Annotated in this window: 59 protein-coding genes (1 of these 59 cut by a window edge); 26 read left to right on the forward strand and 33 right to left on the reverse strand. The window is 71.2% G+C overall.

Annotated features, from left to right (window positions below):
- Positions 1–363: 363 nt before the first annotated feature.
- A complete protein-coding gene (locus ACZ5VD_RS22840) occupies positions 364–1,005 on the reverse strand; it encodes a DNA-3-methyladenine glycosylase (protein WP_468553938.1) in 642 nt (213 codons plus the stop codon).
- A gap of 211 nt (positions 1,006–1,216) precedes the next feature.
- Between ACZ5VD_RS22840 and ACZ5VD_RS22845 the strand changes: the two genes are divergently transcribed.
- The 3 genes from ACZ5VD_RS22845 to ACZ5VD_RS22855 all read left to right on the forward strand — a co-directional run bounded on the left by ACZ5VD_RS22845 (position 1,217) and on the right by ACZ5VD_RS22855 (position 3,234).
- Complete coding sequence (locus tag ACZ5VD_RS22845) at positions 1,217–1,999, forward strand: sporulation protein (protein WP_468553939.1); 783 nt, start codon at positions 1,217–1,219, stop codon at positions 1,997–1,999.
- 42 nt (positions 2,000–2,041) lie between these two features.
- Entirely contained in the window at positions 2,042–2,581 is a 540-nt protein-coding gene (locus ACZ5VD_RS22850) for a YbhB/YbcL family Raf kinase inhibitor-like protein (RefSeq protein WP_468553940.1), read from the forward strand.
- A gap of 146 nt (positions 2,582–2,727) precedes the next feature.
- The gene (locus ACZ5VD_RS22855) at positions 2,728–3,234 is read left to right on the forward strand and encodes an HNH endonuclease (protein ID WP_468553941.1); all 507 of its coding nucleotides are present in this window, start codon (positions 2,728–2,730) and stop codon (positions 3,232–3,234) included.
- 66 nt (positions 3,235–3,300) lie between these two features.
- Here ACZ5VD_RS22855 and ACZ5VD_RS22860 read toward each other — a convergent pair whose 3' ends face one another.
- From ACZ5VD_RS22860 to ACZ5VD_RS22870, 3 genes are all read right to left on the reverse strand, one after another.
- Positions 3,301–4,248: an SPFH domain-containing protein gene (locus tag ACZ5VD_RS22860; protein WP_468553942.1), complete on the reverse strand. Its 948-nt coding sequence runs from the start codon at positions 4,246–4,248 to the stop codon at positions 3,301–3,303.
- 141 nt (positions 4,249–4,389) lie between these two features.
- Positions 4,390–4,821, reverse strand: a complete 432-nt coding sequence (locus ACZ5VD_RS22865; RefSeq protein ID WP_468553943.1) for an NfeD family protein — start codon at positions 4,819–4,821, stop codon at positions 4,390–4,392.
- Between the two features lie 85 nt (positions 4,822–4,906).
- Entirely contained in the window at positions 4,907–5,704 is a 798-nt protein-coding gene (locus ACZ5VD_RS22870; RefSeq protein ID WP_468553944.1) for an ABC transporter ATP-binding protein, read from the reverse strand.
- Positions 5,705–5,855: 151 nt separating this feature from the next.
- Between ACZ5VD_RS22870 and ACZ5VD_RS22875 the strand changes: the two genes are divergently transcribed.
- The gene (locus ACZ5VD_RS22875; protein ID WP_468683098.1) at positions 5,856–6,644 is read left to right on the forward strand and encodes a hypothetical protein; all 789 of its coding nucleotides are present in this window, start codon (positions 5,856–5,858) and stop codon (positions 6,642–6,644) included.
- A gap of 105 nt (positions 6,645–6,749) precedes the next feature.
- On the opposite strand, the gene ACZ5VD_RS22880 is transcribed toward ACZ5VD_RS22875, so the two are convergent.
- The 4 genes from ACZ5VD_RS22880 to ACZ5VD_RS22895 form a co-directional block, all read right to left on the reverse strand.
- Positions 6,750–6,989, reverse strand: coding sequence for a chaplin (locus tag ACZ5VD_RS22880; RefSeq protein WP_468553946.1), 240 nt, complete (start codon positions 6,987–6,989; stop codon positions 6,750–6,752).
- Positions 6,990–7,180: 191 nt separating this feature from the next.
- Positions 7,181–7,426 (reverse strand): chaplin ChpE, encoded by a 246-nt coding sequence (gene chpE, locus ACZ5VD_RS22885; protein WP_468553947.1) that lies wholly within the window; start codon positions 7,424–7,426, stop codon positions 7,181–7,183.
- Between the two features lie 193 nt (positions 7,427–7,619).
- A complete protein-coding gene (locus tag ACZ5VD_RS22890) occupies positions 7,620–8,261 on the reverse strand; it encodes a response regulator (RefSeq protein ID WP_468553948.1) in 642 nt (213 codons plus the stop codon).
- The gene (locus ACZ5VD_RS22895) at positions 8,254–9,432 is read right to left on the reverse strand and encodes a GAF domain-containing sensor histidine kinase (RefSeq protein ID WP_468553949.1); all 1,179 of its coding nucleotides are present in this window, start codon (positions 9,430–9,432) and stop codon (positions 8,254–8,256) included. Before ACZ5VD_RS22895 ends, ACZ5VD_RS22890 begins: the two co-directional genes overlap by 8 nt.
- A gap of 185 nt (positions 9,433–9,617) precedes the next feature.
- Between ACZ5VD_RS22895 and ACZ5VD_RS22900 the strand changes: the two genes are divergently transcribed.
- From ACZ5VD_RS22900 to ACZ5VD_RS22910, 3 genes are all read left to right on the forward strand, one after another.
- The gene (locus tag ACZ5VD_RS22900) at positions 9,618–10,313 is read left to right on the forward strand and encodes an SDR family NAD(P)-dependent oxidoreductase (RefSeq protein WP_468553950.1); all 696 of its coding nucleotides are present in this window, start codon (positions 9,618–9,620) and stop codon (positions 10,311–10,313) included.
- Positions 10,310–11,398 (forward strand): S-adenosylmethionine:tRNA ribosyltransferase-isomerase, encoded by a 1,089-nt coding sequence (locus ACZ5VD_RS22905; protein ID WP_468683099.1) that lies wholly within the window; start codon positions 10,310–10,312, stop codon positions 11,396–11,398. The genes ACZ5VD_RS22900 and ACZ5VD_RS22905 overlap by 4 nt, the downstream gene beginning before the upstream one ends.
- Before the next feature lie 297 nt (positions 11,399–11,695).
- On the forward strand, positions 11,696–12,427 hold the full coding sequence (locus ACZ5VD_RS22910; RefSeq protein WP_468553952.1) for a transglycosylase SLT domain-containing protein: 732 nt from the start codon (positions 11,696–11,698) through the stop codon (positions 12,425–12,427).
- An 89-nt stretch (positions 12,428–12,516) separates the two neighbouring features.
- On the opposite strand, the gene ACZ5VD_RS22915 is transcribed toward ACZ5VD_RS22910, so the two are convergent.
- Positions 12,517–15,033 carry an ABC transporter ATP-binding protein/permease gene (locus ACZ5VD_RS22915; RefSeq protein WP_468553953.1) on the reverse strand — a complete coding sequence of 839 codons (2,517 nt, stop codon included), beginning with the start codon at positions 15,031–15,033 and terminating at the stop codon, positions 12,517–12,519.
- 252 nt (positions 15,034–15,285) lie between these two features.
- Between ACZ5VD_RS22915 and ACZ5VD_RS22920 the strand changes: the two genes are divergently transcribed.
- Both ACZ5VD_RS22920 and serB read left to right on the forward strand, forming a co-directional pair.
- Entirely contained in the window at positions 15,286–17,307 is a 2,022-nt protein-coding gene (locus ACZ5VD_RS22920; RefSeq protein WP_468683100.1) for a streptophobe family protein, read from the forward strand.
- A 155-nt stretch (positions 17,308–17,462) separates the two neighbouring features.
- The gene (serB, locus tag ACZ5VD_RS22925; protein ID WP_468553955.1) at positions 17,463–18,680 is read left to right on the forward strand and encodes a phosphoserine phosphatase SerB; all 1,218 of its coding nucleotides are present in this window, start codon (positions 17,463–17,465) and stop codon (positions 18,678–18,680) included.
- A gap of 114 nt (positions 18,681–18,794) precedes the next feature.
- On the opposite strand, the gene ACZ5VD_RS22930 is transcribed toward serB, so the two are convergent.
- The 4 genes from ACZ5VD_RS22930 to ACZ5VD_RS22945 all read right to left on the reverse strand — a co-directional run bounded on the left by ACZ5VD_RS22930 (position 18,795) and on the right by ACZ5VD_RS22945 (position 21,307).
- Positions 18,795–19,313: a SixA phosphatase family protein gene (locus ACZ5VD_RS22930; RefSeq protein WP_468553956.1), complete on the reverse strand. Its 519-nt coding sequence runs from the start codon at positions 19,311–19,313 to the stop codon at positions 18,795–18,797.
- 65 nt (positions 19,314–19,378) lie between these two features.
- Complete coding sequence (locus ACZ5VD_RS22935; protein ID WP_468553957.1) at positions 19,379–19,585, reverse strand: hypothetical protein; 207 nt, start codon at positions 19,583–19,585, stop codon at positions 19,379–19,381.
- Between the two features lie 208 nt (positions 19,586–19,793).
- Positions 19,794–19,910 carry an SGM_5486 family transporter-associated protein gene (locus ACZ5VD_RS22940; RefSeq protein WP_086724758.1) on the reverse strand — a complete coding sequence of 39 codons (117 nt, stop codon included), beginning with the start codon at positions 19,908–19,910 and terminating at the stop codon, positions 19,794–19,796.
- Between the two features lie 62 nt (positions 19,911–19,972).
- The gene (locus tag ACZ5VD_RS22945) at positions 19,973–21,307 is read right to left on the reverse strand and encodes a CynX/NimT family MFS transporter (protein WP_468683101.1); all 1,335 of its coding nucleotides are present in this window, start codon (positions 21,305–21,307) and stop codon (positions 19,973–19,975) included.
- A 70-nt stretch (positions 21,308–21,377) separates the two neighbouring features.
- On the opposite strand from ACZ5VD_RS22945, the gene ACZ5VD_RS22950 reads away from it, so the two are divergent.
- Complete coding sequence (locus tag ACZ5VD_RS22950) at positions 21,378–22,070, forward strand: FadR/GntR family transcriptional regulator (protein ID WP_468683102.1); 693 nt, start codon at positions 21,378–21,380, stop codon at positions 22,068–22,070.
- Here the strand turns inward: ACZ5VD_RS22950 and ACZ5VD_RS22955 are convergent.
- The 3 genes from ACZ5VD_RS22955 to fabG all read right to left on the reverse strand — a co-directional run bounded on the left by ACZ5VD_RS22955 (position 22,019) and on the right by fabG (position 24,073).
- Positions 22,019–22,408 carry a hypothetical protein gene (locus ACZ5VD_RS22955; protein WP_468683103.1) on the reverse strand — a complete coding sequence of 130 codons (390 nt, stop codon included), beginning with the start codon at positions 22,406–22,408 and terminating at the stop codon, positions 22,019–22,021. The two genes, ACZ5VD_RS22950 and ACZ5VD_RS22955, sit on opposite strands and share 52 nt — an antisense overlap.
- Before the next feature lie 172 nt (positions 22,409–22,580).
- A complete protein-coding gene (gene fabI, locus ACZ5VD_RS22960; RefSeq protein ID WP_468553961.1) occupies positions 22,581–23,348 on the reverse strand; it encodes an enoyl-ACP reductase FabI in 768 nt (255 codons plus the stop codon).
- A gap of 5 nt (positions 23,349–23,353) precedes the next feature.
- A complete protein-coding gene (fabG, locus tag ACZ5VD_RS22965; protein ID WP_468683104.1) occupies positions 23,354–24,073 on the reverse strand; it encodes a 3-oxoacyl-[acyl-carrier-protein] reductase in 720 nt (239 codons plus the stop codon).
- Positions 24,074–24,314: 241 nt separating this feature from the next.
- On the opposite strand from fabG, the gene ACZ5VD_RS22970 reads away from it, so the two are divergent.
- From ACZ5VD_RS22970 to tyrS, 3 genes are all read left to right on the forward strand, one after another.
- Positions 24,315–25,838 carry a TldD/PmbA family protein gene (locus ACZ5VD_RS22970; protein WP_468553963.1) on the forward strand — a complete coding sequence of 508 codons (1,524 nt, stop codon included), beginning with the start codon at positions 24,315–24,317 and terminating at the stop codon, positions 25,836–25,838.
- Positions 25,835–27,229: a metallopeptidase TldD-related protein gene (locus tag ACZ5VD_RS22975; protein WP_468683106.1), complete on the forward strand. Its 1,395-nt coding sequence runs from the start codon at positions 25,835–25,837 to the stop codon at positions 27,227–27,229. Before ACZ5VD_RS22970 ends, ACZ5VD_RS22975 begins: the two co-directional genes overlap by 4 nt.
- 68 nt (positions 27,230–27,297) lie before the next feature.
- Entirely contained in the window at positions 27,298–28,566 is a 1,269-nt protein-coding gene (tyrS, locus tag ACZ5VD_RS22980) for a tyrosine--tRNA ligase (protein WP_468553965.1), read from the forward strand.
- A gap of 102 nt (positions 28,567–28,668) precedes the next feature.
- Here the strand turns inward: tyrS and ACZ5VD_RS22985 are convergent, their stop codons facing one another.
- Entirely contained in the window at positions 28,669–28,947 is a 279-nt protein-coding gene (locus ACZ5VD_RS22985) for a GlsB/YeaQ/YmgE family stress response membrane protein (protein WP_468553966.1), read from the reverse strand.
- A gap of 245 nt (positions 28,948–29,192) precedes the next feature.
- Here ACZ5VD_RS22985 and ACZ5VD_RS22990 point away from each other — a divergent pair, with 245 nt between their 5' ends.
- Together ACZ5VD_RS22990 and ACZ5VD_RS22995 are read left to right on the forward strand one after the other, a co-directional pair.
- The gene (locus tag ACZ5VD_RS22990; protein ID WP_468683107.1) at positions 29,193–29,567 is read left to right on the forward strand and encodes a DUF3099 domain-containing protein; all 375 of its coding nucleotides are present in this window, start codon (positions 29,193–29,195) and stop codon (positions 29,565–29,567) included.
- A gap of 218 nt (positions 29,568–29,785) precedes the next feature.
- Positions 29,786–30,007, forward strand: a complete 222-nt coding sequence (locus ACZ5VD_RS22995) for a hypothetical protein (protein ID WP_468553968.1) — start codon at positions 29,786–29,788, stop codon at positions 30,005–30,007.
- On the opposite strand, the gene moaA is transcribed toward ACZ5VD_RS22995, so the two are convergent.
- The 3 genes from moaA to ACZ5VD_RS23010 all read right to left on the reverse strand — a co-directional run bounded on the left by moaA (position 30,004) and on the right by ACZ5VD_RS23010 (position 33,131).
- Positions 30,004–30,993, reverse strand: coding sequence for a GTP 3',8-cyclase MoaA (gene moaA, locus ACZ5VD_RS23000; RefSeq protein WP_468553969.1), 990 nt, complete (start codon positions 30,991–30,993; stop codon positions 30,004–30,006). The genes ACZ5VD_RS22995 and moaA overlap by 4 nt on opposite strands.
- A 165-nt stretch (positions 30,994–31,158) precedes the next feature.
- The gene (locus ACZ5VD_RS23005; RefSeq protein ID WP_468553970.1) at positions 31,159–32,778 is read right to left on the reverse strand and encodes a solute symporter family protein; all 1,620 of its coding nucleotides are present in this window, start codon (positions 32,776–32,778) and stop codon (positions 31,159–31,161) included.
- A complete protein-coding gene (locus ACZ5VD_RS23010; RefSeq protein ID WP_468553971.1) occupies positions 32,775–33,131 on the reverse strand; it encodes a DUF485 domain-containing protein in 357 nt (118 codons plus the stop codon). Before ACZ5VD_RS23010 ends, ACZ5VD_RS23005 begins: the two co-directional genes overlap by 4 nt.
- A gap of 253 nt (positions 33,132–33,384) precedes the next feature.
- On the opposite strand from ACZ5VD_RS23010, the gene ACZ5VD_RS23015 reads away from it, so the two are divergent.
- The 3 genes from ACZ5VD_RS23015 to ACZ5VD_RS23025 all read left to right on the forward strand — a co-directional run bounded on the left by ACZ5VD_RS23015 (position 33,385) and on the right by ACZ5VD_RS23025 (position 37,733).
- Complete coding sequence (locus ACZ5VD_RS23015) at positions 33,385–34,926, forward strand: S8 family peptidase (protein WP_468683109.1); 1,542 nt, start codon at positions 33,385–33,387, stop codon at positions 34,924–34,926.
- An 80-nt stretch (positions 34,927–35,006) separates the two neighbouring features.
- Positions 35,007–36,572, forward strand: coding sequence for a S8 family serine peptidase (locus tag ACZ5VD_RS23020; RefSeq protein WP_468553973.1), 1,566 nt, complete (start codon positions 35,007–35,009; stop codon positions 36,570–36,572).
- A gap of 153 nt (positions 36,573–36,725) precedes the next feature.
- Positions 36,726–37,733, forward strand: a complete 1,008-nt coding sequence (locus ACZ5VD_RS23025) for a CopD family protein (RefSeq protein WP_468683111.1) — start codon at positions 36,726–36,728, stop codon at positions 37,731–37,733.
- A 15-nt stretch (positions 37,734–37,748) separates the two neighbouring features.
- Here ACZ5VD_RS23025 and ACZ5VD_RS23030 read toward each other — a convergent pair whose 3' ends face one another.
- From ACZ5VD_RS23030 to ACZ5VD_RS23045, 4 genes are all read right to left on the reverse strand, one after another.
- The gene (locus ACZ5VD_RS23030) at positions 37,749–38,792 is read right to left on the reverse strand and encodes a zinc-dependent alcohol dehydrogenase family protein (RefSeq protein ID WP_468683113.1); all 1,044 of its coding nucleotides are present in this window, start codon (positions 38,790–38,792) and stop codon (positions 37,749–37,751) included.
- 42 nt (positions 38,793–38,834) lie between these two features.
- Positions 38,835–39,539: a lysoplasmalogenase gene (locus ACZ5VD_RS23035; RefSeq protein ID WP_468683114.1), complete on the reverse strand. Its 705-nt coding sequence runs from the start codon at positions 39,537–39,539 to the stop codon at positions 38,835–38,837.
- The gene (locus tag ACZ5VD_RS23040; protein ID WP_468553977.1) at positions 39,536–40,408 is read right to left on the reverse strand and encodes a sterol desaturase family protein; all 873 of its coding nucleotides are present in this window, start codon (positions 40,406–40,408) and stop codon (positions 39,536–39,538) included. The genes ACZ5VD_RS23035 and ACZ5VD_RS23040 overlap by 4 nt, the downstream gene beginning before the upstream one ends.
- Before the next feature lie 134 nt (positions 40,409–40,542).
- Entirely contained in the window at positions 40,543–41,256 is a 714-nt protein-coding gene (locus ACZ5VD_RS23045) for a VIT1/CCC1 transporter family protein (RefSeq protein WP_468553978.1), read from the reverse strand.
- 141 nt (positions 41,257–41,397) lie between these two features.
- Here ACZ5VD_RS23045 and ACZ5VD_RS23050 point away from each other — a divergent pair, with 141 nt between their 5' ends.
- From ACZ5VD_RS23050 to ACZ5VD_RS23070, 5 genes are all read left to right on the forward strand, one after another.
- Positions 41,398–42,390, forward strand: coding sequence for a DEDDh family exonuclease (locus ACZ5VD_RS23050; protein WP_468553979.1), 993 nt, complete (start codon positions 41,398–41,400; stop codon positions 42,388–42,390).
- A gap of 96 nt (positions 42,391–42,486) precedes the next feature.
- A complete protein-coding gene (locus tag ACZ5VD_RS23055; protein WP_468553980.1) occupies positions 42,487–42,720 on the forward strand; it encodes a hypothetical protein in 234 nt (77 codons plus the stop codon).
- Between the two features lie 70 nt (positions 42,721–42,790).
- Entirely contained in the window at positions 42,791–43,585 is a 795-nt protein-coding gene (locus ACZ5VD_RS23060; RefSeq protein WP_468683115.1) for an SURF1 family cytochrome oxidase biogenesis protein, read from the forward strand.
- 60 nt (positions 43,586–43,645) lie between these two features.
- Positions 43,646–45,430: a glycoside hydrolase family 15 protein gene (locus tag ACZ5VD_RS23065; RefSeq protein WP_468553982.1), complete on the forward strand. Its 1,785-nt coding sequence runs from the start codon at positions 43,646–43,648 to the stop codon at positions 45,428–45,430.
- Positions 45,431–45,435: 5 nt separating this feature from the next.
- Positions 45,436–46,191, forward strand: a complete 756-nt coding sequence (locus ACZ5VD_RS23070) for an SDR family oxidoreductase (protein WP_468683118.1) — start codon at positions 45,436–45,438, stop codon at positions 46,189–46,191.
- 5 nt (positions 46,192–46,196) lie between these two features.
- On the opposite strand, the gene amaP is transcribed toward ACZ5VD_RS23070, so the two are convergent.
- Genes amaP through ACZ5VD_RS23095 form a run of 5 tightly spaced genes read right to left on the reverse strand, consistent with a single transcriptional unit; the run spans position 46,197 to position 48,578 of the window.
- A complete protein-coding gene (gene amaP, locus ACZ5VD_RS23075) occupies positions 46,197–46,784 on the reverse strand; it encodes an alkaline shock response membrane anchor protein AmaP (RefSeq protein ID WP_468553984.1) in 588 nt (195 codons plus the stop codon).
- Positions 46,781–47,488 carry a DUF6286 domain-containing protein gene (locus tag ACZ5VD_RS23080; RefSeq protein WP_468683119.1) on the reverse strand — a complete coding sequence of 236 codons (708 nt, stop codon included), beginning with the start codon at positions 47,486–47,488 and terminating at the stop codon, positions 46,781–46,783. Before ACZ5VD_RS23080 ends, amaP begins: the two co-directional genes overlap by 4 nt.
- A complete protein-coding gene (locus ACZ5VD_RS23085; protein WP_468553986.1) occupies positions 47,485–47,868 on the reverse strand; it encodes a hypothetical protein in 384 nt (127 codons plus the stop codon). The genes ACZ5VD_RS23080 and ACZ5VD_RS23085 overlap by 4 nt, the downstream gene beginning before the upstream one ends.
- The gene (locus ACZ5VD_RS23090; protein ID WP_468683121.1) at positions 47,865–48,059 is read right to left on the reverse strand and encodes a hypothetical protein; all 195 of its coding nucleotides are present in this window, start codon (positions 48,057–48,059) and stop codon (positions 47,865–47,867) included. Before ACZ5VD_RS23090 ends, ACZ5VD_RS23085 begins: the two co-directional genes overlap by 4 nt.
- Before the next feature lie 33 nt (positions 48,060–48,092).
- Positions 48,093–48,578 (reverse strand): Asp23/Gls24 family envelope stress response protein, encoded by a 486-nt coding sequence (locus ACZ5VD_RS23095; RefSeq protein ID WP_468553987.1) that lies wholly within the window; start codon positions 48,576–48,578, stop codon positions 48,093–48,095.
- Positions 48,579–48,665: 87 nt separating this feature from the next.
- Between ACZ5VD_RS23095 and ACZ5VD_RS23100 the strand changes: the two genes are divergently transcribed.
- Positions 48,666–49,409 carry a nucleopolyhedrovirus P10 family protein gene (locus tag ACZ5VD_RS23100; RefSeq protein ID WP_468683122.1) on the forward strand — a complete coding sequence of 248 codons (744 nt, stop codon included), beginning with the start codon at positions 48,666–48,668 and terminating at the stop codon, positions 49,407–49,409.
- A gap of 102 nt (positions 49,410–49,511) precedes the next feature.
- On the opposite strand, the gene ACZ5VD_RS23105 is transcribed toward ACZ5VD_RS23100, so the two are convergent.
- The 3 genes from ACZ5VD_RS23105 to ACZ5VD_RS23115 form a co-directional block, all read right to left on the reverse strand.
- Positions 49,512–50,315 carry an enoyl-CoA hydratase/isomerase family protein gene (locus tag ACZ5VD_RS23105; protein ID WP_468683124.1) on the reverse strand — a complete coding sequence of 268 codons (804 nt, stop codon included), beginning with the start codon at positions 50,313–50,315 and terminating at the stop codon, positions 49,512–49,514.
- Positions 50,316–50,430: 115 nt separating this feature from the next.
- On the reverse strand, positions 50,431–50,652 hold the full coding sequence (locus ACZ5VD_RS23110) for a helix-turn-helix domain-containing protein (protein ID WP_004002281.1): 222 nt from the start codon (positions 50,650–50,652) through the stop codon (positions 50,431–50,433).
- Between the two features lie 361 nt (positions 50,653–51,013).
- Positions 51,014–52,612 (reverse strand): ABC-F family ATP-binding cassette domain-containing protein, encoded by a 1,599-nt coding sequence (locus ACZ5VD_RS23115; RefSeq protein WP_468553990.1) that lies wholly within the window; start codon positions 52,610–52,612, stop codon positions 51,014–51,016.
- 242 nt (positions 52,613–52,854) lie between these two features.
- On the opposite strand from ACZ5VD_RS23115, the gene ypfJ reads away from it, so the two are divergent.
- Entirely contained in the window at positions 52,855–53,745 is an 891-nt protein-coding gene (gene ypfJ / locus ACZ5VD_RS23120; RefSeq protein WP_468683125.1) for a KPN_02809 family neutral zinc metallopeptidase, read from the forward strand.
- A gap of 110 nt (positions 53,746–53,855) precedes the next feature.
- A complete protein-coding gene (locus tag ACZ5VD_RS23125) occupies positions 53,856–54,269 on the forward strand; it encodes a VOC family protein (RefSeq protein ID WP_468553992.1) in 414 nt (137 codons plus the stop codon).
- A 9-nt stretch (positions 54,270–54,278) separates the two neighbouring features.
- Here ACZ5VD_RS23125 and ACZ5VD_RS23130 read toward each other — a convergent pair whose 3' ends face one another.
- Positions 54,279–54,514 carry the 3' end of a hypothetical protein gene (locus ACZ5VD_RS23130; protein ID WP_468553993.1) on the reverse strand. It continues 1,177 nt past the right edge of the window, so 236 of the gene's 1,413 nt are visible here — the last part of the coding sequence; its start codon lies beyond the right edge, outside the window; it ends in the stop codon at positions 54,279–54,281.

Consider the following 54,514-nt stretch of genomic DNA (forward strand, 5'->3'; position numbering starts at 1 on the left):
CAAGGAACGGACGCTTCCTTTGTACTCACCCGAGAGACTCTCTCAGGCTTTCCTCCGGGCGCTTCCCTTCGGTCTTGCGTTTCCGACTCTACCAGGTCCTTTCGGGCCCGATTCCCTGTCGGCGGGATTTGCCTTGAGGCTTTGGCTTTCGCCTGTCGGCCTTTCGACATTCACTACGTTAGCCGATTCCCTCGCCAGCTCATAATCGAGTGGTGCGAGTTCCGAATTCAGGCATGCGAGCACACCGAATTGGCCCCCGCGAAAGGGGAGTCGTAGGTAGTGGTTTGGCCGCTTCCGGCTGCAGGCGAACGCCGTACCCGGGTCAAGCGGCTCGGGCCACGTTACGCGCCTCCCCAAGGCGAGTCAACTTCGGCGGCGCCTGGGCACATGGGCCCGATAGGGGCTGACGGTCGGGTCGTTGGCGATCCAGAAGCGCCAGGGGTGGACGCCTCCGTCACCGGCCACTCCGGTGCGCGGACCGTTGCGTACCAGGTCCGGTGCCACGGGGGTGCCCGCAAGGACCCGCAGGGGTGTGTCGTCGGCGGTGCACGCGTCCGTGCCGTCCAGTTCCCGGTCCACGTCGAGGGCCGTGGCCAGCCGAGCCGGTCCTTTGGCCAGTTCCTTGTCATTTCGGGCCGAGAGTCGACGTTTGCGCGCCAGTTCGGCGCCTTCGGTGATCTCGCCGGCGCGGAGGAGGACGGCGCTCGACTCGCCCTCCGGGCCGCACACCAGGTTCATGCAGAACCACATGCCGTAGGTGAAGTAGACGTACACGTGTCCGGGCGGACCGAACATCACGCCGTTGCGGGCCGTGCGGCCGCGAAAGGCATGGGATCCGGGGTCGTTCGGACCGTCGTAGGCCTCGACCTCCGTGAGGCGCAGGGTGATCGGACCGTCCGGGGTGGCGCGTACGAGGAGGCGGCCCAGGAGATCGGGGGCGACTTCCAGTACGGGTCGGTCGAAGAACTCCCTGGGCAGGGGCGTACGGTCGGGGCTCGCGATCATGCCGTCCGAGGGTAGTGCAGACGGGTGGGCGCGACGGGGTGGTCAGGGGGCGTTCGTCTTGCCAGGGTGAGAGCCCGGAACCGGCCGTGGCCGGATCGCGTTTGTATGGATCAAGGACCCGCGCGCGAGACAGCGCCGGATGCGCAAGAAGCAGGACGACGGAACCGATGGAACAGGTCGTGCCCGAGGGGCCGCCTGGAGAGGGAGAGACATGGCGTTCAAGAAGCTGCTCGCGAGCCTGGGTGCCGGCGGGGCTTCGGTGGAGACGGTGCTGACCGAGGTCAACGTCGTTCCGGGTGGTGTCGTCCAGGGCGAGGTGCGGATCCAGGGCGGGTCCGTCGACCAGCAGATCGAGGCGCTGTCGGTCGGGCTGCAGGCCAAGGTCGAGGTCGAGAGCGGCGACCAGGAGTACAAGCAGGACATCGAGTTCACCAAGCAGCGGCTGGGAGGTGCCTTCGAGCTGAAGGCGGGCGCCGTGCACGTGGTGCCGTTCGGGCTGGAGGTCCCGTGGGAGACGCCGATCACGACGATCGACGGCCGTGCGCTGCCCGCGATGCACATCGGGGTGAGCACCGAGCTGGAGATCGCGCGTGCGGTGGACTCCGGTGACCTCGACCCGGTCAACGTGCACCCGCTGCCGGCGCAGAAGGCGATCCTGGACGCCTTCATCCAGCTGGGCTTCCGGTTCAAGAACGCGGACATGGAGCGCGGCCACATCAGGGGCACGCGCCAGAAGCTGCCGTTCTACCAGGAGATCGAGTTCCTGCCGCCGCAGCAGTACCGGGGGCTGAACCAGGTCGAGCTGAGCTTCGTCGCGGACCAGAACGCGATGGACGTCATCCTGGAGATGGACAAGAAGCCGGGTCTGTTCAGCGAGAGCAGCGACACGTTCCGCTCGTTCCAGGTGGGCCTGCACGACTACCAGGGCACTGACTGGGCGGCGTACCTCAACCAGTGGCTGTCCGAGGTCGGCAGCAAGCGCAACTGGTTCTAGGCTCGGAAGCACTGACTCCAGAAACGATCAGGAGGTACCGAGGTGACCGAGCTCAAGCGGCGGCCGCTCCCCCATGACTTCCATCCCCCCGTCCCGTCGTTCACGGTGACGAGCGAGGACGTCGCGGCGGGCGCGACGCTCAAGGACGCTCAGGTCCAGGCGGCCGGCAACACCTCGCCGCAGCTGCGGTGGGAGGGCTTCCCGGCCGAGACCAAGAGCTTCGCCGTGACCTGCTACGACCCCGATGCCCCGACCGGCAGCGGGTTCTGGCACTGGGTCCTGTTCGACATCCCGGCCTCGGTGACCGAGCTGCCGGCGGGCGCGGGCAGCGGCAAGTTCGAAGGACTGCCGGAGGGTGCCGTACAGGCGCGCAACGACTACGGGTCGAAGGACTTCGGTGGTGCCGCGCCGCCGCCCGGGGACGGATCGCACCGGTACGTCTTCACGGTGTACGCGGTGGACCAGGACAAGCTCGGTCCGGACTCGGACGCCAGTCCGGCCGTTGTGGGCTTCAACCTGCGTTTTCACACCCTTGCCCGGGCCCAGCTGGTCGGTGAGTACGAGGTGCCCGCCGAAGACTGACGTTCCCGGAAAGTTTGCCCGTCCCTGGTCTTGGAAGTGATCAGGGGCGGGCACTTTTTTATTGCGTTGTCCATCTCGGTGTGCCCGGCCAGAGTTGATCCAAGCCCGCCAGGGGGTGGGCCGGTGCGCACGGGAGGTGGGCTGACATGCGGGACACGCTGGTACTGAACGCGAGCTTCGAGCCGCTGTCGACGGTGACGTTGAACCGAGCCGTCGTTCTGGTGCTTCAGGACAAGGCCGTTGTCGAGCAGTCGCACCCCGAACTGCGCATGCGGGGAGCCGCGGTCGACATACCGGTGCCTCGGGTGATCAGGCTGTGCAGGTATGTCCGGGTGCCGTTCCGAAGACAAGCGCCGTGGTCGAGGCGGGGTGTCCTGGTCCGGGACCAGCACCGGTGCGCGTACTGCGGCAGGCGGGCGACGACCGTGGACCATGTGGTGCCGCGGTCGCGGGGTGGCCAGGACTCCTGGCTGAACACGGTGGCGTCGTGCTCGACGGACAACCACCGCAAGGCGAACCGGACTCCGGAGGAGGCCGGCATGCCGCTGCTGCGGCAGCCGTTCGAGCCGACTCCGGCGGACGCGATGCTGCTGTCGCTGGGCAGTGAGGAGTTCGGGGCGCTGCCGAAGTGGCTGGCGCGGGAGGCGGCTTAGTCGCTACGGACAACTGGGGCCCGCCTCCGCGGAGGTGGGCCCCAGTGTCGTACGCGGATCTCGTCGTCAGTCGATCGACGGCTTCTCTCGGCGCTCCGAACCGGAGCCGCCGTTGCCCCCGCCGCCCGAACCGCCGCCCAGGTTGCCGAAGTTGCCCATGGCCCCGGACAGGCCCTTGAGGGCGTCGCCGATTTCGCTGGGGACGATCCAGAGCTTGTTCGCGTCGCCTTCGGCGATCTTCGGGAGCATCTGGAGGTACTGGTAGGAGAGGAGCTTCTGGTCCGGGTCGCCGGCGTGGATCGCCTCGAAGACCGTACGGACGGCCTGAGCCTCGCCCTCGGCGCGCAGGGCCGCTGCCTTGGCCTCGCCCTCGGCGCGCAGGATCTGGGACTGCTTCTCGCCCTCCGCGGTGAGGATGGCGGCCTGGCGCGTGCCTTCGGCGGTGAGGATCGCGGCGCGCTTGTCACGGTCGGCGCGCATCTGCTTCTCCATCGAGTCCTGGATGGAGGTCGGCGGTTCGATGGCCTTCAGTTCCACGCGGTTGACGCGGATGCCCCACTTGCCGGTGGCCTCGTCCAGGACGCCGCGCAGGGCCGCGTTGATCTCCTCGCGGGAGGTCAGGGTGCGCTCCAGGTCCATGCCGCCGATGATGTTGCGGAGCGTGGTGACGGTGAGCTGCTCGATGGCCTGGATGTAGCTGGCGACCTCGTACGTCGCCGCCCGCGCGTCTGTCACCTGGTAGTAGATGACGGTGTCGATGTTGACCACCAGGTTGTCCTGGGTGATCACCGGCTGGGGCGGGAACGGCACGACCTGTTCACGCAGGTCGATGCGGTTGCGGATGGTGTCGATGAACGGGACCACGATGTTGAGGCCCGCGTTGAGCGTGCGTGTGTAGCGCCCGAAGCGCTCCACGATCGCGGCGCTCGCCTGCGGGATGACCTGGATCGTCTTGATCAGGGCGATGAAGACCAACACCACCAGAATGATCAAGACGATGATGACCGGTTCCATCGTGCAACCCGTACCCTTCTCCGCCTCGGCGCTTTCGGAAGATCTTATGGTTGTCGAAGATCTTGCTGCACGAGTCTGTCAGACCGTCGCTCAACTCGTGGGACGTTCGGTTCAGTTACGTCATGCCTGCGTAGCGAGGGGTCACATGACGATCGCCGTTGCTCCCTCGATCTCCACGACGTCCACTTCCTCACCCACTTCGTAGGCGCGGTCGGTGGTGAGGGCGCGGGCCGACCAGATCTCCCCGGCGAGTTTGATCCGGCCGCCGGCGCCGTCGACGCGCTCCAGGACGACGGCCTGTCTGCCCTTCAAGGCGTCGATGCCGGTGGCGAACTGGGGTCGTTGTGCGCCGTGCCGGGCCGCGATGGGCCGGACGACGGCGATGAGGGAGACCGAGACGGCGACGAAGGCGAGTACCTGGAAGGTGATGCCTCCGCCGACTCCGGCCACGATCGCCGCGGCGACGGCGCCCACCGCGAACATGCCGAACTCCGGCATCGCGGTCACCACGAGCGGGATTCCGAGCGCTGCCGCGCCGACGAGCCACCACACCCATGCGTCGATGTCGTTCACATGGTCATGGTATGTCCGGGAGACCTGCCTCCGACAGGGCGCCGGGGGCTCGGAACTGCCTTGTCGTCCGGGGAGTTGGGCCGGATCAGGCCATCGGGAGGCCCTGCGCGGTCCAGCGCTCGCCGACCTGTTCGACGACGAGCGGGAGTCCGAAGCACAGGGAGAGGTTGCGGGAGGTGAGTTCGAGCTCCAGCGGTCCGGCGGCGAGGACCTTGCCCTGGCGGATCATGAGGACGTGGGTGAAGCCGGGGGCGATCTCCTCGACGTGGTGGGTGACCATCAGCATCGAGGGGGCGATCGGGTCGCGGGCGAGGCGGCCGAGACGCCGTACGAGGTCCTCGCGGCCGCCGAGGTCGAGACCGGCGGCGGGCTCGTCGAGGAGCAGCAACTCGGGGTCGGTCATGAGGGCGCGGGCGATCAGGGTGCGCTTGCGCTCGCCCTCGGAGAGCGTGCCGAACTTTCGCTCCAGGTAGTCGGTCATGCCGAGGCGGTCGAGGAAGGCACGGGCGCGCTGCTCGTCGATCTCCTCGTATTCCTCCTGCCAGCCGGCGGTCATGCCGTACGCGGCGGTCAGCACGGTCTGCAGGACGGTCTGGCGCTTGGGGAGCTTGTCGGCCATGGCGAGGCCGGCCATACCGACGCGCGGGCGGAGCTCGAAGACGTCGGTGCCGGGGCTGCCGAGGGTCTCGCCGAGGATGGTGGCGGTGCCCTTGCTGGGGTAGAGGTAGCTGGACGCGACGTTCAGGAGGGTGGTCTTGCCGGCGCCGTTCGGGCCGAGGATGACCCAGCGCTCGCCTTCCTTGACCGACCAGGAGACCTGGTCCACCAGAGCCCGGCCCTCGCGGACCACGGATACGTCCTGAAGCTCCAGAACATCGCTCATGAGCGCGTTGTCTCCCCTTGCAGTGTGGCCGGTCTCGGCTGTCGCGTTCGCCTGTGGCGCGGTCCGCCGCGCCGGTGGGCGCAGCCCTCGAAGAAATCTACGCCACCGGTCGCCCGCTCCATTCCATCGGTCCGGTCCTTAGGGTGGAGGCATGCTCACGGAACCACGATCTGGACGCCTCGCGGCCTGGGGAAATGCCCTGTTGGCCGGACTTGTCTCACCGGACGACGCCGTCCTCGCCATCGTCGGCGAGGACGCGGTGCACCGGGTGGAAGGGCTGCCGGGTGAGTCGGCGCCCGTCGGTCTCACGCTCGCGCTGGGGCGGCTGCGGTCGCTCGGGGCGACGGGGCTGCGGGTCGCGCTGCCGGCGCCCGGGCATCCGCTGGGGCTGAGCGGGCCGCCGGACTTCAACGCGCGGGCGTTGGATGCCGAGGAGGCGGTGGTCTGTCACGGGGCCGCGCTCGGGCTGGTGCCGGAGGTGTACGAGGCCGGCCCCGAGGGCGATGTGCATGTCGAGGTCGTGTGGCACTGCCTTGAGGTGCGGGAGGCGCCGCCGGCCGATGTGCCCTCGCTCGGGGAGGCCGAGCGGGAGCTGGCGGAGGCGCTGCGGGACGCGACCGAGGTGCTGACGCGGCTGGACGTGGCCGGCTCGGGGCCGGTCGCGGAGGCGGCGGTCGGTGCGTATCGGGCGCGGGCCGAGCGGGGGCGCGAGGTGTTGGCGCCGGGGTATCCGCCGCGGGCGGTGCGGGTGCTGGAGTTGGCGCAGCGGGTGGGCTTGCTGGTCGATCTGGCGTACGAGAACGGGCCGGGGGGTGCGGTGAGCGCGTCCGAGATGGCGGCGCGGGGCGTCGCGTTGCGGCCGGTGGAGCGGACGGCCCGGCGGGCGCAGGTGGCCGCGTACAACGCGTATGTGGAGGAGCGGGAGCGGGGCGTTCGCTGAGCGCCGACGGCGACGGGCCGCCCGATGTTCCGGCCCCTGCTCGGGCATGCGGGAAGCCCCGCGGATCCTCGTCGATTCGCGGGGCTTCTCGTATGCCGTGGGATGTCAGTCGTTGGCGCCCGAGTTGCCGAACGCCGGGTTCAGCAGACCGATGACGTTCACGCTGTCACCGACGACGTTGACGGGGACGTGGACCGGAACCTGGACGAGGTTGCCGGAGCCGACGCCCGGCGACTTCACGGCCGCACCGTCGGCACCCGAGTCGGCGACAGCGGCACCGGCGGAGGCACCGGCGGCGATACCGGCGACGGTGAGGGCCACGGCGGCCTTCTTGGCGATGTTCATGAGAAGCGTTCCTCCTGCGTTTGCGTGTCCGACCCGGCCGCGGGTCGTGCGCTGATCAACGCCGTAGGGATCCGGAACGGCACGGGGTTGGGAGCCCTAGTGCCCGTTCGGGCCATTCGGGCGAAAAGCTGACCGGCCTCCCGGGGGAACCCCCGGGAGGCCGAAGTCATGACCTTTTTCGGCGACTGGCGTCAGCGGTTGATGCCCAGGTTGCCGAAGGCGGGGTTCAGCACACCGATGACGTTCACGCTGTTGCCGACCGCGTTCACCGGGATGTGCACCGGGGCCTGGACGAGGTTGCCCGAGACGACGCCCGGCGAGCCCACGGCGTTGCCGTCGGCGACCGCACCGTCGGTGGCGGAGGCCATACCGGCACCGGCGGCGACCAGCCCGCCGGCCACCATCGTCACGGCCGCTACCTTCTTCAGGTTCTTCACTTCTGAGCCCTCCTAGCGATGGCCGCGGCAGTCGCCGCAGCACGCACTGGAGAACGGCGGAGATCCGCAAAGGATGCGCCATCCGGGGGACATTCCCACGACGGTATGAATCTCAGCCCGGAACGGAACGCTCCGTATTGCCGCCGGGAGCGTGCGCCTGGCGTGTTCCGGGGCCTGGTGCCCGGGCCGGGCCCTATCCGGCCGCCCCGTGCCGTACGGCCCACAGGGCGGCCTGGGTGCGGTCCGCCAGGTCGAGTTTCATCAGGATGTTCGAGACATGCGTCTTGACGGTCTTCTCCGAGAGCACCAGGGCGCGGGCGATCTCGCGGTTGGAGCGGCCGTCCGCTATCAGCCCGAGCACCTCACGCTCCCGTTCGGTGAGCGAACCTCCTCTGCCCTGGCCGGAGTTGTTGACCTCCTGGGACAACAGCGCGCCCGCGACCTCGGGTTGGAGCAGGATGTGGCCGGCGTGCACGGAGCGGATGGCGCCGGCGAGGGCGTCGGGGTCGATGTCCTTGTACACGTACCCCGCGGCGCCGGCGCGCAGGGCCGGGACGACCGTGCGCTGTTCGGTGAAGCTGGTGACGACGAGGACGCGCGCGGGGTTGCTCAGTTCGCGGAGCTTGCGCAGCGCGTCGACGCCGTCCATGCCCGGCATCTTGACGTCCATGAGGACGACGTCGGGTTTCAGTTCCTCGGCGCGGGCGACGCCTTCGGCGCCGTCGGCCGCCTCGCCCACGACCTCGATGTCGTCCTGCACTTCGAGGAAGGTACGCAGACCTCGGCGGACCACCTGGTGGTCGTCGACGAGCAGTACCTTGATCGCGTCAGCCACCGGGGACCTCCATCTCGATGGTGGTGCCCTTGCCGGGCGCCGATTCCACGCTCAGTACACCGCCGACCCCGTCGGCCCGGTCCCGCATCGAGACCAGGCCGAGGTGGCGGCCCGCGCGGCGGATCCCCCGGGGGTCGAAGCCGCTGCCTCCGTCCGTCACCCGCAGGACGGCTCCGCAGCCACGCCGGTCCAGGGTCACCTCGACGTGGTCGGCGCCCGAGTGCCGCAGGGCGTTGTGCAGGGCCTCCTGGGCGACGCGCAGGACGGCCTCTTCCTGGGCGGCGGGCAGGGCACGGACGCCGAGACTCGCGAAGGTCACGCGCGCGCCGTGGGCCCGGTCGAGGACCTGGATGTGGGTGCGGAGGGTGGCCACCAGGCCGTCCTCGTCCAGGGCCGCGGGGCGCAGCTCGACGACGGCCGCGCGCAGTTCGTCGGCGGCCTCCGCGGCGAGCGCGGCCACCTGTTGCAGCTCGCCCTTGGCGCGGGCGGGGTCCCGGTCGACCAGGGTGGCGGCGGCCTGGGCGGTCAGGCGCAGGGAGAACAGCTTCTGGCTGACCGCGTCGTGCAGTTCGTGGGCGAGCCGGGAGCGTTCCTCGGCGATCGTGAGCTCGCGGCTGCGTTCGTACAGGCGGGCGTTGGTGAGGGCGATCGCGGCGTGCTGGGCGAGGATCGACAGGAGTTCCTCGTCGTCCTCGGTGAAGCCGCAGCCACCTTCCCGCTCGGGGTGCCGGGTGGGTGAGGGGTCTCCTCCCACCGGGCTCAGCTTGTTGGCGAGGAAGAGCGCGCCGATGACCTCGTCGCCGTCGCGGATCGGCAGGCCCAGGAAGTCGGACATGTCAGGGTGGGCGGACGGCCAGCCCTCGAAGCGGGGGTCCTTGCGGACGTCGGCGAGGCGCTCGGGCCTGGCCTCGTGCAACATCGCGGCGAGGATGCCGTGCTGGCGCGGGAGGGGGCCGATGGCCTTCCACTGCTCCTCGCTGACGCCGTCCACCACGAACTGGGCGAAGCCGCCGTGGTCGTCGGGGACACCCAGGGCGGCGTACTGCGCGTCGAGCAGCTCACGGGCCGAGGCGACGATCGTCTTGAGGACGTCGCGCACCTCCAGGTGCCTGCTCATGGCCAGCAGCGCGGCGCTCACCGCGGCGAGGCCGGACCGGGGGCCTTGACTCATGCCCTCACGGTACCGGCGGGGTGTGACAGTCCGTATCCGACCTGCGGCGGCTCCTCCTGGGCCGGGAGACCTAGGGCGAAGGGCCTCGCCGCTCTGCGGCTCGCGTCCGAGGCGGGGGCGGCGGCCCGGTTCCTACGTTGGGGGCACGCCGATCAACGGGCGTCGAGGACGAGGGGACGGGTGTCATGCCGGTAGCGATCATCACGGGGGCCTCGAAAGGGCTGGGGCGGGCGTTGGCGGACGCCCTGGCCGCCCGGGGCTGGGATCTGGTGCTCGGCGCCAGAGGCGCCGAGGCGCTCACGGAGGCGGCACGGGCGGTCTCCGGGCACGGGACGCGGGTGAGGGGCCTCGCCGGCGACGTCACGGACGCCGGGCACCGGAGCGGGCTGGTGGCGGCGGCCTGGCAGCTCGGGGGCGTCGACCTGGTGGTGAGCAACGCGAGCGCGTTGGGCGCCGAGCCGCTGGTACGGCTGGACGAGCTGCCCCTGGAGGGACTGCGGCGAGCCCTGGAGGTGAACGTGGTGGCCGCGCTGGGGCTCGTCCAGGAGGCGCTGCCGCTGTTGCGGGCGTCCGGGGCGGGCACGGTGATCGCGGTCAGTTCGGACGCGGCGGCCGAGGCCTACGAGACCTGGGGCGGTTACGGGGCCTCCAAGGCGGCCCTGGACCAGCTCACGGCGGTGCTGGGCGCGGAGGAGCCCGGGCTGCGGGTCTGGGCGGTCGACCCCGGGGACATGGCGACGGACCTGTACGCGGCGGCCGTACCGGAGGACGGGGAGCCACGTCCGGAGCCGGCCGGTGTGGTGCCGGCGTTCCTGCGGCTGCTGGACGAGCGGCCGGCGAGCGGGCGATATGGGGCGCCCGCTCTGTTGGAGGGGCGATGACATTGGCGACGGGGGTCCCGGCGGAGCTGTCGGCGCGGGTGCCGGCCGAGCAGCGTGGGCCCGGGCTCGACCGGGACGCCGTACGGCTGCTGATGTCGCGGGGCACCGAGGTGGCACACCACGCCTTCGGGGAGCTGCCCCGGCTGCTGCGGGCCGGGGATCTGCTGGTCGTGAACACCTCGCCGACGCTGGCCGCCGCGGTGGACGGGCGGATCGGGCACGCGCGCGTGGTGGTGCACTTCTCCGCCCTCGGGGACGACGGGCGGTGGGCGGTCGAGCTGCGGGAGCCCGACGGGAAGGGCACCACGCGCGTGCGGACGGGTGGATCCGCAGGGACGCGGGTGCGGCTGCCCGGGGGCGGGTGGCTGGTGCTGGAGGAGCCGGTGAGCACCCGTGGTGAGCGGTTGTGGTGGGCGCGGGTGTCGACGGCCGACGTCCTCGGGGTGCTGCGCGGGCACGGGCGGCCCATTCGGTACTCCTATACGGAGCGGGACCAGCCGTTGTCCGTGTACCAGACGGTGTTCGCGCTGCCGTCGCCCGACGGGTCGGGCAGTGCGGAGATGCCGAGTGCGGCGCGGCCGTTCACCGCGCGGCTGGTGGCGGAGCTGGTGAGCCGGGGGGTGCAGTTCGCGCCGGTCACGCTGCACACGGGGGTGGCGTCGGCGGAGGCGCACGAGCCGCCGTATCCGGAGCGGTTCGCGGTGCCGGAGGCCTCGGCGCGGCTGATCAACGCGGCGAAGGCGGGGGACGGCAGGGTGCTGGCGGTGGGGACGACCGCCGTGCGGGCCGTGGAGTCGGCGGCGGCGGGGCCGGACGGGGTCGTCCGCGCGCGCGAGGGGTGGACCGGTCTCGTGGTGACCCCGGAGCGCGGGGTGCGGGTGGTGGAGGGGCTGCTGACCGGGCTGCACGAGCCCGAGGCCTCGCATCTGCTGATGCTGGAGGCGGTCGCGGGGCGGGCGGCGGTCGACCGCGGGTACGAGGAGGCGCTGCGCGGGCTCTACCTGTGGCACGAGTTCGGGGACGTGCACCTCCTCCTCCCGGAGGAGGTGCCTCACACAGAGCATTGCGCCAGCAACTCTTGGTGAGACTGCTGCGCCCCCGATGTGAGCCCGCACATAGGGCGCAGATCACGTACTAGGCGAAATAGGAGACAAAGGCTTCCCGCGTGAACGGGGCAGACGTTCCAGTCTGTCCCGTTTTGGCCTCCCCTGGTCCACTACCCGGGGTCGTAGGTCACACCTTTGCCTGGGGTTTTTGCGGCCGCTAAGAATGGCAGCCGTCGCTCAGCGCCGCGGGTCCCGCCCGCGGCGTTCGTGCCGGAATCAGCACTGTCCCCCACCGGACGCCGAGCGACCTCCGCGCTATTCGAAGAGGTCCACCGCATGCCCGAGAACGCCAAGAACCGAAGTCGCACCCTGACCCGGACGCACAAGATCGCGATCGCCGGCGTCGCCACGCTCGGTGCCGCCGCCGTGGCGTTCACCGCGGTGCCGGGTGGGCAGACGACCACGTCCGAGGCGGCCGGCGTCTCGGCCCCGGTGGCCTACCACTCCGAGCAGCTCACGGGCCTGCGCTCGGGCGTCACCGAGCAGCTCACCGGTGACAGCCTGCAGAGCAGGGCCACCGAGGCGAAGGCGAAGGCCGCCGCGGCGGCCAAGGCGCAGGCCGCCGCGAAGAAGAAGGCCGCCACGGCGGCAGCCACGAAGAAGGCCGCGGCGGCGCGCAAGGCGAAGGAGGCCGCGAGCCGGTCCGCCCAGCGCCCGCAGATCAAGGCCGTCGCCGCGAAGAGCTACGCCGACAACCTCGACGGCTGGATCAAGGAGTCCCTGGACATCATGAAGTCCAAGGGCATACCGGGTTCGTACAACGGTCTGTACCGCAACATCATGCGGGAGTCCTCGGGCAACCCGAACGCGATCAACAACTGGGACATCAACGCCATCAACGGCATCCCGTCCCAGGGCCTGCTCCAGGTGATCCCGCCGACCTTCGACGCGTACCACGTCTCGGGCACGTCGACGCGCATCACCGACCCGGTCGCCAACATCACCGCCGCCGCCAACTACGCGGCCGACAAGTACGGCTCGATCGACAACGTCAACAGCGCGTACTGAGGCCGCGCGGACCTCTTCTACGCCGAAGGGCGGCATCCCCACCGGGGGTGCCGCCCTTCACCGTCGTCCTCACCGCCGTACGGCAGTGATCACTTGCGCATCACCTCGGGCTCGTGGCGGCGCAGGAAGCGCGCCACGAAGAAGCCGCAGAGCACCCCGAGGACCAGCAGGGCGGCCATGTCCATGCTCCAGGCGCCGACGGTGTGCTCCCACAGCGGGTCGGTCCCGCCGCCGTCCTTGGGCGGGCTGATCTTGTTGAAGTCCAGCGTGGCGCCCGCGGCGGCGACCGCCCAGCGGGACGGCATCAGGTACGAGAACTCGTTGACGCCGACCGCGCCGTTCAGGGTGAACAGGCAGCCGGTGAACACGACCTGGATGATCGCGAACATGACCAGCAGCGGCATGGTCTTCTCGGCCGTCTTCACCAGCGAGGAGATGATCAGGCCGAACATCATCGAGGTGAAACCGAGCGCCATGATCGGGATGGACAGCTCGATCATGGTGGCGCTGCCGAGGATCAGGCCCTGCTTGGGGATCTCCCGGCTGGCGAACCCGATGACACCGACCAGCAGGCCCTGGAACGCGGTGATCAGGCCGAGCACGAACACCTTGGACATCAGGTACGCGGAGCGGGACAGGCCGGTGGCGCGTTCCCGCTCGTAGATGACCCGTTCCTTGATCAGTTCACGGACCGAGTTCGCGGCGCCGGCGAAGCAGGCGCCGACCGCGAGGATGAGCAGGACCGTGGTGGCCGTGCCGTTCGGGATGATCCGGCCGGTCTGCGGGTTGGCCGGGTTGGGCAGCAGGCTGTTGCCCGAGTCGATGAGCAGGCTCACCGCGCCCAGGACGGCCGGCAGGATCACCGTCAGGGCCAGGAAGCCCTTGTCGGAGGCGATCACCGAGGTGTAGCGGCGCACCAGCGTGACGAACTGGGACATCCAGCCCTGCGGCTTCGGCGGCCTCATCGCCTGCATCGGCGGCATCTGTACGGACTGCGGCGCGACGGCGTCGATGTCCGCGGCGTACATCTGGTAGTGCTGCGACCCCTTCCAGCGGCCCGCCCAGTCGTAGTCGCGGTAGCTCTCGAAGGCGGAGAAGACGTCGGCCCAGGTGTCGTAGCCGAAGAAGTTCAGCGCCTCCTCCGGCGGGCCGAAGTAGGCGACGGAACCGCCGGGCGCCATCACGAGGAGCTTGTCGCAGATCGCCAGCTCGGCCACGGAGTGGGTGACGACGAGGACCGTCCGGCCGTCGTCGGCGAGGCCGCGCAGCAGCTGCATGACATCGCGGTCCATGCCCGGGTCGAGGCCGGAGGTCGGCTCGTCCAGGAAGATCAGCGACGGCTTGGTGAGCAGCTCCAGGGCCACCGAGACGCGCTTGCGCTGGCCACCGGAGAGGGAGGTGACCTTCTTCTCCTTGTGGATGTCCAGCTTGAGTTCACGCAGCACCTCGTCGATGCGGGCGTTGCGCTCGGCGGTCGTGGTGTCGGCCGGGAAGCGCAGCTTGGCCGCGTACTTGAGGGCCTTCTTGACGGTCAGCTCCTTGTGCAGGATGTCGTCCTGCGGGACCAGACCGATGCGCTGACGCAGCTCGGCGAACTGCTTGTACAGGTTGCGGTTGTCGTAGAGGACGTCACCCTGGTTCGCGGGCCGGTAGCCCGTGAGCGCCTTCAGGAGCGTCGACTTGCCCGAGCCGGACGGGCCGATGACCGCGATCAGCGACTTCTCCGGGACGCCGAAGGAGACGTCCTTGAGGATCTGCTTGCCGCCGTCGACCGTGACGGTCAGATGACGGGCCGAGAACGACACCTCGCCGGTGTCGACGAACTCCTCAAGACGGTCGCCGACCAGGCGGAACGTGGAGTGGCCGACGCCGACGATGTCGTTCGGGCCGAGCAGCTGGGAGCCGCCCTTGGCGATCGGCTGACCGTTGACGTAGGTGCCGTTGTGCGAGCCCAGGTCGCGGATCTCGAAGCGGCCGTCCGGCGTCGCGTGGAACTCCGCGTGGTTCCGGGAGACCTGGAGGTCGGAGACGACCAGCTCGTTCTCCAGGGCACGGCCGATGCGCATCACACGCCCGAGCGAGAACTGGTGGAACGTGGTCGGGCTGCGGTCGCCGTAGACCGGCGGCGCCCCCGCGCCACCACCGGGGCCCTGCTGCGGGAACTGCGGAGCGGCGGGCTGCTGCGGTGGCTGCTGCCAGCCGGCCTGCGGTGCCTGCTGCTGCGGAGGCGCCTGCTGCGCCCAGCCGGGATTCGCGCCCTGAGCCGCGTACGGCTGCTGCTGGGGCTGTGCCTGTGGCGTGGCCACGGCGGCCGCGGTGCCGGAGAGGCTGACCTTCGGCCCGTCCGTCGCGTTGCCCAGGTGCACGGCCGAGCCGGGACCGATCTCCAACTGGTGGATCCGCTGCCCCTGCACGAACGTGCCGTTGGTGCTGCCATGGTCCTCGATGACCCAACTGCGGCCGCTCCAGCTGATCGTGGCATGCCGCCACGACACCCTGGCGTCGTCGAGTACGACGTCCCCCTGCGGATCACGTCCGAGGGTGTATGACCGGGACGCGTCGAGCGTCCAGGTTTGTCCGTTCAATTCCAGTACGAGTTCCGGCACTCCATGCCCCACTGAGTAGTCCCCCGAATTACCCCCAACACAGGGAGTCTAGGGATGTCGAACATCGTCGGGAACTATTTCAGGCTCGACCCCCTGACCGAAAGTCGGGCCTTGTGAAGAAGGCGTACGCCCGCTTCGGCCGTTTCCGTTGACGGGGTTGAAACCGGACCGGAGAGTGGTAATCCACGCGAGGGGGACATGCGCGGCAAGCGGGCCGCGCAGCGGATCGGGGGGTCTGCCATGAGTGCGTCCATGAGCGTCGAGACCACGAAGCGCGGCGCGAGGCTGCCCTGGGGAGACATCCTGCTGTCCGCGATCGCCTCCGTCAGCTGGGCGTTGATCGGGATGGCGGGCACCGCGGCGCTCGGTCTGCATCTGCTCGAAGCCGACACGGCGGGCTCGCTCGGTCCGATGACCGCGGCGGTGGTGACCCTCGGGGCGGGTGGTTCCGTCACCCCGTCCGGCGATGTGTCCGCATTCGGTCTGACGGGCGCGGAGGCGGCCACCGCCATCGAGATCACGCCACTGGGCGTGAGCCTGGTCGGCGCGCTGCTCCTGTCGTGGTTCTTCCTGCGGTCCCTGCGCGGCGCCGGAGCGGTGATCGGCCTCTCCGAACTCCTCGTCCGCGCCGGAGCGGTCGTCGCGCTGTTCGTGGCGATGCTGGGCGGGCTGGCCTGGGCGGGTCACGACGTCATCACGATCGACGGGAGCGCGCTGGGGCTCGACGACCTGCCCGGCGGGGGCGGGGCCGGCGGCATCGAGATCCCCGGCGTGGGTGACATCGGTGACATCGGCGGACTGCTGCCCGACCAGATCGGTGACCTCATCGACGCGAAGGCCGCCGTCGGCTTCGGCGTCGACACCGTGCCCACCCTGTTCGGCGGGCTCGGCTGGTCGGCCGGGATCCTGCTGATCGCCCTGCTGGCCTCGCGCCGCACACCGCTGCCGCGCGGCTGGCAGGCCGTGCACCGCGTCGTGCGCCCGGCCGCGTCCGCGCTGGTCACGGTGTTGCTGGTGGCCGTCGCGGCCGGGTTCGCGGCGGCGGCGTACGCGGCGATCGGCGACGACCATCCGAAGCGGATCGCGGGGGCGGCACTGGTGGGGGCGCCGAACGGGGTGTGGCTGGGCATCCCGATCGGCCTGTTCGTCCCGTTCGACGGCAGGGCGACGGGCATCCTGACGAACTTCCTGCCGGCTCCGCTGGACGAACTGCTGAACTCCGGCTCCGACCAGTCCGTGACGCTCGGGCGACTGGCCGAACTCGACGGGCGGGTGTGGCTGCTGGGGATCGCGGCCACGGTGATGATGCTGCTGGCGGGCGTGCTGACGGCGGTCCGGACGCCGGTGGCGGAGTGGGCGCGGAATGGCGCCGGCGCGACGGCGGAGCGGGCTGGGGGCGGTACGGGCGCGAGGGCCGGAAGTGGCGCCGGCGCGACTGGTGACTCGGCCGGCGGCTCGACGGGAGGCGCGGGTTCCGCGGGGGTACGGGATCCGGGTGCCCTCGGTTTCGCGGGGCGGTGTGCGCTGCGGCTGGGGCTCGCCACGGCGCTGACGATGCCGTTGCTCGCCTGGCTGACGGAGGTGTCCGTGAACGCCTCGCTGTCGGTGCTCGGCTTCGACGGATTCGGCGCGGGTGTCGACCTGCGCGGCGACCTCGGCATGGCGCTGCTCCTGGGCGCCGTGTGGGGCGCGGGCGCGGGGGCCACCGGTGCGCTGCTCGCCCGGGCGACCGGGGCGGCGGGGCGGCGGGCGGCCCCACTGGCGCTGGCGGGCAGTGAGCGGTGGAAGGCCGGGGACGAGGGCGGGGGCGGGCCCGTGGGTGCCCCGTACGCGGGTGAGCGCGCGGGTGGGCCGACCTGGCCGCCCGCCCCAGGGCCTCCGGTGCCGACAGGGCCGTACGCGGGTGAGGGGGGCGTGCCCCCCGCCCGTACCCCCGGGGTGCCGCACGGCGACGAGTCCGGACCGTACGATCCCAGGTCGCCGTACCGGCCGCCGAACCCGGCGACCAACCCGTATCTGCGGGTGCCGGACGCGTTACGGGAACCGGAGGACGCACGGCCGGCCGACGAGCCGCCGGGGCCCGAGGGTCCGCGGTCGCCCGGCGACGACGTGTACGGCGCGCCCACGATGGCCCGGCCCTTCGAACCGCCCCCGCGGTCGCCGCGCTCCCCGCGGAAACCGCCGGCCGCCTCCGGGCAGGGGTCGCCCCCGCCGCCTCCCCCGCCTCCGCCCCCGGCGCCCCCGCCGCCCGGGAGGCCGAGGAGGGGTCGGTGAGCCGTCCGTGACGGAGGCCGGGGGCAACGCCGTGGACAGCGAAGACGGGGCCGCCCCGGCAGCCCGTCGGCACCGGTGCGCCACCCGGTGTTCCCTGTCCGTCAGGCGGACCTCGGGCGCGGAAGGCACTGCGTGCCGGATACGGTGGGACCACCATGAGCGCTTCGCAGACCTCGACCTCCGACGTTCCCACCCTTCTCGTCAAGATCTTCGGCAAGGACAGGCCCGGCATCACGGCCGGCCTCTTCGACACCCTCGCCGCCTTCTCCGTCGACGTGGTCGACATCGAGCAGGTCGTCACCCGTGGCCGCATGGTGCTGTGCGCGCTCGTGACCGCGCCGCCCATCGGGCTGGAGGGCGAACTGCGGTCGACCGTCCACAGCTGGGCGGAGTCGATCAAGATGCAGGCCGAGATCATCTCCGGCCTCGGCGACAACCGCCCCCGTGGGCTGGGGCGTTCGCTGGTCACCGTGCTCGGGCATCCGCTCACCGCGGAGGCGACGGCGGCGGTCGCCGCGAAGATCACCGAGGTCGGCGGCAACATCGACCGTATCTTCCGGCTCGCCAAGTACCCGGTGACGGCCGTGGAGTTCGCGGTGTCCGGTGTGGAGACCGAGCCGCTGCGCACCGCCCTGGTGACGGAGGCCGCGGTGCTCGGCGTGGATGTCGCGGTCGTCGCGGCCGGGCTGCACCGCCGTGCCCAGCGGCTGGTCGTCATGGACGTGGACTCGACGCTCATCCAGGACGAGGTGATCGAGCTGTTCGCGGCGCACGCCGGCTGCGAGGACAAGGTCGCCGAGGTGACGGCGGCCGCGATGCGCGGGGAGTTGGACTTCGAGCAGTCGCTGCACGCGCGCGTGGCGCTCCTGGAGGGGCTGGACGCCTCGGTGGTGGAGAAGGTGCGCAGCGAGGTGCGGCTGACGCCGGGCGCCCGCACGCTGATCCGTACGCTCAAGCGCCTCGGTTACCAGGTCGGTGTCGTCTCGGGCGGTTTCACCCAGGTCACGGACGATCTGAAGGAGCGGCTCGGGCTGGACTTCGCCCAGGCCAACACGTTGGAGATCGTCGACGGGAAGCTGACCGGGCGGGTCACCGGCGAGATCGTGGACCGGGCGGGCAAAGCCCGGCTGCTGCGCCGGTTCGCCGCGGAGGCGGGCGTACCGCTGGCGCAGACCGTGGCGATCGGCGACGGTGCCAACGATCTGGACATGCTCAACGCGGCCGGTCTCGGGGTGGCCTTCAACGCCAAGCCGGTGGTGCGCAAGGCCGCGCACACCGCGGTGAACGTGCCGTTCCTCGACACGGTCCTGTATCTGCTGGGCGTCACCCGCGAAGAGGTCGAGGCCGCCGACACGCACGACGACGAGGGCTGAGCCCGCTGCCGCATATCGCCTCTCGTGGCGGGCGGCACCGAGGGTGACGCCAAGGACGGCACGGGGGCCGGCACCCTCGCGGTGCCGGCCCCCGTGCCGCACGGAGTCGACGGGTCAGTCGGACGGCGCCCAGGAGTCGGTCGGCAGGGCCACGCCCGGCTCCAGGGACTTCCAGGAGCCTTCGAAGGTCAGCACGGCGAAGGCGGCGGCCGGGAAGCCACGGCTGCTCATCCGCTCGCGGGCCTCGCTCTCGGCCGAGCCGGCCAGGACCTCGGCGAGACCCTGGATACCCGGGTTGTGGCCGACGAGCAGCACGTTCCGCGCGTCGTCCGGGGTCTCGTTGAGCAAAGCGATCAGCTCACCGGGCGAGGCCTCGTAGATCCGCTCCTCGTACACCGTTTTCGGCCGGTGCGGGAGTTCGTGGACCGCGAGTTTCCAGGTCTCTCGGGTCCGGGCCGCGGTGGAGCAGAGGGCCAGGTCGAAGGGGATGCCGGTGTCGGCCAGCTTGCGTCCGGCGACTGCGGCGTCCGTCCGGCCCCGCTCGGCGAGCGGCCGTTCGTGGTCGGTCACCTCTGGCCAGTCGGCTTTCGCATGCCGGAAGAGGACAATCCTGCGGGGTTCTGCGACGCTCATGGGATCCAGCTTCGCATGAAACAGGCCATCGGGCGCGGGTAGTTGACCGGCGGCTCCAGCCGTGCTCAGCGACCTATCAGCTGCTGTACGCGCTCCACGAGATGGGGGACGACGGGGTCGCCGGAGGCCGCGTGCGCGTCCGTCGGGTTCAGGAGCAGTGCCAGGAGCACGATGAACGCCAGTGTCGGCAGCGCGAGAGCCCACCAGGGCAGCCGGATGTCGATGCCACCCCGGGATGCCGGGTGGGGCCGGGTGTGCGTAGGAGCCGACATGGGTGCCTCCGCCGTCTTCGAGTCGTCCGCGCCCGCCTCTCGCGGTCACCTCTCGAAACTACGGACTTCCCGGCCCGCAACCCATCCGGTGATCCACCCAGTTGACCCTGACACTCGCCCCCTAGGGGACAGGGGGGTTAGCCCCACCATCGGCCCGCCGGACCGTCGGGCGGGCACGGTCGCGGGGCGGGCAGCGGCACGAGCACGGTCACGGCGAGGCGATCGTCGCGATGATGGCGATGACCACGAAGATGGCGAAGAACGAGCCGAAGACGAGCAGCATCTTCTTCTGACCGTTCTGGGGATTCGGATCGAGCACTGGCATACGCCAAGTCTCGCACCCGGCGCGGGCGCGGGTCGCCCCGGGGTGAGAGCACCTCGCGCCGGTCACCCGGGGTGATGTCGGCGCGCCGCCTCGTCCTCCACCGTGCGGTCACGCCCCGCCAGGACGCCCGCCGCCATCTGCGGGATCAGCAGGGCGGTCATGAGGGCGATCGGCAGGCCCCAGCCGCCGCTGTGCTGGTAGAGCACACCGACCAGGAGCGGGCCGGGGATGGAGATCAGATAGCCGGTGCTCTGCGCGAAGGCCGACAACTGGGCGACTCCCCCGCCGGTCCTGGCCCGCATCCCGACCATCGTGAGGGCCAGCGGGAAGGAGCAGTTGGAGACGCCGAGCAGGACGGCCCAGACCCAGGCGCCGCCGGCCGGCGCGAGGTACAGGCCGGCGTATCCGACCAGGCCGCAGACGCCGAGGGCGACCACGACCGGGCCCTGGCGGGGCAGCCGGGTGGCGACGCGCGGGATGACGAAGGCCAGCGGCACGCCCATCGCCATCGTGACGGCGAGCAGCAGTCCGGCCGTGCCCGCGGACACGCCCGCGTCCCGGAAGATCTGCGCCATCCACCCCATGGTGATGTAGGCGCCGGTGGCCTGGAGGCCGAAGAAGACGGCGAGCGCCCAGGCCGTACGGCTCCGGGTGATCCGCAGGGCCGGTGCTTCCCCGCGCGCGGGGGTCCGTTCCGCCCGCGCGGTCCCACGTTCCCGTACGAGCGGGACCCACGGGATCACGGCCACCGCCGCGAGCACCCCCCACAGAGCGAGCCCGGACCGCCAGCTCCCGCCGAGCGCCTCGGCCGCCGGCACGGTCACCGCCGCCGCGGACGCGGTGCCGAGGGCGAGGGCCATCGAGTAGAGGCCGGTCATGGAGCCGACCCGGTCGGGGAACCAGCGCTTGACGATGACCGGCATCAGGACGTTGCCGACCGCGATGCCCATCAGGGCGAGGGCACTGGCGGCCAGGAAGCCGGCCGTGCCCCCCACGTACGGCCGTACGAGCAGGCCGGCGGAGACGGCGACCATGCCCGCGCACACCACCGCGCCCGGCCCGAAGCGGCGGGCCAGCCTGGGGGCCGTGACGCCGAAGACGGCGAAGCAGAGCGGGGGCACGGAGGTGAGGATCCCGGCCACGCTGCCGCTCATGCCGAGGCCGTCGCGGACCTCTTCGAGGAGGGCGCCGAGGCTGGTGATGGCGGGGCGGAGGTTGAGGGCGGACAGCACGATGCCGACGACCACCAGACGCGTCGCCCACGCGCGCGTGGCGGGCTTCTCCGGCTGCACGGTCTCCGTGGCCCCTCCGGTTCCCCGTCGGTCGGTCACTGCCTCGGCACCCACGATCGTGGACCTCGGTGTCCTGGTTTCCTCGCTTGGCATGAGACCCATCATAGAATCATGGGATGATTGGTTGTCCATCCCCGGGTCGCCCGCACCGGCCCCTCCCGTGCGAAGGTGTGCCATGCCCCTGAGCCATCCCCGCCGGTCGGCACTGTCCGAGCAGGTCATCTCCGCTCTGCGCAACCAGATCACCTCGGGCGAGTGGCCGGTCGGCTCCCGGATCCCGACCGAGCCCGAGCTGGTCGAGCAGCTCGGGGTCGCCCGCAACACCGTCCGCGAGGCCGTCCGCGCCCTCGCGCACAACGGTCTGCTGGACATCCGCCAGGGCTCCGGCACCTACGTCGTGGCGACGAGCGAGCTGGCCGGCGTGATGCACCGCCGGTTCGCGGACGCCGACCCCCGGCACATCGCCGAACTGCGTTCCACGCTGGAGTCGGCCGCCGCCAGGATGGCCGCCGAGCGGCGCACCGAGAAGGACCTCAAGCAGCTCGACGCGCTCCTGGTGCGCCGCGAGGAGGCCTGGGAGTCCGGCGACACCGAGGCGTTCGTGACGGCGGACGCCACCTTCCACCTGGCGGTGGTGTCCGCCTCCCACAACGACGTGATGACCGCGATGTACGCCGACCTGGGCGAGGTGCTGCGGGACTGGCTGCGCGAGGACGTCGGCGCGGAGCTGACCCCGGAGACACACATGGACCACGCGCGGCTCGTCGACGCGATCCGCACGGGCGACATGGCGTCGGCCGCCCAGGAGGCCGCGAGCTATCCGTTCCTGTGCCGCCCGGGGCGGTTCACCGCGCCCTCCGGCGGCTGACGGTGGCCGACCCACACCGAGCGGACCTCTTTCCAGCAACGGCCGGTCAGCCGTACCGTCTGCGCGGGCCCGGCCTCGACCGGCGTGCCGTCGCTGTCGACGTCCCACCAGCGGTCGCACTCGATGTGCAGGCTCACGCGGTCGGCCCGCGGATAGGGGTTGTGGCAGTAGGCGGTCACCCGGGAGCCGGTGACGCTGCTGCGGCACGCGGCACCGAAGGGCTCCGGTACGGCGGCCCGCCGTACCTCCACGCGCGCGTGGGGCAGCGCGTCGTACGGCAGCGAGAGCACGAGACAGACGGCTGCGGTCACTGAGGCCAGGCTGCTGGGCAGGCGCACAAGGGGACCTCCTCGGCCGGGCTGCGGAGGGGAGCGTGTGGTGAACGCGTAATCCAGAGTGCGCAGTTGCGGCCCCCGCCCGCCCGGCCGGGTAGGCCGAACGAGTGACGGGTGCGGGTCCGCGTCCGAAAGACGCGGGCCCACACCCGTCACTCAGGTCACCGCGGCGGACTCACGCACCGACGGCGTGCAGACCGCCGTCCACGTGGATGATCTCGCCCGTGGTCTTCGGGAACCAGTCGCTCAGCAGGGCGACGACGCCCTTGCCGGCCGGCTCCGGGTCCTTGAGGTCCCACTCCAGGGGGGCCCGGTTGTCCCAGACCGCGGCCAGCTCGGAGAAGCCCGGGATGGACTTGGCGGCCATCGAACCGATCGGCCCGGCCGAGATGAGGTTGCACCGGATGTTCTGCTTGCCCAGGTCACGCGCCATGTAGCGGCTGGTGGCCTCCAGGGCGGCCTTCGCCGGGCCCATCCAGTCGTACTGCGGCCAGGCGTACTGCGCGTCGAAGGTGAGGCCGACGACGGAGCCGCCGTTCTGCATCAGCGGCAGGCAGGCCATGGTCAGCGACTTCAGGGAGTACGCCGAGACGTGCATGGCCGTGGCGACCGACTCGAACGGCGTGTTGAGGAAGTTGCCGCCGAGCGCGTCCTGCGGGGCGAAGCCGATGGAGTGGACGACACCGTCGAGGCCGCCGAGCTCCTCGCCGACGATGTCCGCGAGGCGACCGAGGTGCTCGTCGTTGGTGACGTCGAGCTCGATGACCTTGGTGGGCTTCGGGAGCTTCTTGGCGATGCGCTCGGTCAGCGTGGGGCGCGGGAACGCGGTCAGGATGATCTCCGCACCCTGCTCCTGGGCCTGCTTCGCGGTGTGGAAGGCGATGGAGGACTCCATCAGCACACCGGTGATCAGGACGCGCTTGCCCTCGAGAATTCCGCTCATGGTGTTCAGTGACCCATTCCCAGTCCGCCGTCAACGGGAATGACGGCTCCAGTGATGTACGAGGCGTCGTCCGAGGCGAGGAACCGCACCGTCGCGGCGATCTCCTCGGGCTGCGCGTACCGGCCGAGCGGCACCTGCTTCACGATGCCCTCGCGCTGCTCGTCGGTGAGCACCTTGGTCATGTCGGTGTCGACGAAGCCGGGCGCGACGACGTTGAAGGTGATGTTGCGCGAGCCCAGCTCACGGGCGAGCGAGCGCGCGAAGCCGACCAGGGCGGCCTTGGAGGCGGCGTAGTTCGACTGGCCGGGGCCGCCGTACAGCCCGACGACCGAGGAGATCAGTACGACGCGGCCCTTCTTGGCGCGCAGCATGCCGCGGTTGGCACGCTTGACGACCCGGAAGGTGCCGGTGAGGTTGGTGTCGACGACCGAGGTGAAGTCCTCCTCGGACATGCGCATCAGGAGCTGGTCCTTGGTGATGCCGGCGTTGGCGATCAGTACCTCGACCGGGCCGTGCTCGGCCTCGATCTCCTTGTAGGCCTGCTCCACCTGCTCGGTGTCGGTGATGTCGCACTTGACGGCCAGGCAGCCCAATTCCGTGAGGGCCGCCGGTGGCTCGCCCGAGCGGTACGTGATGGCGACCTTGTTGCCGGCTTCGGCGAACGCGCGGGCGATGGCGAGGCCGATGCCCCGGTTGCCTCCGGTGACGAGAACCGAGCGGCTCAACGGATCACCCTTTCGATAGCGGTCTGATCTCACCCGCCCGAACACCTGGATGACAGGCGGCTTCCCCGAAAACCTATCGGTCCCGGCCCGCGGGCGGGCAATCGGGCATCCACAGTGGCTCGGGGGCCTCGCTGTCGGGTCCCTACAGAAAGATGCGGAACTCCGAGGGAAACGTGTGGTCCGCACACCCGCCCGCGCGACATGATCGGAGCCGACAGGCCACGACCTCAGGGAGATCCCCGTGCCTCATACGATCGACGAAGCCTTCACGGCGCTTCCCCTACGCGCCTTGGCCGATGCCGCGCTGGCACGCGCGCGTGCGCTGGGCGCGGATCACGCGGACTTCCGGTTCGAGCGGGTGCGCAGCGCGTCCTGGCGGCTGCGGGACGCGAAGCCCTCCGGGACGTCGGACACCACCGACCTCGGGTACGCGGTGCGGGTGGTGCACGGTGGCACCTGGGGGTTCGCGTCGGGCGTGGACCTGACCATGGACGCCGCCGCCCGGGTCGCCTCGCAGGCCGTGCAGATGGCCAAGCTCTCCGCCCAGGTGATCAAGGCGGCCGGGTCGGACGAGCGCGTGGAGCTGGCCGACGAGCCCGTGCACGCCGAGCGGACCTGGGTCTCGTCGTACGAGATCGATCCGTTCTCCGTGCCCGACGAGGAGAAGGCGGCGCTGCTGGCGGGGTGGAGCGCGCGGCTGCTGGCGGCGAACGGCGTCAACCACGTGGACGCCTCGCTGCTCACCGTCCATGAGAACAAGTTCTACGCCGACACCGCCGGGACCGTGACCACCCAGCAGCGCGTCCGGCTGCACCCGCAGCTGACCGCCGTGTCCGTCGACGAGTCGAGCGGCGAGTTCGACTCCATGCGGACCATCGCGCCGCCCGTGGGGCGTGGCTGGGAGTACCTGACCGGCACCGGCTGGGACTGGGACGCGGAGCTGGAGCGGATCCCGGAGCTGCTGGCCGAGAAGATGCGGGCGCCGAGCGTCGAGGCGGGGGTGTACGACCTGGTGGTCGACCCGTCCAACCTGTGGCTGACCATCCACGAGTCCATCGGGCACGCCACCGAGCTGGACCGGGCGCTCGGCTACGAGGCGGCCTACGCCGGCACCTCCTTCGCCACCTTCGACCAGCTGGGCAAGCTGCGCTACGGCTCCGAGCTGATGAACGTCACCGGTGACCGCACCGCCGAGCACGGCCTGGCGACCGTCGGGTACGACGACGAGGGCGTCGCGGGCCAGTCCTGGGACCTGGTGCGGAACGGCACGCTGGTCGGCTACCAGCTGGACCGGCGGATCGCGCGGCTGACCGGCTTCGAACGGTCCAACGGGTGCGCTTTCGCCGACTCCCCCGGCCATGTGCCCGTGCAGCGCATGGCCAACGTGTCCCTGCGGCCGGACCCGGCCGGGATGTCGACCGACGACCTGATCGGGAGCGTGGACCGCGGGATCTACGTCGTCGGCGACCGTTCCTGGTCGATCGACATGCAGCGCTACAACTTCCAGTTCACCGGGCAGCGGTTCTTCAGGATCGAGAACGGGCGGATCACCGGGCAGCTGCGGGACGTCGCCTACCAGGCCACGACCACCGACTTCTGGGGCTCCATGGCAGCCGTGGGCGGTCCGCAGACCTATGTCCTGGGCGGCGCCTTCAACTGCGGCAAGGCCCAGCCGGGCCAGGTCGCGGCCGTCTCGCACGGCTGCCCGTCGGCCCTCTTCAAGGGCGTCAACATCCTCAACACCACGCAGGAGGCCGGTCGATGAGTCCTCGTACGAACAAGCCGCACGAGATCGTCGAGCGCGCTCTCGCCCTGTCCCGGACCGACGGCTGTGTGGTCATCGCGGACGAGCAGTCGACCGCGAACCTGCGCTGGGCGGGCAACGCGCTCACCACGAACGGCGTCACCCGCGGCCGTACGGTCACCGTCATCGCGACCGTCGACGGCAAGGAGGGCACCGCCTCCGGTGTCGTCTCGCGGTCGGCCGTGACCGCGGACGAGCTGGAGCCCCTGGTGCGGGCCGCGGAGGCCGCCGCGCGCGGCGCCGAACCCGCCGAGGACGCGCGGCCGTTGGTGACCGGCGTGCCCCAGGCGCCCGACTTCACGGACGGGCCCGCCGAGACCTCCTCCGCCGTGTTCGCCGACTTCGCCCCGGCGCTCGGCGAGGCCTTCGCCCGCGCGCGGGCGGGCGGACGCGAGCTGTACGGCTTCGCCAACCACGAGCTGGTCTCCAGCTACCTCGGCACGTCGACGGGGCTGCGGCTGCGGCACGACCAGCCCAACGGGACGCTGGAGCTGAACGCCAAGTCGCCGGACCGTACCCGCTCGGCGTGGGCGGGCCGCTCCACCCGGGACTTCAAGGACGTCGACCCGGGGGCGCTCGACACCGAGCTGGCCCTCCGACTGGGGTGGGCCGAGCGGCGGATCGAGCTGCCCGCGGGGCGGTACGAGACGCTGCTGCCGCCGACCGCCGTGGCGGATCTGCTGATCTACCAGATGTGGTCGGCGTCGGGCCGGGACGCGGTCGAGGGCCGCACGGTGTTCTCCCAGCCGGGCGGCGGCACCCGCCTGGGCGAGCGGCTCAGCGATCTGCCGCTGACCCTGCGCAGCGACCCGAACGCGCCGGGCCTCGAGTCCGCGCCCTTCGTGCTGGCGCACTCCTCCGGGGGCGACCAGTCGGTGTTCGACAACGGGCTGCCGCTGGCCCCCACCGACTGGGTGCGCGAGGGCGAACTGAGCAGCCTGCTGACCAGCCGGCACAGTGCGGAGCTGACCGGGCTGCCGGTGGCGCCGGGCATCGACAACCTGATCCTGGACGGGGGCGAGGACCGGTCCCTGGAGGAGATGGTCGCGAACACCACGCGCGGGCTGCTGCTGACCTGCCTCTGGTACATCCGCGAGGTCGACCCGGCGACGCTGCTGCTCACCGGGCTGACCCGGGACGGCGTCTATCTCGTCGAGAACGGCGAGGTGAGCGGCGAGGTCAACAACTTCCGGTTCAACGAGTCGCCGGTCGGTCTGCTGGGCCGGGCCACCGAGGCCGGGCGCACCGAGAAGACGCTGCCGAGGGAGTGGAGCGACTGGTTCACCAGGGCCGCGATGCCCGCCCTGAGGGTGCCGGACTTCAATATGAGCTCTGTCAGTCAGGGCGTATAACCTCGTAGCCGGTAGTCACTCGACTGCGGCAGGACTGCACGAAGATCACCCGAGGAGATGCGAGAACCGTGACGGACATCGTCGACGAGCTCAAGTGGCGTGGCCTGTGGGCCCTGTCCACTGACGAGGACGCTTTGCGCAAGGCGCTCGCGGACGGTCCCGTCACGTTCTATTGCGGTTTCGACCCGACGGCGGCCAGTCTGCACGTCGGCCACCTGGTGCAGGTGCTCACCATGCGCCGGCTCCAGCAGGCGGGGCTGCGCCCGCTGGCCCTGGTGGGCGGGGCGACCGGCCAGATCGGCGACCCGCGGCCCACGGCGGAGCGCACGCTGAACGACCCGGAGACGGTCGCGAACTGGGTGACCCGGCTGCGCGGACAGATCGAGCCGTTCCTGTCCTTCGAGGGCGAGAACGCCGCGGTGATGGTCAACAACCTGGACTGGACGGCCGGGTTGTCGGCCATCGAGTTCCTCCGGGACATCGGCAAGCACTTCCGCGTCAACAAGATGCTCACCAAGGACTCGGTCGCCCGGCGCCTGGAGTCCCAGGAGGGCATCAGCTACACGGAGTTCAGCTACCAGTTGCTCCAGGGCATGGACTTCCTGGAGCTGTACCGGCGGTACGGCTGCACCCTTCAGCAGGGCGGCAGCGACCAGTGGGGCAACCTCACCGCCGGTCTCGACCTGATCCACCGGCTGGAGCCCGAGGCCGAGGCGCACTGCCTGGCGACACCGCTCATGGTCAAGGCGGACGGCACCAAGTTCGGCAAGACCGAGGGCGGCGCCGTCTGGCTCGACCCGGAGATGACGACGCCGTACGCGTTCTACCAGTTCTGGCTGAACGTGGACGACCGGGACATCTCGACGTACCTGCGCATCCTCTCCTTCAGGTCCCGTGAGGAGCTCGAAGAGCTGGCGAAGCAGACCGAGGAGCGTCCGCAGGCCCGGGCCGCGCAGCGCGCGCTGGCGGAGGAGCTGACGACGCTGGTGCACGGCGCCGGCCAGACAGCCGCGGTGATCGCCGCGTCGAAGGCCCTGTTCGGCCAGGGCGACCTCGCGGAGCTCGACGAGAAGACGCTGGCCGCGTCCCTCTCCGAGCTGCCGCACATCCAGGTCGCCGGGCTCGGCCCGGTGGTCGACCTGTTCGCCGAGGTCGGCCTGGTCCCCAGCAAGTCGGCGGCACGTCGGGCGGTCAAGGAGGGCGGCGCCTACGTGAACAACACCAAGGTCGCCGCGGAGGACGCCGTCCCCGCCGAGGAGGACCTGCTGCACGGGCGCTGGCTGGTGCTGCGCCGCGGCAAGAAGAACCTGGCGGCGGTCGAGGTCACGGGCGCCTGACCGGCTGTACGGCCCGCCGGCTGTACGGCCTGTTGCAGGGCAACGGCGAAGGGGGCGGTCTCCCGTGCGGGAGACCGCCCCCTTCGCCGTGCCTGTCCGCCCTCAGGTTCGCTGCTTGTTCCGGCCGAGCGTCGCCATGTACGCCATGTCGCCCAGGAAGACGATGACGACCGCGGCGACGAGCTGGAAGAGATGCCTCGTCCAGTCGATGCCGGAGGTGGCGTCCACGCCCGCGGCACGGGCGATCGCGTTGCCGACGATCGCACCGAGGATGCCGAAGATGGTCGTCAGCCAGAGAGGGCTGTGCTGCTTGCCCGGGATGATCGCCTTCGCGATCAGACCCAGTACGAACCCGACAATGATCGCCCACAACCAGCCCATGGATGCCTCCTCGTACGGCTCTACGCGAGCATTACGCCCAGTGTCGGCCCGTTCGCCCTACGGCGCATGTCGGGTAGGTCCGTACGCGCTATGGCCGAGGATGTCCGTCCCGGTGGGAGAGGCCCCGGTCTCGTAGGCGGCGCATGCTCGGCGTACCGTGGATGCTGTCCGGGTGCCGCTCCCCGAGCGGGGGCGGACCGGGTACGGGGCGGGGCGAGTCCGATACGGGCGGATGGTGGAATGCGATGCGGAAGCAGCATGGCGGCGGCAACGTCGAGGTGTTCCGGATCACCGGGGCCCGGACGGGCCTCCAGGAGGATGTGCGCGGACGACAGCGCCGGTACGTCATCTCCATGTTGGTCCGCACGCTCTCGGTGATCCTCGCGGTGACGTTGTGGAACGTCGAACGGCACGTCGCGATCGTCGCCCTCGTGCTCGGGGCGCTCCTCCCCTATGTCGCCGTGGTGATCGCCAACGCGGGGCGGGAGAACGCGCCCTCGCTGCCGTCGACGTTCGTCACCACTCCGGTCCCGCCGATGATCGCGCTGCCGCGAGCGGAGGACGGTTTCGCTCGATCCGCCCCGGACGACGTGGCGGCCGATCCGCACGAACGGGCATGATCACGGGGCGTCTCCGAGGGGCCATAAGCGGAAGTCACCCCCTCGCCAAGCTCAAGAAAAGCTCAGATCAATCATGTTGTTCCAGTGCCGGGCGGCGGGTTACCCGTGACATACTTCGTTAGCGCTCCGCATCCCCCGTCGGAGCGACAGACCGACGCCGGGCAGCTCCCCCCGTGGCTGCTCGGCGTCGCCTTTTCTACCGACTTTGAGACGAACCCGTGAGTGACGAGACCCCCATCTGTTCCGCCAAGGGCTGCCGTGTCGACGCCGTATGGGTCCTCGCGTGGAACAACCCGAAGCTCCACACGCCGGAGCGGCGCAAGACGTGGCTCGCGTGCGAGGAGCATCGAGAGCATCTGTCGCAGTTCCTCGGAGTGCGCGGGTTCCTGAAGGACGTGGTCCCGCTGGCGGAGTGGGAGTCGGATCCCGGCAGGACCTAGCCGCCGATCGCCGACATGGGCCGGTCCGGCTGGATGAAGGAGGGATCGTCCAGACCCGCACCCGCCTTCTTGCCCCACATGGCCAGGCGCCAGATCCGGGCGATCTCCTCGTCCGGGGCGTCGGAGCGCAGGGCGGCGCGCAGGTCGGTCTCCTCCGAGGCGAACAGGCAGGTGCGTATCTGGCCGTCGGCCGTCAGCCGGGTACGGTCGCAGGCCGCGCAGAACGGGCGGGTGACGGAGGCGATGACGCCGACGCGATGCGGGCCGCCGTCGACGATCCAGCGCTCGGCGGGGGCCGAACCCCGCTCTCCCTCGCCCTCCTCGGTGAGGTCGAAGCGGGTGCGCAGCGACGCCAGGATGTCCCCGGCGGTGATCATGCCGTCGCGCTTCCAGCCGTGCTGGGCGTCCAGGGGCATCTGCTCGATGAACCGGAGTTCGTAGTCGTGCTCCACCGCCCAGGCCAGCAGGTCCGGGGCCTCGTCCTCGTTCAGTCCCGGCATCAGGACCGAGTTGACCTTGACCGGCGTCAGGCCCGCGTCGCGCGCGGCCTCCAGGCCGGCGATGACGTCCCGGTGGCGGTCGCGGCGGGTGAGGGTCTTGAAGACGTCCGGGCGCAGCGTGTCCAGGGAGACGTTGACCCGGTCCAGGCCGGCCGTCTTCAGGGCCGCCGCGGTGCGCTTGAGGCCGATGCCGTTGGTGGTGAGGGACATCTGAGGGCGCGGCTCCAGGGCGGCGACGCGCTCGACGATGCCGACCAGACCGGGGCGCAGCAGGGGCTCACCGCCGGTGAAGCGGACCTCCTCGATGCCGAGCGAGGTGACGGCGATGTCGATGAGCCGCACGATCTCGTCGTCCGTGAGCAGATCGGGCTTGGCGAGCCACTGCAGGCCCTCCTCCGGCATGCAGTACGTGCAGCGCAGATTGCAGCGGTCGGTGAGCGAGACTCTCAGGTCGGTGGCCACCCGGCCGTAGGTGTCGATGAGCACGTGGGCCCCCTCCCTCGTCGCGGGTCAACTCTTTCCGTCACCTGCGAGCCTACGTGACAGCTCCGACATCGACAGGGCCCGATCCCACGAGACGTGCCGAGGCCGCGTCGTAGGGATCTACGACGCGGCCTCGGCACGAGCGGGGTCGGTGCGGAACAGCGCTGGTCAGTGCGCTCCGGTGCCGGTCAGGGACCGGACCTCCAGCTCCGCGTACTTGGCGACGTCCGGCTCCTCCTTGGACAGGACCGTGCCGAGCCAGCCCATCACGAAGCCGAACGGGATCGAGATGATGCCGGGGTTCTTCAGCGGGAACCAGGCGAAGTCCACGTCGGGGAACATCGCCTTGGGGTCGCCGGAGACCACCGGCGAGAACAGCACCAGGCCGACGGCGACGACGAGACCGCCGTAGATCGACCACAGGGCGCCCTGGGTGGTGAACCGCTTCCAGAACAGGCTGTAGAGGATCGTCGGCAGGTTGGCGGAGGCGGCGACCGCGAAGGCGAGGGCGACGAGGCCGGCGACGTTCAGGTCGCGGGCGAGGGCGCCCAGGAGGATGGAGGCGGCACCGATGCCGATGGTGGCCAGCCGGGCCGCCCTCATCTCCTGCTTCTCGGTGGCCTTGCCCTTCTTGATGACGTTCGCGTAGATGTCGTGGGCGAACGACGAGGACGAGGCCAGGGTGAGGCCGGCGACCACGGCGAGGATCGTCGCGAAGGCCACCGCCGAGATGGTGGCGAGCAGGATCGCGCCCCAGGCGGAGTCGACGCCGCCTAGGTGCAGGGCGAGCAGGGGTGCCGCCGTGTTGCCGGAGGGGTTGGACGCGATGATCTCTTCCTGGGAGATCAGCGCCGCGGCGCCGAAGCCGAGGGCGATGGTCATCAGGTAGAAGCCGCCGATGATGCCGATGGCCCAGTTCACGGACTTCCGGGCGGCCTTGGCGTTGGGCACCGTGTAGAAGCGGATCAGGATGTGCGGCAGGCCGGCGGTGCCCAGGACCAGGGCGATGCCCAGGGAGATGAAGTCCAGCTTGGACGTGCCGGTCGCGCCGTACTGGAGGCCGGGCTCCAGGAAGGCGGTTCCCTTGCCGCTCTTCTCGGCGGCGGTGCCCAGCAGGTCGGAGATGTTGAAGTTGAACTTCAGCAGCACCAGGAACGTGATGAGGATCGTGCCGCTGATGAGCAGCACGGCCTTGACCATCTGGACCCAGGTGGTGCCCTTCATGCCGCCGATGGAGACGTACACGATCATCAGGACGCCGACGAGGGCGACGATGGCGACCTTGCCCGCGTCGGAGGTGATGCCGAGCAGCAGCGAGACGAGGACGCCCGCGCCCGCCATCTGGGCCAGCAGGTAGAAGATCGAGACGACGATCGTGGAGGTGCCGGCGGCCGTCCGGACCGGGCGCTGGCGCATGCGGTACGCTAGGACGTCACCCATGGTGTAGCGGCCGGAGTTGCGCAGCGGCTCGGCCACCAGGAGCAGTGCCACCAGCCAGGCGACCAGGAAGCCGATGGAGTACAGGAAGCCGTCGTACCCGAAGAGGGCGATGGCGCCCGCGATGCCGAGGAAGGACGCGGCGGACATGTAGTCGCCGGAGACCGCGAGGCCGTTCTGGAAGGCGCTGAACTGGCGTCCGCCGGCGTAGAAGTCGGCGGCGTCCTTGGTCTGGCGGCCCGCCCAGACGGTGATGACGAGGGTCGCGACGACGAACACCGCGAACAGGGAGATGATCAGCGGCCGGTGCTCGCTGGCTTCGCCGGCCGCCAGGGTGATCGCGGGGCTCATGCGCCGCCCTCCATTCGGGACTTGATGGCCTCGGCCTTGGGGTCGAGCTTCGCGGCGGCGTGCCGCGAGTACCACCAGGCGATGAGGAAGGTGGTGAGGAACTGGGCGATGCCGAAGACGAAGGCGATGTTGATGTTGCCGAAGAGCTTGGTGCCCATGAAGTCGCCCGCGTAGTTCGACAGGAGGACGTACAGCAGGTACCAGGCGATGAAGCCGACGGTCAGCGGGAAGGCGAAGGAGCGGTAGGAGCGGCGCAGTTCACCGAACTCCGCGCTCTCCGCCACCTCGGTGAACTCCTCGGGTGAGGGGAGTTTGTGTTCCTCTTTCGAGGGGGGCGGTGCGTCGGTGGCCACGGAGTCTCCTCGCGTTGCGGATGCGGTTGTCACGGGGACGGGGGGCGAGTGTCCTCGCGGTCCCTGCTCAAGGTCACGGCGGCGCGCTGGCCCCGGTTCAACAACGCGTGCTTCTTTCCGAAGTCACTTCGGGTAAGTCATTGCTGGCCAGCGACTTCGAGAGATAGCTTCGGCGTGCACCACCCGTCATGTACCTGCCCGAGCGCCATCTGTGTCTCGGGCCGGTTTCGTTTCCGGATGATGTGGAGACCCCATGCCTCATCTGCGTTCCAGACGCCGCCTCGCCCTCGCCGTACCGGTCGCGCTGTCCCTCACGGCCTCGCTGGGCTTCCTGCCCGCGGCCGCGTCGGCCGCCCCGCTCACCGCCGGGACCTCCGGGACCTCCGCGCGGGCGGTGGACGCGCCCGGTCTGTCGTACGTCGTCAACACCAAGCTGGACCGCCGCACGATCGACGCGGTGAAGAGGGCGGTGCCGGCGGCCGGCGGCACCGTCGTGATCACGTACGAGAAGATCGGCGTGATCGTCGTCCACTCGTCGAACCCGGGTTTCGCCGAGGCGATACGCGCGGTGCGCGGGGTGCAGTCGGCGGGTGCCACGCGCACCTCGCCGCTGACCGCCGCGGGCACGACGGACGAGGGAGAGGCGCAGCTCCTGTCGAAGGAGCAGGCCGCGAAGATCGCGAGCGCGTCCGCGGCGACGCCCGCCGGCGAGCCTCTTGAGGCCGACCAGTGGGACCTGCGGGCGATCGGCGCCGACAAGGCCGCGAAGATCAACCCGGGCAGCCGCAAGGTCACCGTCGCCGTGATCGACACCGGCGTCGACGACACCCACCCGGACATCGCCCCGAACTTCTCCGCGTCCCAGTCGGCCAACTGCGACGGCGGTGTCCCGGACACCACCGAGGGCGCCTGGCGGCCGTACACCGCGGACGACTACCACGGCACGCACGTGGCCGGTGAGATAGCCGCGGCCCGCAACGGCATCGGTGTGGCCGGTGTCGCCCCCGGGGTGAAGGTGTCGAGCATCAATGTGACCGACCCGAGCAACGGCCTCTTCTACCCGGAGAGCGTCGTGTGCGCCTTCGTGTTCGCCGCCGACCACGGCGTCGAGATCACGAACAACAGCTACTACGTCGATCCGTGGCTCTACAACTGCATGGACGACCCGGACCAGCGGGCCATCGTCGACGCGGTCAACAGGGCCCAGCTGTACGCCCAGAAGAAGGGCACGCTCAACGTGGCGGCGGCGGGCAACTCCAACCACGACCTGGACTCCGACGCGCTCGTCGACGCCAGCAGCCCCGACGACTCCACGCCGGTCGAGCGGACCGTCGACCCGCACGAGTGCTTCGACGTGCCGACACAGCTGCCGGGTGTGGTCACGGTCAGCTCGACGGGCGTACAGAACCTCAAGTCGTACTTCTCGACGTACGGCAAGGGCGTCGTCGACGTCGCCGCGCCGGGCGGCGACCGGCTCTACCAGATCCCGGACACACCGTCGAAGAACGGCCGCATCCTGTCCACCCTGCCGAACGGCGAGTACGGCTTCCTGCAGGGCACGTCGATGGCCTCCCCGCACGCCGCGGGTGTCGCCGCGCTGCTGAAGTCGAGGCACCCGAAGGCGTCCCCGGCCCAGCTCCAGGCGCTGCTCAAGGCACAGGCGACCGCCACCGCCTGCCCGGACTCCTACGACCAGGACGGCAACGGCACGCAGGACGCGGTGTGCAAGGGCGGCAAGTACAACAACGGCTTCTACGGGCACGGCATCGTGAACGCGCTGCGCGCGGTGAAGTGACCCGTACGCGCCGACGCTCCACCCCCGGAAGCCCCGCACAGCACGTTTCGTACCGCGAACGAACTGGAGACACTTTCATCATGACCGCGCCCCACGCGCGCTACCGTCGCGCGATCGCCGTCCCGCTCGGAATGGCCATGGCCACGGCGATGGCGTTCTGGCCCACCACGGCCGTCGCGGCCGATGCGCCCGCCACCCTGGCCGGCGTCACCGGCAGCGTGAACGACGTCCTCGCCTCGGTCGGCACGGCGGACGCGACCGCGCTCAGCTATGTCGTCAACGTCCGCCCCGGGCACGGCCCTTCCTCGCAGGTGAAGAAGGCCATCACCGCGGCCGGCGGCACGATCGTGGCGTCGTACGAGAAGATCGGCGTGATCGTCGTCCACTCGTCGAACGCCGACTTCGCCAAGACGATCCGCAAGGTGAAGGGCGTCCAGTCGGCCGGCAACACCCGCAACGCGCCGCTGCCCGCCCAGTCGACGACCGACCTGGGCACGCCGAAGGCGCTCAGCGCGGCACAGGTCGCCGCCGCCGAGGCCAAGGCCGCCGCCGGGCAGGACCCGCTGGAGCCCCTGCAGTGGGACCTGCCCGCCATCAAGGCGGACAAGGCGCACGAGAAGTCCCTCGGCAGCAGCAAGGTGACGGTCGCCGTCATCGACACCGGTGTCGACGACACCCACCCCGACATCGCGCCGAACTTCGACCGTGCCGCGTCGGTCAACTGTGTGACGGGCAAGCCCGACACCACCGACGGGGCGTGGCGGCCGAGCGCGTCGGAGAGCCCGCACGGCACGCACGTGGCCGGTGAGATCGCGGCCGCGAAGAACGGCGTCGGCATGACGGGCGTCGCGCCCGGTGTGAAGGTCGCCGGCATCAAGGTGTCGACCACGGCCGGCTACTTCTACACCGAGGCCGTGGTGTGCGGCTTCATGTGGGCGGCCACGCACGGCGTCGACGTCACGAACAACAGCTATTACACCGACCCCTGGTACTTCAACTGCACGACCGACCCGGACCAGAAGGCGCTGGTGGACGCCATCGGCCGGGCCTCGCGGTACGCGGAGAAGAAGGGCGCGGTCAACGTCGCGGCGGCCGGCAACGAGAACTACGACCTCGCGGCCGACGAGATCACCGACCCCGTCTCGCCGAACGACGGCACGCCCTCCGACCGGGTGATCGACCCCTCGGAGTGCCTCGACATACCGACCCAGCTGCCGGGTGTCGTGACGGTCGCGGCGACGGGCGCCAAGGGCATCAAGTCGTCCTTCTCCAACTACGGCCGCGGGGTCGTCGACATCGCCGCCCCCGGTGGCGACTCGACGGCCTACCAGACGCCGGCGCCGCCCGCGACCAGCGGTCTGATCCTGGGCACGCTGCCCGGCGGCAAGTGGGGCTACATGGCCGGTACGTCGATGGCGAGCCCGCATGTCGCGGCCGTCGCCGCCCTGATCAAGTCGACGCACCCGCACGCCTCGCCGGCCCTGGTGAAGGCGCTGCTGTACGCCGAGGCCGACGCCACGCCGTGCACCGACCCGTACGACATCGACAACGACGGCAAGGTGGACGCGGTCTGCGAGGGGTCGAAGAACCGCAACGGCTTCTACGGCTGGGGCATCGCGGACGCGCTGGACGCCGTCACCAGGTAACGACAGCGGCATTGATCCGGATGGATTCGGTCGACACCGCACAGTGCGGTCACGACTGCGGGAGGGCGCCCTTCAGGGGGCGCCCTCCCGGGCTGTACCCCCAGATGTTTCCTGGACTTGCCCGGTTCTGCGGCGTCTGGTGAAGATCTTGAGGTGACCTTGATCAGACCCACGCCCGGGATGTCCGACGCGAGCGAGCCCGTACGGCGTTCCGGGGCCGGCCGGGCCGTCGCCGTCCTGCTCCTGGTGGTGCTGGCCGCGCTGGTGCCGCTGCTGGGGCCGTCCGCCGCGCTGCACGGCACCGGGGAGGCCGCCGCCCCCGGGGTCGGTGGGATCGCCCTCCTGCGGGCCGTGCTGTTCGCCGCGCTGGCCGTCCCGGTGGGTGAGGTGTTCGTGCGCCGACTGGCCCGGTCCCTGCCCGGCGCGCCCCGGGCCGCGCCCCGCGGCTGGGCCCCGTACGCCGCCGCCGTGGGATGCGTCGCCGCGCTGGGGCTCGCGTCGGTCGTGGCGACGGGAAACCTGGTGCCGGGCGGCCTCGCCGAGATCGACGTCGGCGGCCTCTACGCCTCGCGTGAGGGGAAGCTCGCGCTGCTGGAGGTGAACGCGTTCCTGGTGGCCGGGGTGTGCGCGCTCTCGGCACGGCCGGTGACGCAGGTGTGGCCGCTGGCCGCGGTGGTGGTGGCGGAGGCCCTGCGCGCGCATCCCACGCCCGAGCAGAGCCCCCTGGTCGGCTCCGGGCTGACGCTGGTCCATCTGACCTGTGCGGCGCTGTGGGTGGGCGGTCTGCTGTACGCGCTGCGGACGTTGCAGTACTGGGGTCCCTCGGAGGCGGGCGCAGCCCTGCTGGGGCTCTACGCGCGCGTGGCGGCCGTTCTGCTCGCCGCCGTCACGGCGACCGGGGTGTGGAGTGCGCTGCGTCGGATGCCGGCGGACACGGTCCTGGAGCAGTTGACGACGACGGCGTACGGGCGCGTCCTGCTGGCCAAGATGTTCCTCGTGGCCGCCGTCGCCGTGCTCGCCCTGTGGGCGCGGATCCGGCTCGGCAGGGCCGCCGACCCGCTGACCGCCTGCTCGCCCGCGCGCGCGGAGGTCGTCGCGCTGGGTGTGGTGGTCGCGGTGTCGGGACTGCTGACGGCGCTGCCGGTGCCGATCCACTGGTGAGGTCCCGGCCTCGCCTCAGGGGGTGATCATCACCTTGAGGGCGGTGCGCTCGTCCATCGCCCTGTAGCCGTCGGGGACACCCTCCAGGCCGATGGTCAGGTCGAAGACGGGTGAGGCGTCGAGGCTGCCGTCCAGGACGTCGGGCAGCAGGTCGGGGATGTAGGCGCGGACCGGCGCGACCCCGCCGCGCAGCGCGATGTTCCGGTCGAACATGACGCCGAGGTCGAGGCCGGTGCCGCTGCCGTGCGGCACACCGACGAAGCCGATGGCGCCGCCGTCGCGGGTGATGTCCAGGGCCGTGCGCATGGACTGCTCGGTGCCGACCGCCTCGACGACGGCGTGCGCGCCCTGTCCGCGGGTCAGTGCGCGGACCGCCTCGACGGCCGCGTCCCCGCGCTCGGCGACCACGTCGGTGGCGCCGAAGCGGCGGGCGAGGTCGGTGCGGGCCTGATGGCGGCCGAGCGCGATGATCCGCTCGGCACCGAGGCGTTTGGCGGCGAGGACCGCGCACAGGCCGACGGCTCCGTCGCCCACGACGGCGACCGTGGCGCCCGGGCGGGCTCCGGCGCCGAGGGCCGCGTGATGGCCGGTGCCCAGGACGTCGGACAGGGTCAGCAGGGAGGACAGCAGATGGTCGTCGGAGGCCGCCGCCTTGGGCAGCCGGACGAGCGTGCCGTCGGCGAAGGGGACCCGCACGGCCTCGCCCTGACCGCCGTCGTGGCCGACGGCGCCCCAGAAGCCGCCGTGCTCGCAGGAGGTGGTGAGCCCCTCGCGGCAGTAGTCGCAGACGCCGTCGGACCACATGAAGGGGGCGACGACCAGGTCGCCGCGGCGCAGGGTCGCGACCTCGGAGCCGGTCTCCTCGACGACGCCGAGGAACTCGTGCCCGATGCGCTGCCCCGGCTGCCGGCTCGCCTCGCCGCGGTACGCCCACAGGTCGCTGCCGCAGATGCAGGCGCGCAGCACCCGGACGACGGCGTCGGTGGGCAGCCGCACCACGGGCTCGGGCACGTCCTCCACGCGCATGTCGTACGGGGCGTGGATGGTGGTGGCGCGCATGGCGAGGGTCCTTCTCGTGCGGGGTCTGCTCTTCGGGTGCGCTCAGGGGGTGGTCGAGCGCACTTCACCGTACGTCGTCGTCGGCGCCGGGCGCGCTTCCCGGGCGCCGAGGACGCCCGTGACCAGCAGGGACTGCGCGGCGACATAGGTGAGCATGATCCAGAGGTCGGGGCGCGGGGGCTGCGGCCAGTCGGCGACGCCGGTCGCGATCAGGGTGTCGGACAGCAGGAAGAGCGCACCCCCGAGGCCGGCGACGGGGCCGAGCCGGGCCGCGGCCGTGTACGCCATGGCCGTGAGCAGGAGGCTGTAGCCGGCGACGGGGACCCGGAGGTCGGGAGGCAGGTCCGGCCGGAGCAGGGCGACGGTGACGACGAGGGCGGTGGCGTAGGGGAGGACCAGGAGGCCCCTGCGCGCGCGGGCGTCGCCGTACCTCGTGACGTGGGCCCTGAAGAGCGCGAGGTAGCAGACATGACCGGCCACGAAGCACGCCATGCCGGCGAGGAAGGCCGGTTCCGGGTCGAGCAGCAGCAGGACGTCGCCGCCCCAGCCGCACAGGAGCGCGGCGAGGAGGAGCCGGGGTGCGCCGGACAGGACGGCGCAGGCCGCCAGCAGCGGCATCAGGAGGGGCTTGGCGACGGTGTGGCCGGGGTCGAAGCCGGCCGCGAGGGAGACCAGGTCGAGAAGGACGGCCAGGGCGAAGGCGCCGCGGACCACGACGAGGGGGACGACGACACGGCGGACGCTCACGCGACCACGGTCTCCCCGGCCGCCTGCTTCGCGGGCGATGGCTCGGGCTGCCACCCGGGCCCCCCGAACACCCGCCCCGCGCGCTCGCGCCAACCGGTGGCCGCCTTCACGTCCTTGACGATCGCGAGGTACTCATGGGTGGCCACCCTGATCGGGTTGAACGTGTCGATGTTCTTGGTCAACCCGTAGACGGGCCGCACGGTCTCGGCGACGAAGGACCCGAAGAGGCGGTCCCAGACGATGAGGATGCCGCCGAAGTTGCGGTCCAGATAGCCGCCCTGAGAGGCGTGGTGGACCCGGTGGTGCGACGGCGTGTTGAAGACGTACTCGAACCAGCGCGGCATCCGGTCGATCCGCTCGGTGTGGATCCAGAACTGGTAGACGAGGTTCACGGAGGAGCAGAAGGCGAGGGCGGCCGGGTGCACGCCGAGGGCCACCAGGGGGACGTAGAACGGCCAGACGGTCAGCGAGGTCCAGGGCTGGCGCAGTGCGGTGGTGAGGTTGAAGCGGCGGCTTGAGTGGTGGACGACGTGGCAGGCCCACAGGATGCGGATGACGTGGTGGCCGCGGTGGGACCAGTAGTAGAAGAAGTCCTGCGCGAGCAGCATCAGGGGGACGGTCCACCACAGCACGGGCACCCGCAGCGGGGTGAGTTCGTGGACCGCAGTGTAGAGGGCGACGATCGGGATCTTCCAGAGCAGGTCGAAGACCAGGCTCCCGAGTCCCATGCCGACGCTCGTGGCCGCGTCCTTGGTCTCGTATCCGGCGGCGTCCTCGTCGGGATGGACACGGACGCTGATCATCTCGACCACGGTGAGCAGGACGAAGGCGGGTATGGACCAGAGCACGACATCGGGCAGGTTCGGCATGCCCCGCACGGTAGAACCGCTGGTCGGCCACGGCTAGACGGTGTTACCCACAAGTATTTCCGACGGTACGCGCTTGCTTGTTGGCGATCTCCGCCAAGAGGCACCGGCCGGCGCGCGGCGGTCACGGACGCCGGTCACCGGATGCCCGCCGCCCCCAGCAGCACCCCCGCCCCGTACGTCACCGCCATGGCCAGCGCCCCGCCCCCCGCGTTCCGCAGCATCGCCCGCCGCACGTCCGCCGCCCCCAGCCGCGCGCTGCTCCACCCCGTGAGGACGAGTGCCGCCAGCACCGACACCACGGTGACCGGCACCCGCAGGTCCGCCGACGGCAGGACGATCGCCAGCAGCGGCAGCGCCGCCCCCGCCGTGAACGCCAGAAAGCTCGCCCACGCCGCGTGCCACGGGTTGGTGAGGTCGTCGGGGTCGATACCGAGCTCCACGCGCGCGTGCGCCCTGAGCGCATCACGCTCCGTCAACTGCACGGCCGCTTCCCGGGCCACCTCCCGGGTGAGTCCCCGTTCCTCCAGGAGTTCGGTGAGTTCCTCCAGTTCGGCCTCCGGCTGTTCCCTCAACTCCCGCTTCTCCAGGGCCAGTGCGGCCTTCTCGGAGTCGCGCTGCGTGGAGACGGAGACGTACTCCCCCGCCGCCATGGAGAGCGAACCGGCGAGCAGTCCGGCCAGCCCGGCCGTGAGCAGGACCGAGCGGTCGCCGGTCGCGCCGGCCACGCCGACGACCAGGCCGGCGGTGGACACGATGCCGTCGTTCGCCCCGAGGACGGCCGCCCGCAGCCAGTTGAGGCGGGCACCGAGCGCACGTCCGTGGGCCTCGTCATGTGTGGGTGAGGTCACCCCGGGAGGATCGCACCCCGCGCCCGCGCCGCCCGGCACCGACGCTCGCCGCCCGGACGGGCCCCAACCGGCCGCCGTGGGAGCGGGCCTGACGACGGGTGGGGACGGCGGTGTCAGTCGCGGCCCGTATCCTCAGGGACCATGCTCGAAGACCGTATGAGGGCGGCGTCCTCCCCCACCGCGTGGCCGGCCGTGTATCCGCAGGGATACGCGGTCGTCGACGTCGAGACCACCGGCCTGGCCCGGGACGACCGGATCATCTCCGCGGCCGTCTACCGGTTGGACGCGCGCGGTGAGGTCGAGGACCACTGGTACACACTCGTCAACCCGGAGCGGGATCCCGGCCCGGTGTGGATCCACGGCCTGACGAGCGACGTGCTGGAGGGCGCGCCCCTCTTCCAGGAGGTCGCCGAGGAGTTCTCGGCCCGGCTGGACGGCCGGGTGCTCGTCGCGCACAACGCGGTCTTCGACTGGCAGATGATCGCGCGGGAGTACGCGCGCGCGGAGCGCGAGGCGCCGGTGCGGCAGCGGCTGTGCACCATCGCGCTCTCCAAGGAGCTGGGCCTGCCGCTGACCAACCACAAGCTGGAGACCCTGGCGGCGCACTTCGGTGTCGTGCAGCAGCGGGCGCACCACGCGCTGGACGACGCCCGGGTCCTGGCGGAGGCGTTCCGGCCGAGTCTGCGGGCCGCGGCGGCGGGTGGCGTACGGCTGCCGCTGCACGAGTGCCGGCCGCTGACCGAGTGGACCGACCGGGCCGTCCCCCGTCAGCCGGCGGGCCACGGCGGCGGCTACCGGCAGACCGGTTGGCGCCCCGCCCGCAAGCGGCCCGCCTGCCCCTACCGCAACCCTGGGCGGTACGAGGACGGCAGGCGGCTCAAGCAGGGCATGCGGATCGCCTTCTCCGGGGACACGTCGATCGAGCGCGACCTCCTGGAGGACCGCGCGACCGAGGCCGGCCTGCATGTCGCGACGAGCCTGTCCCGGCTGACCAGCCTGCTCGTCACCAACGACCCGGACTCGGGCACCTCGAAGGTGGTCAAGGCGCGCCAGTTCGGGACGCCCGTGGTGGACGAGGCGGCGTTCGGACAGCTCCTCCGGGATGTCGAGCCGGCGTCGGAGCAGCAGCCGTAGGGACCGGGCGACGGCGACCGTACGGACGGGTGATTGTCGTACGACTCGCCCGGCGCCCGCTCGCCCCTGGGGCACCGAGCGCCCACCCTGTGGCCCATGGCGACATGCGAAGTCTGCGGCAACGACTACGGGATGAGCTTCGAGGTGCACGCGCAGGGCGCGGTGCATGTCTTCGACTGCTTCTCCTGCGCGATCCACCGCATGGCCCCCATCTGCGAGCACTGCCGGGTGCAGATCATCGGGCAGGGCGTCGAGGTCGAGGGCCACTGGTTCTGCGGTGCCCACTGCGCCCGCGCGGAGGGGAGGGTGGGCATCGTCGACAAGGTCTGAGACAGCTCCGGAAGCTCTCCTTCCGGTACCCGCCTCCGGACACCCCGCGACCGAGTTGTACGGTCGTGGGGTGTACCGCTTCCTGTTGTCCCGGCAGTGGGTGATCCTCACGCTGGTCGCCCTAGTGCTCATCCCCACGATGATCAGGCTGGGCATCTGGCAGATGCACCGCTACGAGGAGCGCACCGCACGCAACCAGCTGGTCGCCGCCGCGCTCTCCGCCGACGCGGTGCCTGTGGAGCGGCTGACCTCCCCCGGACACACCGTCACCACCGACGAGCGGTACCGCACGGTGAGTGCGAAGGGCCGCTTCGACACCGAGCACGAGGTCGTCGTCAGGCGGCGCGTCAACGCCGACGAGACCGTCGGCTTCCACGTCCTGACCCCGTTCGTCCTGACGGACGGCAAGGTACTGCTCGTCAACCGGGGCTGGATCCCCGCGGACGGCCCGAGCCAGACCGCGTTCCCGAAGGTCCCCGCCCCGGCCCGCGGCGAGACCACGGTCACCGGCCGTCTGATGCCCGACGAGACGACCGCGGCGAGCGGCATCAAGAACCTCAAGGGGCTGCCGGACCGGCAGGTCATGCTGATCAACAGCGAGCAGGAGGCGCGCCGCCTCGACGCCCAGGTGCTCGGCGGCTACATCGCGCAGACCGAGCCCGAGCCGAAGGGCGACGCCCCGGAGTTGGTGGGCAGCCCCGGCGACGAGGACGCGGCGCTGAACTACGCGTACGCCATCCAGTGGTGGCTGTTCGCCGCGGGCGTGCCGATCGGCTGGGTGGTCCTGGTCCGGCGCGAACAGCGCGACCGCCGGGAGGCGCAGGCCGAGCAGGCGACGGAGGAGGCGGAACCCGCGGTGGTGTGATCTTCACCCACCCGGTCCCGCCCCGGATTGCCGCACCGTTCCGCCGGGAACCCGCACTGCGTGCACCCCCGTATCGAGGACTACGCCCTGATCGGCGACGAACAGACCGCGGCCCTGGTCGGCCTGGACGGCTCAGTCGACTGGCTCTGCCTGCCCCGCTTCGACTCGGCGGCCTGCTTCGCCAGACTGCTCGGCGACGAGGAGAACGGCCACTGGCGGATCGCGCCGAAGGACGCGGAACGATGTACGCGGCGCGCCTACCGCCCCGACACCCTGGTCCTGGACACCGAGTGGGACACCGACGAGGGCAGCGTGCGGGTCACCGACCTGATGCCGCAGCGACACCAGGCCCCGGACGTCGTACGCATCGTGGAAGGGCTGAAGGGCCGCGTCACCGTGCGCAGCACGCTCAGGCTGCGCTTCGACTACGGCTCGGTCGTGCCGTGGGTGCGCCGGTCCGACGGCCACCGGGTGGCCGTCGCGGGACCCGACTCGACGTGGCTGCGCAGCGAGCCCCCGGTGCACACCTGGGGCGAGCACTTCGGTACCCACTCGGAGTTCACCGTCGAGGAGGGCGAGAAGGTCGCCTTCGTCCTCACCTGGCACCCCTCGCACGAGCCGCGCCCGCCGCTCGTCGACCCCTACGAGTCCCTGGAGACCAGCGTCGCCGACTGGCGGGCGTGGGCGGCACAATGCCGCTACGACGGTCCGCACCGGGACGCCGTGATGCGCTCCCTGATCACCCTGAAGGCGCTCACCTACCGGCCGACCGGCGGCATCGTGGCCGCGGCCACCACCTCGCTGCCCGAGGAGCTGGGCGGGGTGCGCAACTGGGACTACCGCTTCTGCTGGCTGCGCGACTCCACCCTCACCCTGGGCGCCCTGCTGGCGTGCGGCTACCAGGAGGAGGCCGAGGCCTGGCGGAACTGGCTGCTGCGCGCGGTGGCCGGCGACCCGGCGGACCTCCAGATCATGTACGGGCTGGCGGGCGAACGGCGGCTGCCGGAGTCCGAGCTGCCGTGGCTGTCCGGCTTCGCCGGGTCCCAGCCCGTACGGATCGGCAACGAGGCCGTCAACCAGCTCCAATTGGACGTGTACGGCGAGGTGATGGACTCGCTGTGGCTGGCCCGGAAGGGGGGACTGCCCGCGAAGCCGCACATGTGGTCCCTGCAGAGCGTGCTCCTGGAGTTCCTGCAGTTCTCGTGGCAGCAGCCGGACGAGGGGCTGTGGGAGGTGCGCGGCGGACGCCGGCCCTTCGTCCACTCGAAGGTGATGGTGTGGGTGGCCGCCGACCGCGCGGTGCGGGCCCTGGAGACCTACCCCGACCTCGACGGCGACCTGGACGGCTGGCGCACCCTGCGCGACGAGGTGCACCACGAGGTCTGCGAGAAGGGCTACGACTCGCAGCGCAACACGTTCACGCAGTACTACGGCTCGCGTGAACTCGACGCCGCGCTGTTGCTCATCCCGCGCGTCGGCTTCCTGCCGCCCGACGATCCGCGCGTGATCGGCACCATCGACGCGGTGCGCGACGAACTGGGCCACGACGGGTTCGTACGCCGCTACAGCGCCGCGGAGTCACCGGTGGACGGCCTGCCCGGCGGCGAGGGCGTCTTCCTCGCGTGTTCCTTCTGGCTCGCGGACGCCCTGCACATGACGGGCCGTACCCAGGAGGCGCGGGAGCTGTTCGAACGGCTGGTGGGCCTCGTCAACGACGTGGGTCTGCTGGCCGAGGAGTACGACCCGGTGACCGGGGTCCAGCTCGGCAACTTCCCCCAGGCGTTCAGTCACATCGGTCTGGTCAACACCGCCCTCACCCTGTTCGGCGAGGAGCAGGCAGGATAGGGACCATGGATCTTGGACTGAAGGACCGGGTGTACATCGTCACCGGGGCCACCCGTGGCCTCGGCAACGCCACCGCGCGCGAGCTGGTCGCCGACGGCGCGAAGGTGGTGATCACGGGCCGGGACGAGAAGCGCGTCGCCGACACGGCGGCCGACCTCGGCCCGAACGCGGTGGGCGTGGCCGCGGACAACGCCGCCCCCGAGGCCGCCGCACGGCTGATCGCCGCCGCCCGCGAGCACTTCGGCGGCTTCGACGGCATCCTCGTCAGCGTCGGTGGGCCGGCGCCTGGCTTCGTCGCCGACAACACGGACGAGCAGTGGCAGACCGCGTTCGAGTCGGTGTTCCTCGGCGCGGTGCGGCTCGCGCGGGAGGCCGCCGCCGAGCTGAACGCGGGTGGTGTCATCGGGTTCGTGCTGTCCGGGTCGGTGCACGAGCCGATTCCCGGGCTGACCATCTCGAACGGGCTGCGCCCGGGGCTCGCCGGCTTCGCGAAGTCGCTCTCGGACGAGCTGGGACCGCGCGACATCCGGGTCGTGGGACTGCTGCCCGCCCGCATCGACACGGATCGCGTGCGCGAACTGGACGGGCTGTCCGCCGACCCGGAGGCCACCCGGGCGGCGAACGAGTCCCGGATTCCGCTGCGGCGGTACGGGCGCCCGGAGGAGTTCGGGCGCGCCGCCGCGTTCCTGCTGTCACCGGCCGCGTCCTACCTGACCGGGGTCATGCTGCCGGTCGACGGAGGGATGCGGCACGGGTTCTGAACCGCTCAGCTCACCCGCTCCGCACGGTGCCTGACCGCGGTCAGCCTGACCTCCGCGGGCAGTGACTCCAGGCCCGCCGAAGCGCGGGCGTGGGCCAGCGCGCCCGCCGTGAAGTCGTACAGGGCCGCCCCCGGATCCACCTGCGGTTCCAGCTGGAGCCGTACGCGGGTCTCCGGGGCGGACGGGCCGCCCGTGAGCAGGACCTGGGCGTGGGCCACGCCGTCCAGGGTGCCCGCCTGGTCCGCCAGCACGCCTTCCAGGGCCCGCCCCCGCAGCAGCGCGCCCTCTCCGTCGCCGGTGTCGACGACGACCTCGGTGAGGCGGCGTCGGCGCAGGACCGCGGTCAGCCACCACAGGGCGAGCAGCACGAGGACGGCGAGCACGGCGATGACGGTGGGCCACCACCAGCCGGCGTCGCGCCACCGGGTGCGTTCCATGTCGTTCAGCAGTACGTCGTGCCGGCTGTCGTGGATCCACCACGAGGGCGCCGGGGCCCCCAGTCCGACGGCGAGCGCGGAGCCCGCGATCACCACCAGGACGAGGCCGACGACGGCGAGCAGTACCCGGTTGACGGTCCTGAGCACCTGCCTCACCCCTTCCGTCCGGGCCGCGTCACCCGTACCGACAGGGCGGGCGACCGGGTCAGCCCCAGCCCCCTGACGGCTTCGGCGAGCGTGGCGTCCAAGTCCTCGCGTACGTCGTCCAGTTCGCGGAAGTGGGAGAGCGCCCGGACGTCGGCGCGGGCCCGGCGCACCCGCACGCGCACCGACTGCACACCGGCCACCTCCATGGCCCGGTCCCGCAACACCATGGCGGCGGCCTCGCGGTGCAGTCCGGCGCGTACGTCGGCGTGGGTGCGCCGCATCGGCAGGACCGCGCGCAGGCCGGGCGTGACCGCCATGACGATCAGCCAGAGGCCGAGGGCCACGGTGACGCCCGCGCCGACGAGCACCCAGGCGTCGTCCAGGGGCCGCTCGGCGAGCTGCCGGGCCAGGTCCCCGCGCCAGGCCAGGGAGTCCCGGCCGGCCCGCACGGCGGCGACGTCGTACAAAAAGGCGCCCGCGACACACAGGAGCAGCAGCGCGACGATGCCGGCGGGGACCCGGCGCGCCGACCAGAACCGCCCGCTGCCTCCGAAGTCGCCGACCTCGCCGGCCCGGCCTCCCCCGCCTCCCTCGTCCAGCACGGGTGGAGCCTCGTACTCCCCGCCCGTGTCCGGCGTCTTCTCCAGGACCGGCAACCGTTGTGTGGTGCCCTCGGTGCTGTCGGTGCCGTTGGTGCCCCGGGGTTCGCTCATCGCGTCCTCCCCTGTGCCTCGCCGTGCGCCGTGACCGGATGCAGCCGTTCCACCTGGACGGCGACCTCCGGTACCTCCATGCCCACCAACGCGACTACCCGCTCGACGACCTGACGACGCACCCGGCCGCAGCGCGCGCCGATGTCGCACGGGTAGTCGAGTTCGAGGTGCACCCGGATCCGGGCGGCGTGGTGGTGGACGACGACGGTGGCGTACGGCGGTGAGGCGTCCTCGGGCGGCGCGCCCAGCGCCTCCCGCGCCGCCTGGCCGGCGATCTTCGCGACGACCCGGTCGGCGATCCGGGTGGCGCCGCGCTCACCCGGCGGGACGACGGTCGGGGGTCTGCGGAGTTCGGCGGCTCCGCCGCTCGCGGACGTCACCGTCGCCGGTCGCGCCGGTCGTCACGGGTGCGGAAGAAGTCGCCGAGTTCCAGGTCCCCCTCCAGGAACCGGCCGGCGACGAAGCCGATGGCGCCCAGGGCGGCCACCAGCAGGAAGGCACCGAACCCGCCGAAATACCCGGCGAAGCCCAGCGCCATGCCGGCGATCAAGCCGACCACGGCCATGCTCATGGTGCCTCCGTTCGGTGGTGGGTCATCGGCGTGTCACTGAAGCCGGGACTCCGGTTCCTCGTCCTCTTCGTCGGGCAGTTTCACGTCGCTCACCGCGATGTTGACCTCGACGACTTCGAGGCCGGTCATCCGTTCCACCGCCGCGATGACGTTCTCCCGGACGGCCTTGGCCACGTCCGCGATGGACACGCCGTAGTCGACGACGATCTCCAGGTCGAGCGCGGTCTGCACCTCGCCGACCTCGGCCTTCACCCCTCGGGTCACGGACTTCGACCCGCCGGGCACCCGGTCCCGTACCGCCCCGAAGGTGCGGCTCAGCCCGCTGCCCATCGCGTGCACCCCGAGGACGTCCCGGGCGGCCAGCCCGGCGATCTTCTCCACGACGCCGTCGGCGATGGTCGTCCGTCCCCGGGTCGACGGGTCCCCGCCGCCGCGCTTGACGGCCTTGCGGGTCTGCACCGGCGACTCGCTCTCGCCCTCCGCGGTCTGCGTCCGGTTCCGCTCCGTCATGTCACTCATCGCCGTACGTCCCTTCCGGTCGTCGTCCTTCGACCACGGTAAGTGGGGTTGCGCGATCGCGCCCCGGGAATGCGGCAGGCTGGAGGAATGACGGCGGACCGGTTCACACAGGCGGTACGGCAGCGGCTGGTGCTCGGCAGACTTCTCGCGCTGGGCGGCGCGCGCGACGGCGCGTGGATCTCCGAGGAGGCGACGGAGGCGGTGCTCCGGCGCGCGGCGGAACATCTGCCGGGCGTGCGGCTGGGCCCGCTGCGGATCGGCCTCGCCGACCCGGCGGACGCGCCCGAGCCCGCCGTACCCCCGCCGCCGGGCGCTCTGCCGCCGGGGCCGCTGCGGGTGACGGCGGAGTTCGGGGCCATCGCCTCGGAGCCGCTGCCGACGACGGCGGCCCGCCTGCGCACGCTGCTGGCCACCGAGGCGGCAGGACTCGGCCTGGCGGTGACGGAGGTCGACCTGACGGTGACGGCCCTGCTGGACGGGACGGCTGCGCCGGATCAGGTGGCTCCGTCGGATCAGGCGGGCGAGCCCTCTGGGGGACGGCCGTCCGAGTCGGAGCGTCCTGACGGGGCCGACGGCGGTGACGAGGGGCGTGCGGGCGCCGCCGCGCTCGGTGTCGAGGGTGTGGCGCGGCTGACCGGCCGGCTGGGGCGGCCGGTGCACATGGAGGAACGGCGGGCGGAGAACGCCCTGCCGCGTCGCCATGTGCGGGTCGAACTGGCGGTGGGCGCGGACCACCGGGCACTGGACGTGGCCCGGGAGGTCCGCGCGAGGGTGGAGCGGGCGCTGCCGGATCGGCCGACGGTGGCCGTGCTGGTGACCGCGGTCGGCTGACCGGCGTCCGTCCTCACGAAGCCCCGTCGTCCGGCGCGGGGCCCACCCGGTCTACGCGGGGCGCACCCGCCCGGCGCCCGGCCCCTGCGCCCACCGCACGGGTCATTCGCCGATGCCTGCCAGGTCCCGCAGGCGGCGGGTCTGCGCGGCGCGTTCGGCGGCACGCTGCTCGTCGTACGAGCGGCCCTGCGCACCGCGCAGCAGTGCCTTGGTCTCGACGACCGCGTCCCGGGGCGCGGCGAGCAACGCCGCCGCCAGGTCCCGGACGGCGCCGTCGAGCTGGTCCAGGGGCACGGCGACGTTCGCGAGGCCGGTGTTCACGGCCTCCTCGGCGTGGACGAACCGCCCGGTCGCGCAGATCTCCAGCGCCCGCGCATACCCGACCAGGCTCACGAGCGGGTGCGTACCGGTGAGGTCCGGCACCAGTCCGAGGCTGGTCTCGCGCATGGCGAACTGCACGTCGTCCGCGACGACGCGCACGTCACAGGCGAGCGCGAGCTGGAAGCCCGCGCCGATGGCGTGGCCCTGGACGGCGGCGACGGACACGACGTCGTTGCGCCGCCACCAGGTGAAGCCCTCCTGGAACTCGGCGATGGCGGCGTCGAGTTCGGCGTCACCACTGCGCGCGAGGTCGATGAAGGACGATTCGCCCTCGATCCCCTCGGGCGTGAACATCTGCCGGTCGAGCCCGGCGGAGAAGGACTTGCCCTCACCCCGCAGCACGACCACGCGGACAGAGCCCGGCAGCAGCCTTCCGGCCTCGCCCAGCGCGCGCCACAGAGCGGGGCTCTGCGCGTTGCGCTTGGCGGGGTTGGTCAGTGTCACCGTGGCGAGCGCGTCATCCACGGTGAGCCGTACGCCGTCCTTGTCGAGGAGGGGAACGAGGTCCTGGTCGGGCGAAGCCATGGGGTGCCTCCGGTGAGTGCGGTCAGCAGAGCGAAGCTAAGTGACTGCACAGTAACCACCCGGTCGGTCTGCTGACCGACCGGGTGGCCACCGTCGAAACCGATGGCCGCCCGAATCAGGACGAGGCGGCCTTCTTGCCCCGAGTCGCGCCGCCACGCCCACGAAGCGTGACTCCCGACTCGCTGAGCATCCGGTGGACGAAGCCATACGAGCGGCCGGTTTCCTCGGCCAGTGCCCGAATGCTCGCACCGGAGTCGTACTTCTTCTTCAGGTCTGCCGCGAGCTTGTCGCGCGCGGCGCCGGTTACCCGGCTGCCCTTCTTCAGAGTCTCGGCCACCCGTGCCTCCTCATGGGAAGTGCGCTCTGGTCTCCTCATGATCACCCCTCCGGGCCGTCCTGGCCACCCATTCGGCAAGGTCCGTAAGACACGGTTTTGACGACAGGAGCACGTCCCCACAAGTGGAATAAGGAATTCCACACTTCGACGTTCGTACCGCCGAACGGGTTATTCCGCGAAGCGCCAGGTCAGAGACGTGCGACGGCCGAGCCCTTGTCGATAAAGGGCTCGGCCGTGAATTCGATGTAGGACACACCTCGGTACGAGGAGATCTCACACAGATGATGGATCACCGATGGGCCGAATGATCCAGACGCAGTGGATCACGACTTCGATCAAGCGTTCCGACCTGTCCGGGGCCTCAGGCGAGGGCGACCAGGTCCGCGTAGCCGGCACTCCAGAGGTCCTCGACGCCGTCGGGCAGCAGGATGATCCGCTCCGGCTGGAGCGCCTCGACGGCGCCCTCGTCGTGGGTGACGAGGACGACCGCGCCCTTGTAGGTGCGCAGCGCGCCGAGGATCTCCTCGCGGCTGGCGGGGTCGAGGTTGTTCGTCGGCTCGTCCAGGAGCAGCACGTTGGCCGCCGAGACCACCAGGGTGGCCAGCGCGAGGCGGGTCTTCTCGCCGCCGGAGAGGACGCCGGCGGGCTTGTCGACGTCGTCGCCGGAGAACAGGAAGGAGCCGAGCACCTTGCGGACCTCCACGAGGTCCAGGTCGGGTGAGGCGGAGCGCATGTTCTCCAGGACCGAGCGCTCGGGGTCCAGGGTCTCGTGCTCCTGCGCGTAGTAGCCGACCTTGAGGCCGTGGCCGGGGACGACCGCGCCCGTGTCGGGCTGCTCGGCACCCGCCAGCAGGCGCAGCAGGGTGGTCTTGCCGGCGCCGTTCAGGCCGAGGATGACGACCCTGGAGCCCTTGTCGATGGCCAGGTCGACGTCGGTGAAGATCTCCAGCGAGCCGTACGACTTCGACAGGCCCTCGGCGGTCAGCGGGGTCTTTCCGCAGGGCGCGGGGTCCGGGAAGCGGAGCTTGGCGACCTTGTCGGAGGCCCGTACCGCTTCGAGGCCGGCGAGCAGCCGGTCGGCCCGCTTCGCCATGTTCTGCGCGGCGACGGTCTTGGTGGCCTTGGCGCGCATCTTGTCGGCCTGCGAGTGCAGGGCGGAGGCCTTCTTCTCGGCGTTCTGCCTCTCGCGCTTGCGGCGCTTCTCGTCGGCCTCTCGCTGCTGCTGGTAGAGCCGCCAGCCCATGTTGTAGACGTCGATCTGGGCGCGGTTGGCGTCCAGGTAGAAGACCTTGTTGACGACCGTCTCGACGAGGTCGACGTCGTGGGAGATCACGATGAAGCCGCCGCGGTACGTCTTGAGGTAGTCCCGCAGCCAGACGATCGAGTCGGCGTCGAGGTGGTTCGTGGGCTCGTCCAGGAGCAGGGTGTCCGCGTCCGAGAAGAGGATGCGGGCCAGCTCGATACGGCGGCGCTGACCGCCGGAGAGCGTGTGGAGCGGCTGGCCGAGCACCCGGTCGGGCAGATTGAGCGCGGCGGCGATGGTGGCGGCCTCGGCCTCGGCGGCGTACCCGCCCTTGGTGAGGAACTCCGTCTCCTGGCGCTCGTACTGCCGCAGCGCCTTCTCACGGGTGGCTCCCTGGCCGACCGCGATGCGCTGTTCGTTGTCGCGCATCTTGCGGATCAGTACGTCGAGGCCGCGCGCGGACAGGACACGGTCGCGGGCCAGGACGTCGAGGTCGCCGGTGCGGGGGTCCTGGGGGAGGTAGCCGACCTCGCCGGAGCGGGTGATGGTGCCGCCGGCGGGAACGCCCTCACCTGCGAGGCACTTGGTCAGGGTGGTCTTGCCGGCGCCGTTGCGGCCGACCAGACCGATGCGGTCGCCCTTGGCGACGCGGAAGGTGGCGGACTCGATGAGGACGCGCGCACCGGCGCGCAACTCGATACCGGAGGCGGAGATCACGGACAGACTCCAGGGCGGATTGGGGAGGCGGGTGGGCGACTGAGGACGTTCCCGCCGTCTAGTGCGCGAGGAGAATGGCCATGAGGCCAGTCTAACGGGGCCGTGCAACCACTTTTGCTCCGTTCGGGTGTTCGATCCAGGGGCCCGGGGCGTCGCCCGTTCGGGTCAGTGCCCGGCGCCCGGCCCGGTGAGCCGGGTGAGGATGACCGCGGGGGCCCGACGAACGCGGAGGCCGGTGTCCCATGCAGTTCGACGACGACGCCAGACTGGACACCTCCGAGGTGCAGGACGTGCGGGGCCGTCGCGTCCCGGGCGGGAGGGCGACCGTCGGCGGCGGTCTCGCCGGGCTGCTGGCGCTGCTCCTGGGGCTCTTCTTCGGGGTCGGGCCGGACCAGCTGGGCCTCACCGACGGCACCGACCGGCCCGCCGCCACGGCGTCCTCATCGGCGCAGGTCCAGCAGACCTGCCGGACCGGACAGGACGCGAACACCGAGGACGACTGCCGCACGGTGGCGGTGGTCAACAGCGTGCAGGACTTCTGGGACCAGGAGTTCGGGCGGCGCGACGGTGCCTACACCCGCTCCCCCACGGTGTTCTTCAGCCGGCAGGTGGGCACGGCGTGCGGCGCGGCGACCTCGGCGGTCGGCCCCTTCTACTGCCCCGGCGACCGGAAGGTCTATCTGGACCTGGGGTTCTTCGACGAGCTGCGGACGACGTTCGGCGCCGGCGGCGGTCCGTTCGCGCAGGCGTACGTGGTGGCGCACGAGTACGGCCATCACGTGCAGGACCTGCTGGGCACGCTCGGCCGGTCGCAGGACGGGCGGACCGGCGCGCGGAGCAACGCGGTGCGGGTGGAGCTGCAGGCGGACTGCTACGCCGGGGTGTGGGCGCACCACGCGACCACCACGAAGGACGAGTCGACCGGCCGGCCGCTGATCACCAGCCTCACGGACGCGGACATCCAGGACGGCCTGGACGCCGCGGCGGCCGTGGGCGACGACCGCATCCAGGAGCGGTTCCAGGGCCGGGTGACGCCGGAGACCTGGACGCACGGGTCGGCGCGGCAGCGGCAGCAGTGGTTCCACGAGGGCTATCGGAGCGGGGACATGGAGCGGTGCGACACGTTCCGCTGAGGGTCCGGCAGGAAAAGCCCGGAGGCCGGCGGCGGGGCGTTGTCAGTGGTCGCTGCGAGACTGGACGGCAGTGGGGATTTCCGGCAATTGATCACGAAGGGGTGATCGGCATGGCGGTCACGAACGCTGGGCGGCCCAGCATCTATCCGACGCTGCTCTACGCGGACGCGAAGGCGGCGATCACCCAGCTCACCGAGGCGTTCGGGTTCACGGAACTCTCGGTGTACGAGGGCGAGGACGGCGCGGTGGTCCACGCCGAGCTGGTGCAGGGCAACGGCGCGGTGATGCTGGGTTCCAAGGGCACCGGCAGCGTCTTCGACGCCGCGATGAAGGACGCGGGCCCGATCGGGGTGTACGTCGTGGTGGACGACGTCGACGCACACCACCAGCGCGCCCTGGAGCACGGCGCCGAGATCCTGATGCCCCCGACGGACCAGGACTACGGCTCACGGGACTACATGGCCCGGGACATCGAGGGCAACATCTGGAGCTTCGGCACGTACGCGCCCGAGATACAGGAGTAGCGGCCCCGGTCAGCTGCCCCCGGTGTGCACCTGGAAGGCGGCGCGGCGTACGGCCTTGGCCAGGGCGGGGTCGGGGTGTGCGGCGGCGAGCGCGACCAGGACCTGCACGGTGCGGGGGTGACCGACGGCCCGCACCTCGTCGAGGAGCATGGGCACGGTCGGCTGCACCGCGGACTCCAGGTGCCGTACGAGCATCGGCGCCTCGCCGTGGTCGGCGACCGCGGCGGCGGTGTCGACCCACAGCC

The organism is Streptomyces sp. NPDC032822 (assembly GCF_055578825.1).

Excerpts from the sequence above, each read along its gene's own strand:
- ACZ5VD_RS22840 (WP_468553938.1), bottom strand. The coding sequence starts at position 1,005 with ATGATCGCGAGCCCCGACCGTACGCCCCTGCCCAGGGAGTTCTTCGAC.
- ACZ5VD_RS22845 (WP_468553939.1), top strand. The coding sequence starts at position 1,217 with ATGGCGTTCAAGAAGCTGCTCGCGAGCCTGGGTGCCGGCGGGGCTTCG.
- ACZ5VD_RS22855 (WP_468553941.1), top strand. The coding sequence starts at position 2,728 with ATGCGGGACACGCTGGTACTGAACGCGAGCTTCGAGCCGCTGTCGACG.
- ACZ5VD_RS22860 (WP_468553942.1), bottom strand. The coding sequence starts at position 4,248 with ATGGAACCGGTCATCATCGTCTTGATCATTCTGGTGGTGTTGGTCTTC.
- ACZ5VD_RS22870 (WP_468553944.1), bottom strand. The coding sequence starts at position 5,704 with ATGAGCGATGTTCTGGAGCTTCAGGACGTATCCGTGGTCCGCGAGGGC.
- ACZ5VD_RS22875 (WP_468683098.1), top strand. The coding sequence starts at position 5,856 with ATGCTCACGGAACCACGATCTGGACGCCTCGCGGCCTGGGGAAATGCC.
- ACZ5VD_RS22880 (WP_468553946.1), bottom strand. The coding sequence starts at position 6,989 with ATGAACATCGCCAAGAAGGCCGCCGTGGCCCTCACCGTCGCCGGTATC.
- ACZ5VD_RS22895 (WP_468553949.1), bottom strand. The coding sequence starts at position 9,432 with ATGAGTCAAGGCCCCCGGTCCGGCCTCGCCGCGGTGAGCGCCGCGCTG.
- ACZ5VD_RS22900 (WP_468553950.1), top strand. The coding sequence starts at position 9,618 with ATGCCGGTAGCGATCATCACGGGGGCCTCGAAAGGGCTGGGGCGGGCG.
- ACZ5VD_RS22905 (WP_468683099.1), top strand. The coding sequence starts at position 10,310 with ATGACATTGGCGACGGGGGTCCCGGCGGAGCTGTCGGCGCGGGTGCCG.
- ACZ5VD_RS22910 (WP_468553952.1), top strand. The coding sequence starts at position 11,696 with ATGCCCGAGAACGCCAAGAACCGAAGTCGCACCCTGACCCGGACGCAC.
- ACZ5VD_RS22920 (WP_468683100.1), top strand. The coding sequence starts at position 15,286 with ATGAGCGTCGAGACCACGAAGCGCGGCGCGAGGCTGCCCTGGGGAGAC.
- serB (WP_468553955.1), top strand. The coding sequence starts at position 17,463 with ATGAGCGCTTCGCAGACCTCGACCTCCGACGTTCCCACCCTTCTCGTC.
- ACZ5VD_RS22930 (WP_468553956.1), bottom strand. The coding sequence starts at position 19,313 with ATGAGCGTCGCAGAACCCCGCAGGATTGTCCTCTTCCGGCATGCGAAA.
- ACZ5VD_RS22935 (WP_468553957.1), bottom strand. The coding sequence starts at position 19,585 with ATGTCGGCTCCTACGCACACCCGGCCCCACCCGGCATCCCGGGGTGGC.
- ACZ5VD_RS22940 (WP_086724758.1), bottom strand. The coding sequence starts at position 19,910 with ATGCCAGTGCTCGATCCGAATCCCCAGAACGGTCAGAAGAAGATGCTG.
- ACZ5VD_RS22945 (WP_468683101.1), bottom strand. The coding sequence starts at position 21,307 with ATGATGGGTCTCATGCCAAGCGAGGAAACCAGGACACCGAGGTCCACG.
- ACZ5VD_RS22950 (WP_468683102.1), top strand. The coding sequence starts at position 21,378 with ATGCCCCTGAGCCATCCCCGCCGGTCGGCACTGTCCGAGCAGGTCATC.
- fabI (WP_468553961.1), bottom strand. The coding sequence starts at position 23,348 with ATGAGCGGAATTCTCGAGGGCAAGCGCGTCCTGATCACCGGTGTGCTG.
- ACZ5VD_RS22975 (WP_468683106.1), top strand. The coding sequence starts at position 25,835 with ATGAGTCCTCGTACGAACAAGCCGCACGAGATCGTCGAGCGCGCTCTC.
- ACZ5VD_RS22985 (WP_468553966.1), bottom strand. The coding sequence starts at position 28,947 with ATGGGCTGGTTGTGGGCGATCATTGTCGGGTTCGTACTGGGTCTGATC.
- ACZ5VD_RS22990 (WP_468683107.1), top strand. The coding sequence starts at position 29,193 with ATGCGGAAGCAGCATGGCGGCGGCAACGTCGAGGTGTTCCGGATCACC.
- ACZ5VD_RS23005 (WP_468553970.1), bottom strand. The coding sequence starts at position 32,778 with ATGAGCCCCGCGATCACCCTGGCGGCCGGCGAAGCCAGCGAGCACCGG.
- ACZ5VD_RS23015 (WP_468683109.1), top strand. The coding sequence starts at position 33,385 with ATGCCTCATCTGCGTTCCAGACGCCGCCTCGCCCTCGCCGTACCGGTC.
- ACZ5VD_RS23020 (WP_468553973.1), top strand. The coding sequence starts at position 35,007 with ATGACCGCGCCCCACGCGCGCTACCGTCGCGCGATCGCCGTCCCGCTC.
- ACZ5VD_RS23030 (WP_468683113.1), bottom strand. The coding sequence starts at position 38,792 with ATGCGCGCCACCACCATCCACGCCCCGTACGACATGCGCGTGGAGGAC.
- ACZ5VD_RS23040 (WP_468553977.1), bottom strand. The coding sequence starts at position 40,408 with ATGCCGAACCTGCCCGATGTCGTGCTCTGGTCCATACCCGCCTTCGTC.
- ACZ5VD_RS23050 (WP_468553979.1), top strand. The coding sequence starts at position 41,398 with ATGCTCGAAGACCGTATGAGGGCGGCGTCCTCCCCCACCGCGTGGCCG.
- ACZ5VD_RS23055 (WP_468553980.1), top strand. The coding sequence starts at position 42,487 with ATGGCGACATGCGAAGTCTGCGGCAACGACTACGGGATGAGCTTCGAG.
- ACZ5VD_RS23070 (WP_468683118.1), top strand. The coding sequence starts at position 45,436 with ATGGATCTTGGACTGAAGGACCGGGTGTACATCGTCACCGGGGCCACC.
- ACZ5VD_RS23080 (WP_468683119.1), bottom strand. The coding sequence starts at position 47,488 with ATGAGCGAACCCCGGGGCACCAACGGCACCGACAGCACCGAGGGCACC.
- ACZ5VD_RS23090 (WP_468683121.1), bottom strand. The coding sequence starts at position 48,059 with ATGAGCATGGCCGTGGTCGGCTTGATCGCCGGCATGGCGCTGGGCTTC.
- ACZ5VD_RS23095 (WP_468553987.1), bottom strand. The coding sequence starts at position 48,578 with ATGAGTGACATGACGGAGCGGAACCGGACGCAGACCGCGGAGGGCGAG.
- ACZ5VD_RS23100 (WP_468683122.1), top strand. The coding sequence starts at position 48,666 with ATGACGGCGGACCGGTTCACACAGGCGGTACGGCAGCGGCTGGTGCTC.
- ACZ5VD_RS23105 (WP_468683124.1), bottom strand. The coding sequence starts at position 50,315 with ATGGCTTCGCCCGACCAGGACCTCGTTCCCCTCCTCGACAAGGACGGC.
- ypfJ (WP_468683125.1), top strand. The coding sequence starts at position 52,855 with ATGCAGTTCGACGACGACGCCAGACTGGACACCTCCGAGGTGCAGGAC.
- ACZ5VD_RS23125 (WP_468553992.1), top strand. The coding sequence starts at position 53,856 with ATGGCGGTCACGAACGCTGGGCGGCCCAGCATCTATCCGACGCTGCTC.